Below are 55,579 nucleotides of genomic sequence, written 5' to 3' on the forward strand. Positions count from 1 at the left end.
GCTCTCGGTCCCCGCCAAGCGCGTCGACGACGTCCTCCACCCGGTCCTCGCCGGCGTCCTCTCGGCGAGCGGCGTCACCGGCCCCGGCGAGACGGTCGTGCGCACCTTCCGCTTCTCGGAGCTCACCCTCATCGTCACCAGCGAGCGGCTGGTCAAACACGTGGGCTCGGCCGTCTGGGACGCCGACTTCGAGGAGTTCCACTACGAGGACCTCACCGGCCTCGACTTCGAGGAAGGGACCGTCGCCACCGCGGTCGTCCTCGTCCACGACGGCCGCTCGGAGCGGTTCAAGGCCCCGAACGAGTCCGCCCGCGCGGTCCGGGAGACGCTCGCCGACGCGGTGTGCTCGTTCCACGGCGTCGAGAGCCTCGAGGAGTTCCGCGTCGCCGCCGCCGAGGCCGAGGAGTCGGCCCCGGACGCGGAGGCGAGCGGCACGACCGACTTCGGCGAGGGGCCAGACCCGCTCTCGGCGTCCCCCGCAGCGGACGCGGAGGCCGACGCCGACGGGCCCGAAACGGAACCGGACGGCGCGACCGGCGCCGCCGATCCGCCCGCCGAGTCCGGTCCCGGTTTCGAGGCCGACGACGCCGCCGACCCGGGCGCCGCGGCGTCGCAGTCGGCCGAGTCGGCCGTCGAGTCGGCAGACGGGGCGTCGGAAGCCGCCGCCGACGACCCGCTGGGCGCGGACCCCCTCGCGGCGGACGCGAGCGTCGACGCCGCCGCGACGGACCCGCTCGACGCAGACGGGACGGAGTCCGCGCCGACCGCCGAGGGGATCGAACGGGAGGCAGACGACGGGCCCGCGTCGACGGCCGATCCCGAGGCGCTCGCCACGGACGCGGCGGTCGACGACGTGTCGACCGGGGAGCCCGTCGCCGACACCGAGACCGACGCCGACGGCCCCGTTCCCGGGGACGACGCGTTCGACGGATCGCCGTTCGAGAGCGCCGGCGTCGAGGACGCCGACCTCGCGACAGAGGTCGCCGCGCTGCGGCGCACCGTCGAGGCGCAGTCCGAGCGCCTCGACCGGCAGTCGGCGCTCATCGAACAGCTGATCGAGGAGCTTCGCCGGGGTCGGTGACGGACCGCTTCACCTCCGCGGCTCGGCTCCCGGGAGCGGTCGCCCCGATTCTCTCGGCTGAGACTCGCGTCGGATCCGTTATCCGGTCGGCGGCGAACCACCGACCGTGATCAGCGGACTTGGCGCCCGGGCCGGCGCGGTGTTGAGCGGCATCTCGAGCACGGAGGGGCGACTGGCGGTCACCGCCGCCATCGCCCTCGGGACGCTCGCGGTCGGGTGGCTGCTGTTACCGAAGGCCGTTCGCGCCGGCGAGCGGACCGCCTCGGGCTGGATCGAGCGGCTCGTGGACGAGCGCCTGGCGGAGTCGACCGAGGGCGCCATCGAGACGCTCCGAGACGGCGTCCCGTCGTCGTTCCTCCTGCGGCTCGCGGTCGGCGTCCTCCAGTTGGGGCTGTTCGCGCTCGCCGGTGTCGCCGTGCTGACGCTGTGGGGGCGGTTCGACGTCGTGGTCGCGGTGTCGCCGGTCGCGGAGAACGCCCTCACGGTCGGTGCGCAGATCGTCGTCTCGGCGGTGTTGCTCGGCGGTGCCTACGTCGTCAGCGACGTGATCGAGGCGTACGTCGCCGACCTGTCGGCCGACAGCGACCGGATCACCGCCCACCAGGAACAGCTCCTCACCCGGCTCGCGCAGGTCGGCCTGCTCGTGCTCGCCGGCATCACCGTCCTCGGGGTCTGGGGGGTGAACCTCGGCGGCCTCCTCGTCGGCGCGGGCTTCCTCGGGATCGTCCTCGGGATGGCTGCCCGGCAGACGCTGGGGTCGCTCCTCGCCGGCTTCGTGCTGATGTTCTCGCGGCCGTTCGAGATCGGCGACTGGGTCGAGATCGGTAGCGAGGAGGGGTTCGTCACCGATATCACGATCATGAACACCCACATGCGCAACTTCGACGGGGAGTACGTCGTGGTGCCGAACGACCTCGTCGCCAACCAGGCGATCACGAACCGGAGCCGCGAGGGGCGCCTCCGGATCCACATGGAGGTGGGGATCGGCTACGACGACGACCCCGACGAGGCGGCCGGGATCGCCGAGGACGTCCTCTCCGGGATCGACACGATCGCGAACAACCCGCAGCCGTACGCGATCCCCTCCGGGTTCGGCGACTCCGCGATCCTCCTCGACCTCCGGTTCTGGATCGATCCCCCGACCCCGCAGGCCCGGTGGCGCTCGAAGGCGACCGCGGTCGAGGAGATACAGGACCGCTTCGCCGACGCCGGCATCTCGATCCCCTACCCGCAGCGGACCGTCTCGTATCCGCCCGAGACGGCCGAAGCGGACGAGACCGTCGAGCGCGTCGAGCGGGCCGACGAGTCGGTCGACGGCCGCCCGCGCGACGGCTCGGTCTGACCTCCTCGCGCGACGGTTCGGTCTGATTTCCCCGCGCGACGGGTCCGTCCGCCCTCCTCGCGACGCGGCCGCTACCGGTTCGAGGGTCCGGTGTAGCCGCTCGGGAGCTCCGAGCCGCGACCGGTGAACAGGCGCTCGAACCGCTCGATGCGGTCTAAGACGTAGCGCAGCGCCGCGGTGAGCGAGTCCGCGCCGATCGACAGCAGGTGGCGCGCGCCCTTCGTGCGGTCGGCGTGATAGAAGCTGATCTCGCCTTCCGGCTTGGTGTTCCGCTCCGGCATCACCACCAGGTCCTGTCTGCTGGGGTCGTGCCGGAAGACGAGGACGTCGGTGAGCGAGTCGGCCCCGTAGGTGACCACGTCGTGGAGCACGCTCCACTTCTGTGGCGTCTCCTCCGCGAGCGCGTCCGTATCGACGACGTTCCGCATGGTCGTCGCCGTCGAGACGCCCTCCAAGCCGGACCCGCGTCGCTCCCGAAGCCACGCGAGGATCCGCTCGACGACGTCGCGGAGGCCGTCGGGGCCCGAGAACCGGCCCGCAGACCGCTCTCGCGGCAGCGACCCCCGCGTCACGTCGGTCCGCTCTCCCATGCGAGTACCCCCGGTCCCATCGTGTTAATAGGTATCGGTCAGAGACCCCCGTTCGGACGCGGAGCGCTCGGACCGCGCCTCACCGGTCCCGACCGAATCCGGCCGCGAACGTCGCCGCGTCGACGGCGAGGACGGTCGGACGGCCGTGCGGGCAGGCGTACGGGCGGTCGCACTCGCCGAGGCGGTCGAGGAGGTCCCCGAGGTCGCCGTCGGCGAGGTCGTCGAAGTCGCCGCGCTTGAGCGACGGGTGACACGCGAGGTCCGCGAGCAGGTCGTCGCGGGCGTCCCGCGCCGCCCCCGAGTCGCTCCCCGAGACCGCCGCGAGCGCGTCGCGGAAGGCGTCCGCGTCGGCGGTCCGGCCGAACGGCGCGGGGACGGTCCGCAGGCGGCGCGTGCCGCCGCCGAACGCCTCGGTCTCGAAGCCGAGCGCGGCGAGGTCGTCGGCGTGCGCCCTCGCGGCCGCCGCCTCGTCGGTCGACAGCGAGACGGTCGCGGGCGGGTCGAGCGCCGCGGTCGGCACCGGGTCGCCGTCGAACGCGCGGGCGAGCCGCTCGTAGTTCACCCGCTCGTGGGCGGCGTGGCCGTCGATCACGAGGAGTTCGTCGCCGGCCTCGACGAGGACGTAGAGGTCCCGGAAGACGCCGAGCGGATCGGCGTCCGCGAACGCGCCGACGCGCGAGCCGTCCTCCTCTCCGACCGGGTCGAGCGCGGAGTCGAGGTCGGTGGCGACGTCCGCGGAGCGCCGGAGGTCCGCGCCCGTGAGCGCGTCCTCAACGACGGACGCGACCGCCTCGGCGACCGCGTCGGCGTCGCGGAGCCCCACCTCGCGCTTCGCCGGGTGGACGTTCGGGTCGACGCGGCCGGGCGGGAGGGAGACGTCGACCGCGGCGACCGGCTCGCGGCCGTCCGGGAGGAGCCGGCCGTAGCCGTCGCGGACCGCGGCCGCCAGCCGGTCGTTCCGGACCGGGCGGCCGTTCACGGAGACGCGGACGTGGTCGCGGGTCGAGCGGGTGACAGAGGGGTACGCCAGGGCGCCCGCGACGCCGACGGAGACGGGGGCGTCGCCCGTGGCGTCCGGGCCGGCGACCCCGAGGTCGACGCTCGCGTCGACCGTCGTCGACCGGCTCGCCGTGTCGCGGTCGTACACGGCGAGCAGCGCGTCCGTGCGGTCGGTCCCGGGCGTCGACAGCGTCGCCGACCCGTCGTGGTCGAGCGAGAACGCGACCGACGGGTTCGCCAGCGCGTAGTCGGCGACGAGCGAGGAGATTCGCGCGAACTCCGCGTCCGCGCCCGCGAGCGACTCTCGGCGTGCCGGCCGGGTCGCGAAGAGGTCCTCGACGACGACCGTCGTTCCACGGGCGCGGCCCGCGGGCTCGACCTCGACGTTCGTCTCGTCCGCCGTCGCCGCGGTCCCCGCGGTCCCGTCGACGACGACCCGCGTGCCGACCCCGTCGCCGGGGCTCGTGACGAGTTCGAGCCGGGCGGCCTCCGCGATCGCCGCGAGCGCCTCGCCGCGGAAGCCGAGCGACTCGATCCCGACCGGGTCCCCGTCGGGCGCGAGCTTGCTCGTCGCGTGGCGCTCGACGGCGCGGGCCGCGTCCGCGCGGCCCATCCCTCGGCCGTCGTCCGCGACGCGGATCCGGTCGGTTCCGTCGCCGTCGACGGCGATCTCCACCCGAGAGGCGTCCGCGTCGAGCGCGTTGTCGACGAGCTCGCCGACGACCCGCGCGGGCCGCGTGACGACTTCGCCGGCCGCGATCCGGTCGACGGTCGCCCGGTCGAGCCGGCGGACGCGACCCGCGTCCTCAGCCGCGTCTCCGCGGGCGTCGGCGGCGCCCCTCCTTCCGGACGCGCCGCGGTCGCCGTCCCGATCACCCGTCATCGTCGACCCTCGACTGGAGGTCGTGGAGGGCGTTCAGCGCCTCGATCGGCGTCATCCGCGCGAGGTCGAGGTCGCGGAGCTCCGCGGCGAGGCCCGGGGGCGCGCCGGCCGCGACACCATCGTCGGGGTCGGTCGGCGTGCGCGCGGGGTCGCCCTCGGTCGACGCTTCTGTCCGCGGCTCCGTCTCGGTCGGAGAGTCGCCCGCCTCCGGACCTGTCTCGTCTCGCTCCGCCGACGCCTCCTCAGCGAGGAACTCCCGCAGCGACGCGTCGCCGTCGCGGTCCGCGTCGTCCGACATCTCCTCGTCCGTCGTCCCCTCCGCACCAGTCTCCGTCCGGCCCGCATTCCGGTCCCTGTCCGCCTCCTCCGCGGCGACGAGGTCGCGGGCGCGGTCGACGACCGGACCCGGAACGCCGGCGAGCTCCGCGACCTCGACGCCGTACGACGACGAGGAGGCGCCGGGGACGACCCGGTGGAGGAACGTCACGTCGCCGTCCTCGCGGGTGGCGGTGAAGTGGAGGTTGAAGACGCGCTCGCGCTCGTCGGCGAGGTCCGTGAGCCCGTGGTAGTGGGTCGCGAAGAGGGCGGTCGCCCCGAGTTCGTCGTGGAGGAACTCGGCGGCCGCACGGGCGATGGCGCGGCCGTCGGTTGTGGCGGTGCCGCGGCCGACCTCGTCGAGGAGGACGAGCGAGTCGGCGTCCGCGTCGTGGAGGATCTCCGTCAGCTCGCTCATCTCGCGCATGAACGTGGACTGCCCGCCCGCGATGTCGTCGGAGGCGCCGACGCGGGTGAACAGCCGGTCGAAGACGGGGAGCGTGGCGGCCTGCGCGGGGACGAACGACCCCGTCTGCGCCAGCACGACCGCGAGCGCCACCGACCGCATGTACGTCGACTTCCCGCTCATGTTCGGCCCCGTGATCACGGCGACCGACCCGCGCGGGAGGTCGGCGTCGTTCGGCACGAACGACGCCTCGGTCCGCTCGACGACCGGGTGCCTGCCGCCCTCGATCTCGATGCCTCCGGCGGGGTCGCTGGCGCCGCTTCCACCCGCGCCGCCCGCGTCGGCGCCGCTCGCGCCGGCGTCGGCGTCCGTCTCGCGCAGTTCGGGCCTGACGTAGTCGCGCTCGACGGCGACCGCCGCGAGCGAGGTCAGCGCGTCGAGCTCGGCGAGCGCGTCGGCGAGGTCCTGTATCCGCTCGGTCTCGGCAGCGACCCGCTCGCGCACGTCGACGAACAGCTCGTACTCCAGGGCGTCCGCGCGCTCGGCGGCGCCGACGATCTCCTCCTCGCGCTCCTTCAGCTCGGGCGTGACGTAGCGCTCGCGGTCCTTCAGCGTCTGCCGGCGCCGGTAGTCGTCGGGGACCCGGTCGCGGTTGGCGTCGGTCACCTCGATGTAGTAGCCGTGAACCTGGTTGTGACCGACCGACAGCGAGTCGATCCCGGTGCGCTCGCGCTCGCTCGCCTCCAGGTCCGCGACCCACTCGCGGCCCTCGCGCTCGGTGGCGCGCAGGTCGTCGAGGTCGTCGTCGAACCCCTCGCGGATCACGCCGCCCTCGGTGATCTCCTGTGGCGGGTCGGTCGCGATCGCTCGGTCGATCAGCTCGCGGACCTCGGTCAGCTCGTCGAGCCGGTCGCCGAGGTCGCGTAGGTGCTCGGTTCGGGGGAGGGCGGGGTCGTCGGTGGTGGCGCGTTCCTCTCCCTCCGCGCCCGCGAGCGTCGCCTTCAGCTCGGGCACGACCGCGAGCGTGCGGTGTAGCGAGCGCAGGTCGCGGGCGTCGGCCCGCCCCCGCGAGACGCGGCTCACCAGCCGTTCGAGGTCGTAGGCGGTCGCCAGCGCGTCGGCGACCCCCTCGCGGGCGAGGCTCCGGTCGGCGAGCTCCCCGACCGCGTCGTGGCGGCTCCGGATCGCGTCGGCGTCGACGAGCGGGCGCCGGAGCCAGCGCTCCAGGCAGCGGCGGCCGAGCGCGCAGTTCGTCTCGTCGAGCGCGTCGAACAGCGTGTCGCTCGCGCCGAGCCCGCGATTCTCGAACAGCTCCAGGCTGCGCTGGGCGGCCGCGTCGAGCCGGAGCCGATCGCGGGGGTCGTACCGCCGGATTCTGGTGACGTACGCGAGCGGCCCGTCGTCGCCCTGCGTGTACTCGGCGTACGCGAGCACCGCGCCCGCCGCGCGGAGCTCCGCGTCGGAGTCGAACCGCCGGTCGGGCGCCGGGAGGTACGGCTCCAGCCGCTCGGTCGCCGTCCGGCGGTCGAAGGCGCCCGCGTCGTAGTCGTGGGCCGTCCAGCCGCGCTCGGCGTCGCTCGGTTCGAAGTCGGGGACGTCCGGCCCGGCGACGAGCTCCGCCGGCGCGATCCGGTCGAGTTCGCCCGCGACGGCGTCCGCGTCGCCCGACGTGACGAGGCACTCGCCCGTCGAGACGTCGACGGCGGCGAGGCCGACGGTCCCGGGGGCGGCGTCGGCCTCCCCGTCGTCCCCGCCGGCCGCCACCGCCGCCACGTAGTTCGTCGTCCCCGATTCGAGGAGGTCGTCCTCGACGACAGTGCCGGGCGTGATCACCTCGGTGACCGCGCGGTCGACGAGCCCGGAGGCCTGCTCGGCGTCCTCGACCTGGTCGCCGACGGCGACGCGGTAGCCCGCGTCGAGCAGCGATTCGAGGTAGGGGGCCGCGTTGTCGATGGGGATCCCGGCCATCGGGTAGTCGCCGGTCGAGTCGGACCGCTCCGTCAGCGTCACCTCGCAGACGCGGGCCACGGTCTCGGCCGCCTCGCAGAACGCCTCGTAGAAGTCGCCGACCTGGAACAGCACCAGGGCGTCCTCGTGGGCGGCACAGAGGTCGGCGTACTGCGAGAGCATCGGCGTGAGCTCCTCGCGGGCGGCCGCGATCCCGGGCGGCAGTCCGGTCGCCGTCTCTCGGTCCGCCGGTTCCATACCCCGTATCCGGGCGGCCGCGGGCATAAACGGTACGGAGCGGCGCGCCCGGGCGTCCCGAGTGGTCCGCGCCCCACGGCTGCGGCGAGAGCCTTACGGTCCTCCGCCCCCGAATACGACCGTGACGAACCGAACGATCGTCGTGGGGCTCGCCGGAGCGTTCGTCGGCATGACGGCGCTGCTCCTGATCGGCGGGGTCGTCCTCCACCCGATCGCGCTGGCGCTCGCGGTGCCGTTCGGCGCCGTGTCGTACTTCCTCTGGTACCACGCCAGCGGGCGCCTCCACGACCAGGCCCGGCGGTCGGCCGAGCAGGCGGGTCCGACGGAGCGCGAGCGCGCCAGACAGCGCGCCCGCGCCGAGGCCAACCGGGAGCGCGCGTACCGCGCCGCCGGCACCGACGGCGGTCGCGGTCCGAGTGCGGGTCCGGGGACGGGGCAGCGCGGCGCTCGCGGTCCCGGCGGAACCGGAGCCAGAGACCCCCGAGACCGCGCGCCAGCGACCGACAGGATGACCGAGCGGGAGGCGTACGAGACGCTCGGGCTCGATCGGACGGCCGACAGCGAGGCGGTTCGCCGGCGGTACCGCGAGCGCGCGAAGCGGCTTCACCCGGACGGCGAGGACGGCGACGAGGAGGGGTTCAAGCGGCTCAACGAGGCGTACGAAGTGCTGAAGAACTGATCGACGGGTCGCTATCTCCCGCCGACTCTCACTCCGCGCCGAGCGCCGCGGCGACCGCTCGTTCGGCAGCGTCGAGTTCGGACTGCGTGTTGACGTTCGTGAAGGTGCGCTCGGTCGTCAGCGACCGGATCGCCTCGTCGTCGACGACGACCGCCTCCAGTTGGTCCGCCATCGCGAGTATCTTCCTGTCACCCCGGTCGAGCGCGCGGTCGCAGGCGTCCGCGGCCGGCCCGGTCGCGTAGACGGCCTGCGTCGTCTGATACCAGCGGTCGTCGAGCCGCGGGATTACGGCGTCGACCCCCGGGTCCGCGGCCGTCTCGCGCAGCGCGGCGAGGAACGACGGGTCGACGAACGGCATGTCGCAGGCGACGACGACGGCGTACGCGTCGGTCGCCGCTCGACAGGCGTTCCGGATCCCTCCCAGCGGGCCCAGGTCCGGTTCCTCGTCGAGCGCCCAGCGGACGGGGAGCGAAACCCCCGACAGCGCCTCCTCGATCGCCTCGCGCTGGTCCGGGCGGCAGTTGACGACGAGCTCGTCGACGACCGAGTCGCCGCCGCCCGCGCGGTCAGCGCCGGGCGGGACCGGGTCGTCGGTCCCCGCGAGCCGGTTCGCGACGCGGCGGATCATCGGGACGCCGGCGATCGGCGCGACCGATTTGTCGGCGTCGCCGAAGCGCGTCGAGCGGCCGCCCGCGAGGATGGCTCCGGAGGTCACGCCGGCGGCTTGGGCGGCGGGGGACTTCGCGGTTGCGGTGGTATCTCCCCGGTGAGAATCTCGGCTCGGCTCGATCCGCGAACGACGCGCTCGCCCGCCCATCCGCCCGAAAGCGACCCGTTAAGTGGCCGGCGACCCAACCCATATTCATGCCAGAGGCCACGGATCTCGAGGAGCTGAAGCGGGGGACTGAGCTGGTCAAGCGCGGCTTCGCGCAGATGCAGAAGGGCGGCGTGATCATGGACGTCGTCAACCGCGAGCAGGCCCGCATCGCGGAGGACGCCGGCGCGGTCGCCGTGATGGTGCTCGAACACGTCCCGGCGGACATCCGGAAGCGCGGCGGCGTCGCGCGGATGCCCGACCCCGAGCGCGTCCCCGAGATCATCGACGAGGTGTCGATCCCGGTGATGGGCAAATCGCGGATCGGCCACCGCAAGGAGGCCGAGATCCTGGAGTCGCTCGGCGTCGACATGATCGACGAGTCCGAGGTGCTCACGCCCGCCGACGACGAGTACCACACGGACAAGCGGGACTTCACCTCGCCGTTCGTCTGCGGCGCCCGGAACCTCCCCGAGGCGCTCCGCCGCATCCGCGAGGGCGCCGCGATGATCCGGACGAAGGGCGAGGCCGGCACGGGCGACGTGAACCAGGCCGTCAAACACCAGCGCACCATCAAGAACCAGATCCGGACGCTCACCGGCCTCAACTACGAGGAGCGCGAGAAGTGGGCCCGCGAAAACGGCGCCCCGCGCGACCTCGTCCACGAGACCGCCGAGGCGGAGCGGCTCCCGGTCGTCAACTTCGCGGCCGGCGGCATCGCGACGCCCGCCGACGCCGCGCTGATGATGTACCACGGCTGCGACGGCATCTTCGTCGGCTCCGGTATCTTCGGCGCGGAGGACCCCGAGGCGATGGGCACCGCCATCGTCGAGGCAGTCAACAACTGGGACGACCCCGACGAGCTCGCCCGAATCGCGAGCGGCACCGGCAAGGGAATGAAAGGCCAGTCCAACGAGGACATGGAGGAGGAAGAGAAGCTCCAAGGCCGCGGCGTTTAAATAGGTCTTTTCGATAGCACGGCGGCTTCTTATAAATGGAACTGCGGTGGCGCGCCCCGGTGAGCGGCCCGAAGGGCCGCGAACCGACGGTGCGAGGGAGTCGCTGGCTCCCGGAGCGAAGCGGAGGGTCCCAGCGACGAGGCTGGGGAGGTGTGAGGTGCGGTTGCGGTGCCGTGCGGGGCGGGACTCAAAGGGGCAGCCGGGAGGCCGCAGTAGGCGACGTTAGCACCGCAGCGAGCGGAGCGAGCGAGGAGCGCAACGAGCGTACTGCGGCCTCCCGGCTGGGGCTTTGGAGGCGGTCACCGTCGATCCGCAGTCAGTTGTTTATAAACGAACGAGGGTTTATCGAGACTCTCTCGTTCCCGTCGAGAGTCGATTAATCCCCGTCCCGACACCGTACCCGACGAGCCCGATCACGACCGCGAACAGCAGCCCATATTTAAATCCGTACTCGGTCCCGCCGAGCAACTCCGCGCGTGCTGACTCGTACCCGTATCCCAGCATTCGCGGGTAGGTGTACCGGCCTGCTCCCGTCCAGTTACCCGTAACATAACCGACGAGCGGGGGGAAGGCGAACCACCAGAGTCCGACGAGCCACAGCGAGCCGACGGTCGGGACGAGGCCCGCACCCGCGAATCCCGCCGCGACGGCGATCCCGAGCGTCACCGCGATCCACCACAGGGAGAGCCCGACGTCCAGTCCGAGCACGAATCCGACGGAGGCGAGCGGGAGGATCCCGCCCACCGCCAGCGCCAGCAACTCCCTCGCCGGGGAGGCACCGACGATGTGCGGGGAGGAGCGCACGCTTTCGAGGACCATGCCCGGTGGGTGCGTCGCCGCGCGCAAAAGCGGTTCGGGGCTCAGGAGTCAGCCGGGCCACAGCGAGGGCGGTCGACGAAGTCGACCCGAGAAACGCTCACCGCTCGTCGTCGTCGTACACCCACGCCCCGACGACCTCCTCGTCGCCGTCGCGACGCCAGCGGACCGTCACGACGTCCGGGAACCGGATCGAAATCCGTACCCCTTCCCCGTCGATCGCGTCGTCCGGCCCGAGGTCGTCGTCCAACTCGGCCCACGCGAGGGTGTCCGACTCGCCCGCCTCGTAGTCGGTGCTGACGTTCGTGACGAACACGTCTCCCGCGCGGAGCCGCTCCGTCCCGCCGGTGTGTTCGATCGTCAGCCGGTTCGGCGCGTCGTCCGCGCCCTGATACTCGAACGCGAAGCAGGCGAACTCCTCGCAGTCCGTCAGCTCGCGGTACCCGAGCGCGCCGAACCCGACCGCGCCCGCGCCGAGGAGGACGACGGCCCGCCGCTTGGGGGACATAACCAGCCGCACGGAACAGCGACAAATAGGCGTTTGGCTGACCAATCGTGTTTATAAATGGCTGACTGTGGATCGCCGGCGAACGCCTCCAAAGCCCCAGCCGCTCACTTATAAACGCTCGACTACTGACCAGCGGAGAACACCGCCAAAGCCCCAGTCGCGAGGCGGGCGCACGCTCGCTGTCGCCCGAAAATCGTAGATTCGCTCTTCTGTAGGAGATTGTTGATACTGCTGAGCTGCTGCTGTCGAGTCGAAGAGGACAAGGACACCGCGTCAGCGGTGTCCGACACNCGCTCTTCTGTAGGAGATTGTTGATACTGCTGAGCTGCTGCTGTCGAGTCGAAGAGGACAAGGACACCGCGTCAGCGGTGTCCGACACGGATGATTCCGCTAGATGCGTTTGGGTCGGAATCGGTCGCAGCGGACCTGCTCCAACAGGTTCGCTGGCGTGACGGCGTTTCTTGTCCTCGCTGCCGTTCTGACCGAACGGTCAGAAACGGCAGCTACGGGCACTTTCAGCGGTATCTCTGTAAGGATTGCGGCCGCACGTTNCTGCCGTTCTGACCGAACGGTCAGAAACGGCAGCTACGGGCACTTTCAGCGGTATCTCTGTAAGGATTGCGGCCGCACGTTCAACGATAAGACCGGCACAATCTTCGCTCACTCGAAGATCGCACTCCGCAAATGGTTGTTCTCGATCTACGCGTTCTTGCGGTTTAACACGAGTCTCAGGCAGTTACAGTGCGAAATCGAGGTCACCTACAAAACGATACACAGGCGTGTCGAGCGCTTCGCCGAAGCGCTCGACGCGCCGTCACTCGATCTCCGTGGCCCGGTTGAAATTGACGAGTTCTACGTCTCTGCCGGCTTGAAAGGCCGCGAGNCTCGATCTCCGTGGCCCGGTTGAAATTGACGAGTTCTACGTCTCTGCCGGCTTGAAAGGCCGCGAGCGCGACCGCTGGTCGCGCTCTCGCGGCCTCTCTCGACGCGGACGCGGAACGTATGATCAAGACAAACCGCCTGCGTTCGTTCTCGTGGATCGTGGCACCGAGCAGCGGTACGTTGTGCCAGCGAAATCCGCAAATGAATCGACGATCCGGCTCCTGCTGGCTGACCGCCAGCAGGAGCCTCTCACCGTCTATACCGACGGATTTTGCGCGTACGATCCGCTTGAAGAAGACGACCAATTTGACCGCGAATACGTCGTTCACGGAGACGGTGAGTACGCCGACGACACGGTCCACGTGAACTCCTGCGAGAGCCACGCGTCGCTGGCGCGACGGTGGCTCTCGCCGCATCGAGGCATCTCAAAAGACCGCCTCACACAGTATTTCCGAGCGTTCCAACTCAGACTAGAACTCTATCGCAAACCAGGACGAGAAGCTCTCAAACACGCCGTCAAAGCCACTCTCTGAAATCAACAATGTGCTACACAAGAGCGNTAGAACTCTATCGCAAACCAGGACGAGAAGCTCTCAAACACGCCGTCAAAGCCACTCTCTGAAATCAACAATGTGCTACACAAGAGCGTCGTAGATTTTCGGGATGACGAGACGCCTCCGGCGTCTCGAACCACGCTCCTCAGTCGTTCGCTCCGCTCACTCCTTGCGGTGCTTACGTCGCCTGCGCCCGCCTCGCGACTGCCCCTTTGAGTCCCGCCCCGCACAGCGACCGCAGCCTCACGCCTCCCCAGCCTCGTCGGNCTTACGTCGCCTGCGCCCGCCTCGCGACTGCCCCTTTGAGTCCCGCCCCGCACAGCGACCGCAGCCTCACGCCTCCCCAGCCTCGTCGGTGGCCCTCCACTCCGTTCCGGGCCACCGATTCCCTCGCGGTCGGCTCGCGCCCTCCGGGCGCTCGCCGGCGCGCCGCTTGACTTTTAAATAGCACAGCGCGGTGCGGCTAGTCGACGACCGCGCGGAGTCAGTTCCGCAGCGCCTCGACCGGCCGCTCGCTGGCGGCCTTCCAGGCGGGGTACGCGCCGCTGACGATCCCGACGCCGACGCCGAAGACGAGCGCGAGCAGGAGGTAGTAACCGTTCGTCGGGTCGAGCACGAGCGCGGCGTCGACCGCGGGCGTCGCGAGGACGAGCCCGACGACGAGCAGGACGGTGAGCAGCGTGCCGGCCGCGGCGCCGGCCGCGCCGATCAGCCCGGCCTCCGCGAGCAGGACGCGGAGCACGTCGCGGCGGGCGACGCCCACCGCGCGCATCACGCCGATCTCCTGTCTGCGCTCGACGGTGCTCATCAGCATCACGTTGAGGATCGAGACGCCGGCGACGACCAGCGAGATGGCGCCGAGCCCGAGCAGGAACGTCGAGAGCAGGTCGAAGAACTCGTTGATCTCGTCGACGAGGGCGGCCAGCTCGAACAGCTCCACCCGGTCCTGGCGGGCGTTCACTGACTCGCGGATGGCGTCGGCCGCCGCGCGCGCCTCGGCGCCCGAGTCGGAGACGACGAGCGCCTGCGCGTAACCGTCGGCCGAGAACGCCGACTCCGGCAGGAAGACGGCGTCGTCGGGGGCCACCGGGCTGAACGTCTGGCTCTCGACCAGCACCGCGATCACCCGCACCTGCGAGCCCGCGATCTCGACGGTGTCGCCCGCGCCCGCCTCGAGGTCCTCGGCGATCCCCGCGCCGAGGATCGCGCCCTGCCGGTGGCGCTCGGGGAGTCTCCCCTCGGCGGCCTCGTACGCCAGCGCGGGCTCCTCGACCCCGTACACCGTCGCGAACGTCTGGTCGCCCTGCCGCGCGACCGTGGCGCTGTCGGAGTACAGCGGGACCACGGCCGGTTCGCCGACCGCGCGCCGGATCGACGCCACGTCCGCGTCCGACAGCGACTCCACGCCCGCGTCGTTGTTCGGCGAGACGACGACCTGCGTCCCGATGTCGCCGATGGCGTCGTCGGCGCCCAGCGCCAGCACGTTCCCGAAGATTCCGAGCGCCGCGACCGCGAGCACGCCGATACAGACGCCCAGCACCGCCAGCACCGTCCGCACCCGGTTCCGTCGCAGGTTCCGCGAGGCCATCGACACCGCCGGGCGCCAGCCGCGCAGCCAGCCGGAGAGTCCGTCGGTGAGCCCGCTCGCCGCTCGTCCGTCGCCGTCGCTCATCGGTCGTCCCCCGTCTCCCCCCCCGGCGGCCCGTCGGCCGGGAGCCCGTCGGCCGGCAGCCCGCCGGTCATCTCCCCGTCGGTGAGGTCGACGACGCGGTCGGCGTACTCCTCGACGAGCGGGTCGTGCGTCACCGCGACGACGGCGACGCCCTCGGCCTTGACGCGCTCGAACTCCGCGAGGATCGCCTCCCCCGTCTCGGTGTCGAGGTTCCCCGTCGGCTCGTCCGCGAGCAGCACGGCGGGCTCGTTGATCAGCGCGCGGGCGATGGCGACGCGCTGCTTCTGCCCGCCCGAGAGCTCGCTCGGCTCGTGGTCGAGCCGGTCGCCGAGCCCGAACCGCGCGAGCAGGTCCGCCGCCCGGTCGCTCGCGTCGCCGGGGTCGAACGCGGTCGGCATCGCGACGTTCTCGACCGCGGTCAGCGTCGGCAGGAGGTGGAAGTCCTGGAAGACGAACCCGATCGACTCCTTGCGCGCCCGCGTCCGCTCCGCGACCGAGAGGTTCGTCACGTCGGTTCCGTCGAGGAGGCGCCGGCCCGCGGTCGGGTCGTCGAGCAGCCCGAGCACGTTCAGCAGCGTCGACTTCCCGGAGCCGCTGGGGCCGACGACCGCGACGAACTCCCCGGGCCGCACCGCGAAGTCGACGTCGTCGAGCGCGACGACCGGCTCGCCGCCCCCGCTCGTGTAGCGCTTGTCCACCCCTCGAAGCGCGACGCCGTAGTCGTCGCTCGGGGCGGTGTTCCCGCCGCTCGCGTCGGCGCCCGCCTCGTCAGCGACGGCCGCCGCGGCCGCGTCGTCCGCGGGCTCCGCGCCGAGTCCGGCGTCCCCGCTCACGGCGCCGATCCGTCGCGTCGCCGCGCCGTCGAGCCCCCGACCCGTCCGGTCCTGACCGCGACGCCGACCGCGCCGGCGAGACCGAGCAGCGCGAACCCGCTCGCCACCGCGCCCGCTGCCCCGACGCCGCCGCCGCCGATCCGACCGAGCGCGCCGCCGCCCGCGTCGTCGTCGTCCGGTTCGGGCGCCGCTACCGTCAGCGTCTCCGTGTACCGGACCCCCCGCTCGGTGTAGGTGACGCGGATCGGGATCTCGTCGGCGACGGAGGCGTTCACCGCGGTCGACAGGTCGAACCCGACGAAGTCGCTCGCGCCGAGCGTCCCGACGAAGTACTCGCCGCCCGTCGGCGTCGGCTCGACGCCGGGCGCGTCGCCGACCGAGACGACCGCGCCCGTCAGTTCACCGTTCCCGGCGTTGCCGAGGTTCGCGTCGACGACGACCGCGCCGTCCTCGCCCTCGCGGACCGTCGCGTCGGTCACGGTCGGCGTCGCCTCGCGCACCGGGTACGTCACCGTCGACTCCGCGGTGCGGTCGGCGCCGCGCTCGTTCCGCTGGTCCGTGTCGACGCGGAACGCCGCGGTGACCGTCACCTCCGACCGCCGGTCGAGCGGCCCGAGGTCGACGATCACCCGCCGCTCCTCGCCGGGCGCGACGTCCTCGACGACGAACGGGCCGACCGAGACGGTCTCTGTGCCGTCGGAGCCGTTCGCGCCGTCGCCGCCGACCGCGGTCCCGACGGCCCGGAGGCTGACGCGGTCGGCGGTCGTCGTGCCGGTGTTGACCACCGTCACCTCGACGGGGGAGTCGGCGACCGGCGGCGCGTCGCCCTGGCCGCCGGCGTCGCCCGTGTCGAGCCCGCCGCCGCCGCCGAAGATCCCCTGAATGCCGCCGACGCCGAGGTCGCCGGCCGAGGCTTCGCCATCGTCGTCGCTCCGGAGGTCCTCGGGGTCGAGCGCGCGGGTCCGCAGGTCGAGCGCGACCTGGGTCGGCCGAACCTCGATGACGGTGTCGCGACTGACGGTCACGAGCTCGCCGCTCGTCGACTGGTTCGCGACCGCCTCGACGGTGAGCCGCCTTTCGCCCGGCTCCTCGAACGCCGTCCACAGCGTCGCGTCGAGCGAGTCGCCCGCGGAGAGGGCGCCGACGCCCGAGACGCTGTCGAGCACGTCGCCGTCGGCGTTCCGGACGCGGACCTCAGTGACGTTCGCTGCCGCGTCGCTCCCGCCGGAGTTCGAGACGGTGACGTTCAGCGCCGTTCGCTCGCCGACGGTCGGGTCGCTCGGCGACGTCCCGACTTCGCCGACGGTGATCCGCGCGTCCGGTACCGCCGCCGCGCCGCCGATCGCGAACGCCCCGCCGACAGCCGCGAGCATCGTCAGCGCGGCCAGCAGCGCGGCTGTGGTTCGTGTGAGCGTCAATGTCATATCTCCTAAGCGACCGTCGAAGATATATCCGTCGGCGACGGAAGCGTCCCCGTAGCGCCGCGTCGCGACGGACGCGACGAGAGCTCCTTCTGATCCCGTTCGGCGACCGGTGGGCCGCCGGACTCGCGGTTTCGGCGGCCTCCGAGACGTACCGGTTACGGATGCTTTTTCAACGGGCCGACGTAAATGGCAGTAATGAGCGAACGCGACACCGCGCGAGCGGGGGATCGGCGATGATGGGGAACAACGACCAGCAGGCGTACGACCGCGGCACGTCGCTGTTCTCGCCGGACGGGCGCATCTACCAGGTCGAGTACGCCCGCGAGGCCGTCTCGCGCGGCGCGCCGAGCGTCGGCGTCCGGACGACCGACGGCGTCGTCTTCGTCGCGATGTCTCGCCCCTCCTCGTCGCTGATGGAGGCCGAGAGCATCGAGAAGCTCCACAAGCTCGACGACCACGTCGGCACCGCGAGCGCGGGCCACGTCGCCGACGCCCGCCAGCTGATCGACCTCGCGCGCCGCCAGTCGCAGGGGAACCGCCTGCGCTACGGCGAGCCGGTCGGCGTCGAGACGCTGACGAAGTTCGTCACCGACCACATCCAGGAGAACACGCAGCGAGGCGGCACGCGCCCCTACGGGGCCGCGCTCCTCATCGGCGGCATCGACGACGGCGAGCCGCGCCTGTTCGCCGCCGACCCCTCCGGCACGCCCAACGAGTGGAAGGCGACCGTCATCGGCGGCGGCCGGCAGGAGATCCAGGGCCACCTCGAAGACGAGTGGACCGACGACCTCTCGCTTTCGGACGGCATCGAGCTCGCCGTCGCGGCGCTGGCCGCCCACGACGACGAGTTCGAGCCCTCGGACCTCGCGGTCGCGGCGGTGACCGAGGCCGACGGCTACCGGACGGTCCCGGTCGAGGAGGTCGAAGACGCGTTCGAGGCGGCGGGCCTCGACGCCGCCGACGAGGAAGCTGCGGACGGCGACGAGTCCGAGGCCGACGACGCGGACGGCGACGACGCCGAGTAACGATCAGTCCCGGAGGCGCCGGGACCCCGACCGGCGGCCGGCCGCTCCGCGCCGTGTGCGTGATTGTACGTCGTACACACAACACTTATCACGGCGGAAACCCTCTTTTACGGCGTAAAATGCCCGATTCGATGTCTGAACAGCTCCAACGAGACATGGAGTGCGAGGGGTTACTCGAGTGTTTCCACGGCCTGAAGCAGTTGGACAAGGACTGCTACCAGGCGCTCGTGTCGTCCGACGAGGCGCTCACGATCGACGAGGTCGCGGAGCGCGTCGACCGCGAGCGCTCGACCGCCTACCGCGCGGTCCAGCGGCTCCTCAAGGCCGGCTTCATTCAGAAGGAGCAGATAAACTACGAACAGGGCGGGTACTACCACGTGTACCGGCCGACGGACCCGTCGCAGATCGCCGACGACATGCAGCGGATGCTCAACGACTGGTACGCGAAGATGGGCCAGCTCATCGGCGAGTTCGAGGAGAAGTACGAGCAGCCCGAGCGCGCCGCCGTCAAGAACTGACCGGGAGCCGCCCCAACGGTCGGGACTGGCCGTTCGTTCGGGAGCCGCCCCAACGAGCAGCGCTCGGCGCGAGCGGCCGGTGTCGGCCTCGCGTCGGTCCTTCCGCGGGGAACGCGGCCACCGGCCGGATTCCCGTTCCGGCGTTCGGTGCGGTTCGTGCGGCGTTCCGCGCGCTGTTTCCCGTCGCTATTCCGCGTAGAGGAGGGTCCGTCGGCAGTCGGGACAGACGTACGGGACCGGCGCGAGGATCTCGTCCGCTCGGAGGCCGCCGAGAAACCCCTCGTTCGACCCCTGAGAGACTATCGAGAGCGACCCCACCGCGTCGGTTCCCTGTAGCTCCATCTCTTCGAGCGGTTCTTCACAGTCCGGACAGCGCTTTTCAGCGGGCACGTGTGCGGTTTATACACTACTTTCAGAAAACGGTGTGGTCCGGCCTCGCACGGCTCGGGCACGCGCTGCGCTCGCGCCCGCAGAGGCCCCCTCGGCGAGCGGCCGTTTCGGACGGCGACGCGTCTGGAGAACGGACGGAAAGGGGGAAAACCGGGAGCGGTGACGCGGCGCCGACGCTCAGAACGTGAACACGTGGTCGGCCTCGTCGGCCGCTTCGAGGAACGTGACCGCGCCGGCGAACTGCGTCGTCAGGTCGTCGTCGATGGCGTCCTGCTCCCACTGGAGCATGTCCAGCGTCGTCGTACACGCGACCGAGGTGACCGCCTCGCCGCCGTCGGCGATCAGCTGGTCGAGCATGTCGTAGGGGTTCGGCATCCCCTCGTCGAGGAGCGGCTGGACCGAAGAGAGGTCCTTCTCGCCCTCCAGCAGGTGCGTCAGCCCGTCGAAGGTGAAGTAGAGGAACACGTCCGTGTCCATCGTCAGCGCGACGTGGCCGAGGTTAGTCGCCATCGCGAGGTTCTTCGGGTCGTCGTCGGAGATGATGATGCCGATTTCGTCCATGTTCACTCCTCCTTGCGGACGTAGTGGGTGTACACGTCGTCGCCCTCCTCCTGTTCGAGGAGCGTGACGCCGTCGGTACCGGTCGCCCACCCGTCGATGTCGCTCACGCTGCCCGGATCGGTCGCGACGACTTCGAGCACCTCGCCGGGGGCGAGGTCGTCGATCGCGCCCTTCGTCTTCACGATGGGCATCGGGCAGCTCAGTCCTTTCACGTCCAGCGTCTCCGCGATGTCGAGTTCAGTGCTCATGGGTCAGTTGATTGTACGCAAGGGGCAATACTACCCGAGACGATTTTAATCTTGTGTGTTTATTCCAATATTGGGGTGCGCCGGAGTGACGCCGGACGCCGAATCGGTCGGACCGACCGCCGATGGCGGCACTTACGGTCGTCGGGGCCGAAGCCGGGGCCATGTCGACGACCGTTCGCGTTCGCTGTACCGACTGCGCGTACGAGGAGGCGTTCGACTCGCTCCGGCGGGCGCGGACCGCGCTCGACGACCACGAGCGCGAGACGGGTCACGCCGTCGACTGGGAGATTGGCGGGCTGGCCCCCGGGGTCGAGCGCGCGGGCGACGACGCCGGCGTCTGCGGCCGAGAGGGGTGTGCCAACCCGGACTCGCCCCTCCTCGATCACGACCCGTCGACGGCGTCGGACCCGAGCGCCTGAACCCGGTCGCCCGGCGGGAGCGACCGGTCTCCGAACGCACCTCCGCGACCGCGACCCGTGGATCGTGAGTGGAACTGTAAATTGGATATTGTACAACAAAAGCAATATTACTGGCGAGAGCGAACGGGGACGTATGCGTATCGTATTCGCGACGGACCTATCGGACGCGAACGAGGCGGCGATCGAGTCTCGGACCTGTCTCGAGTGCCTCGACAACATCGGCGTCCGGGAGGTACACCTGTTGACGGTCGTCCCGGACAACGTCTCCAGCGGGCTGCCGGGAATGGAGGCTGCCACCGACGCAAAAGAGGCGCTCGCCCCGCAGCGGCGCGTGTTCGAGCGCGCGGGGTTCGACGTGGAGACCCACGTCGCTCGCGGGACTCCGCACCGGCGCATCAACGGCTTGGCCGAGCGGGTCGACGCGGACATGATCGTCGTCGGGTCGCGCGGCGAGGCCCCGCTTCGGAACCGGCTCATCGGCGGAACCGTTCGCAACGTCGCGCGGACGGCAGTCAGACCGCTGCTCGTCGAGCGGATCGAGGAGACGCCCGACGGCCACGCGGTCAGGAAGGAACACCTGTTCCAGAATGTGCTGTACGCGACCGACTTCTCCGAGAACGCGGCACGCGCCTACGACTTCTTCCCGGCGCTGACGGGCGCGACCGAGCGGGCGTCCCTGCTCCACGTCGGCGGTCGGGGGGATTCGGCGTCGAGGGTGGACGCCGAGGAGCGGCTGGACGAACTGGCGAGCGACCTCCACGATCGGATGGGGATCGACGTCGAAACCAGCGTTCGGTCGGGGAACCCCGTCGAGGAGATCACGGCCGAAGAGGAGCGTGTGGGCGCGACGACGACGCTCATCGGCGCGCGCGGGACGAGTCGGCTTCGGCGCCTCCTCCTCGGCAGCACCGCTGAGTCGATCGTTGCGCGCGGGACGAACAACGTCCTGCTCGTCCCGCCCGAGGCGACGCCGTCGCGGTGACTTGGTGCGGTGACGTTGCCGCGATGACTCGGTTCGGTGACGTTGCCGCGGTGACTCGGTGCGATGCCGGCGGCCGAGGTTTTTGTCGACGGCGCGTCCAAGACGACGTGATGACACGCGAGACGATCACGCAACGCGACGGCCACGTCTACGAGTTCGGCCCGGAGATGGACCCGGTTTACGAGGCAGCCGACGGCGAGTCGCTGACGATCGAGACGATAGACAGCCTGAACGGCGAGATTCAGACGGACGACGACCTGCTGGACGCGATCCCGGAGGAGGTCAACGCCGCGACGGGACCGATCGCCGTGTCGGGCGCGAGCCCCGGCGACGTCCTCGCCGTCGAAATCGAGGCGGTCCGGGTCGCCGAGGACCGCGGTCGCGTACTCACCGCGCCCGGGTTCGGACTTCTCCAGGACGACCCCGAGATCGACCATCCGGCGACGCGGATCACCGAGGTCGACGGCGACGGAGAATCGATCGACTTCGAAGGGATAGACGTGCCCGTCGAGCCCGTGATCGGGACGATCGGCGTCGCCACGGGCGGCGAGACGGTCTCGACGCTCACGCCCGACGACCACGGCGGCAACCTCGACACGACCGACGTGACCGGCGGGACGACGGTCTACTTCCCGGTCTTTCAGGAGGGCGCGATGCTGGCGCTGGGCGACGCGAAGGCCGCGATGGCCGACGGCGAGATGTGCGGGACCGGCGCCGAGATCGCGGTCGAGGTCGACGCGACGCTCTCGGTGATCGAGAACCCGGCCGTCTCGCCGGACCGGCCCCTCCTCGACACCGGCGACGCGGTGAAGACGGTCGCGAGCGCCGAGACGATGGAGGAGGCGGTCGAACTGGCGAACGGCGACATGCTGGACCTCCTGACGCACGACCACGGGTTCTCGCGCACCGACGCGTACCTCTTTTCGAGCCTCGTCGGCGGGCTGGAGGTCAGTCAGGTGGTCGACCCCCAGGTGACGGCGCGGAACGCGGTGCCGAGCGAGTACCTCTCGCTGCCGTTCTGACCGCGATCAGCGCTCCGACCGCTCGGCGAACCGCCGCGCGGCGTCGCTCAGGCCGGGATCGGTCGGCGGCTCGGCCTCACCGGTCTCACCGGCCTCGGCGCTCTCACCGGCCTCGGCGCTCTCACCGGCCTCGGCGCTCGCGGAGTTCCCCTCGCGCTCGGCGGCTGCCTCGTCGCCTTCGGTGGTCGCGCCGTCAGCGCCCTCCAAGGCGGTTCTGTCGTCGGCTTCGGTGCCCGCCTCGCCCTCCACGTCGGCCGGGTCGGCGTCCAGCGGGTAGTGTAGCTCCGCGGGCGGGACGAAGACGCGCTCGACGGCGCGGACGATCTCGTCGACCTGGTCCTCGTCGAGGCGGTCGGCGTACGCCTCGCGGACGAGGTCCGGGACCGCGTAGGCGTAGCTGCCGCGGCCGGCGTGGCGGATGAGCCCCGCGCGACGGATCGGTCGGTGGCGGCTGTAGGCGTGCCCGGAGTCGCCGTCGCCGCCGGCGTCGATGTGCGCCGCGACGGGGTCGCTCGCGCCCTCGCGGCGGTAGTGGCGGAGCATCCCGCGCGAGAGCTCCGGGAGCGCCTCGATCCGCGATCGGAGCTCCTCGATGACGGCCTCTCGGGTGCCGAGTTCGATCGCGTCGTCGAACCGGAGCGCGCTCTCGGCGACGTCGTCGCGGGTGACCGGGTCGACGTCGTCCGGTGTGCCCGACTCGGATTCCGGGGCGGGTCCCGCGGCGTCGGCGTCCGCGGCGTCGGCGTCGCTCTCGTCGATCTCGGCGCCGCCGTCGGCGGCCGAGGCGCCCGATTCGGCCGCGGGATCGGTCCCCGATTCGTCCGCCTCCTGCGCGCGCTCTTCGGTCGCGGCGACCGCCTCGTCGTACGACTTGAGCACGGACTGGTCGCCGCTCTCCGCGTCGTCGCCGTCGCGGGCGCCGTCAGGCCGTCCGGCGTCGGGTCGCTCAGGCATTCTCGCGGCTCGGCCGCCGCCGCCGCGGTACGGCGCCTCCGCCTTCCCCAGCAGCGCCTGCGCGAACTGGTCGGCCATGTCGCTCAGGTCGCGGGCCTCCTCCAGCTCGCGTTCGAGGTCGGCGATCCGCCGGTCCTTCTTCTCGAGCTCCTGTTTGAGGTCCGCGATCTCGGACTCGCGGCGCTCCTTCTCGTCGGAGATGGACTCGAGCTCGCCGACGAGGTCGCTGGAGACCGACTTCAGCTCCGGGCGCTCGAAGTCGTCGAGCCCGGGGGTCGCGCCCGCGTCGAACGTCTCCTTGCGGTGGAACTGGATCCGGCGGATCGACTCGTCCCAGTCGGTCATCAGAAACGCCTCGCCGTCGCCGAGGTCCTCCACCGCGCTCGCGTACTTCGAGCCGAGGATGCGCCCGACCACCTTCGTGTCGTTGTCCCAGGTGAGCCGGTGCCAGCAGAGCCAGTCGCACTGCGTGATGAAGTCCTTCTTGACGTCGGCGGGGCGCTGGCTGATCCCGACGATGCCGAGGCCGTGTTTCCGTCCGCGCTTGCCGACCTTGATCAGCATCTTGCCCGTCTCGTCCATCCCGCCGCCTTCGGGGATGTACTCGTGGCACTCCTCGATGACGAGCAGGAAGGGCTTCTTCATCCGCTTCTCCTTCGCGAACAGCTGTTTGACGACTTCGAGGAGGAGCTCGTTGGCGGTCTCCTCTTCGAGGTAGCCGGAGACGTCCAAGATGATCGGGACGTTCTGCTCTAAGGCGAGGGTCGCGAGCTTCTCGGCGTGCTCGGGGGAGACGACGATGTCGCACTCGTCGTCCGCGCCGGCGTGAAGAATTTCATACTCTTCTTTTAAACCGTAATATTCACCGTCTGTGTCCACGATCATGACAGGAAATCCGTTAGATAGCAGATTTTCTATCACGACACTTGCGGTGTTGCTCTTCCCGGACCCGCTCTTCCCCGTGATGAAGGACCGACCGGTGAGCACGTCGACGACCGGGAGTTCGACCGGAGAGCCGGGTTCCGCCGTCGCGTCGCCGCCGATCCCCTCGCTGACGTCCGCGACGTGGATCGCCTCCTCCTCGCTCATACCCGTGAGAGGTGGCGCCCGCCTCATAAACTATCGCCTCGGTCGGCGGGCGGTGGCATCGGTTGTGGGCGGAGCGCGACCGGGCCGCGTTCCGCGGTCCGCAAGACGTATGCCGCCGCCGCGAGTCCGACCGCGCATGGACACCGAGAACACCCTCCTCAACGCGGTCGTCGGCGCTATCGCGTCGGCGGTGCTCTCCTTTACAGGCATCTCACCGCTCCTCGGCGGCGCGGTTGCCGGGTATTTAAATGGTGACGACGGGCTGCGCGTCGGCGCGCTCTCCGGCGCGATCGCGTCGATCCCGATCGTCGGGCTGCTGCTGCTCGCGCTGGTGATCCTTCCGTTCCTGGGTGTCTTCGGGTTCCCGCTCGAAGTCGGTCTCGCTGCCGGGGGGATCGTCCTCGTCGCGGCGCTCATCGTGTTGGGTGGCGTCGCCTACTCCGTGGTTCTGAGCGCGCTCGGCGGACTGCTGGGCGTGTACGTGAAAAACGAGCTGTAAGCCGGTCGCTGTTAGTTATAAAAATCGATTGCGGATCAGCGGCGAACGCCCCCAAAGCCCCAGCCGCTCGGTTATAAACAGCTACCCGTGAATTGGCGGCGAACGCCTCCAAAGCCCCAGCCGCTCGGTTATAAACAGCTACCCGTGAATTGGCGGCGAACGCCTCCAAAGCCCCAGTCGCGAGGACTCGCGCGGCTCGCTGTGCTCCTCACTCGGTCGCTCACTCCGTTCGCTCCCTCATTGCGGTGCTTACGTCGCCGTGCTTCGTCCTCGCGACTGCCCCTTTGAGTCCCGCCCCGCCCAGCACAGCACCTCACGCCTCCCCAGCCTCGTCGCTGGCACCCTCCGCTTCGCTCCGGGAGCCAGCGACTCCCTCGCGCGTGCTGCTCGGCCGCAAGGCGGCCTCGCAGGCGCGCGCCACCGCAGCGTTCGTTTATAAAAAGAGCTCGTGAGAGTTGCCCTACGACCTCAATAGAGCCGCCTCAGTGCTCGCCGCCGGTGCCGCGCCGGTCGGAGTCGAGGTCGATGTCGAGGTCGTCGAGCAGTTCCTCGGCCTCCGCGCGCTTCTCCTGATGGTCTTCGAGGAACTCGCGCATGAGCTCTGCGGCCTGCTCCTTACAGCCGCCGCAGAGGCGCTCGCCGTTGACGCACTCGGAGTAGACGGTCTTAGTGAGCTCGTCGTCGTCGCCCGCGAGCAGGTAGGCGTACAGCTCGTAGACGGGGCACTCGTCGGCCTCGCCGCCGAGCTCGCGCTGCTTTTCGGCGGTGTCGCGGCCGCCCGTGGTCGCCGCCTTCACCTTGTCGTAGCCGTCCTCGGGGTCGTCGAGCAGCGAGATGTGGCTCGCGGGGACAGAGGAGGACATCTTCCCGCCGGTGAGCCCGGTCATGAACCGGTGGTAGATCGAGGAGGGCTGCCGGAAGCCGAACCCGTCGTGGTCGATCTCGACCTCGCGCGCGAGCGACTCGGCCTCGCCGCGGGTGAGGTCGAACGCGTCGACGTGGCCCTCGAACACGCGCTTCTCGCCGTCGACCGCGTCGATCAGCGCCTCGAACGCCTCGTCGGTCGCGTTGCGGTCGAAGAAGCGCACGCGGGGGCGGAGCGGCTCCTTCCCGCCGGCTTCGAGCTTGTCGAGGGCGCTGGATTTCGCGGCCGCGAGGTCGACGCTCTCGCGGTCGCTCTCCGGCGGCTCGTAGTCGGCGAGCCACTCGGCGGCGTCTTCGCAGCGCACGTCCGAATCCGCGTCCGCGCTCCCCCCCGCGAGGGCGTCGTAGGCGGCCCGGACCAGCTGCCGCTCGTCGTCGCCGAGCTCGAAGGAGGCGAACGCCTCGGTGACCTTGAAGTAGCGCACGCGGGTCGCCAGGTCGCGGGTGAGCCGGACGTGCGGGTCTTGGTCGGGGCCGACCGGGATCACCGTGGGCTTCGGCTCGTCGACGAGCTGCGGGTAGAGGATGTCCGCGGTCTGGGTGATGACGCTCTGCATGTGCGAGATGTTCGTCTCGCCGTCGAAGCCGTAGATCGCCTCGAACTCCGAGAAGTTCGCCTTCGAGCCGAGCTCGAACCCGAGGTCCTGGACCTCGCGGTTGTCGGACTGGCGGTACAGCTCGCCCTCCTCGGCGTCGAAGCCGAGCGCGAGGAGGCTCAGGAGGTAGTTGCGCGCGTGCTCGTCGATCTCGTCCCACGACATCCCGCGCGCGGAGTGGGCCTCGAGGTCGGCGATGAGCCCGAACGCGTCGCCGCCCATCTCCTGGTGCCAGATGATCTCGTCGAACACGAGCTTGTGGCCGATGTGCGGGTCGCCGGTGGGCATGAACCCGGAGAGCGCGGCGAACGGCTCGTCGTTCGCCATCGCCTCCGCGACCGCGTCGTACTCGCGGTGGCCGAAGATGACGCCCCGGCGCATCAGGTAGTGCGGGTCCGGCACCTCGTCGTCGACCTCGTCGAACGCCTCGATGCCGAACTCGGCGAACAGGTCGGCGTAGTCTCCGACCGACGCCGACCCCCACGGGTCGAGCGCGACGTCCTCGGTCGGCTCGTCCGCGCGCTCGGTCCCGCCGTCGGTCCGGGGGGGCGTCGACGGCCCGCCGGCGGCGGCGGACTCGCGCCCGTCGCCGCCCGGCGTCGCCCCCTCGGGGGTGTCCTCGTCCATACCACCTCTCCCGTCGGTCGACGCAAAAACCGTTCGCTTGCGCGGGAGCGGTTGCCACGGCGTGGCGGCCCGAGACGCCCCGCGCCCCCGCAGCGCGGCGACGCCGCGGCACCGCGTCACTCCGCGTGCGCCACCAGCCGCGTCGCGGTCGCCTTCCACCGGATCGAGACCGGATCGCCCGGCGCGAGGCCGAGCCGCTCGATGCTCTCGGCCGTGATCAGCGCGGCGACTTCGGTATCGGGGTCGTCGGCGTCGCTCGAGGCCTCCGCCGCCCCGATCGCGATCCGGACCGTCGACACCGTCTCGCCGGGGTCGACTGCCGAGACCCGCCCGTCGAGGCGGTTCCGTGCGCTCGTCGCGTCCGGGTCGACCGCGCTGGCCGCGTCGTTGACGGTGACGGCGTCGGCGCCGATCCGGACCTGAACCGCGTCGCCGGTGGCTATCTCGCTATGCCTGTCGGGTCCGTCGTTCCCGACCGCGTCGCTCCCGCCGTGGAGCCCCGATATTTCCCCGACTTCGGTATCGACGACCGCGAGCTCGCCGTCGACGGCGGTTACGGTACCGTCGAGCACCGTCTCAGGCACCGCCGCGGTCGCCGCGAGAACGGCCTGGAGCCGGTCGTAGCGGTCGAGGAGGTCCCGGCCCGAGGCGGCGAGCCGGCTCCCGCCGCCGCCCTCGCCGCCCCGCCGGCGCTCGACGAGCGTCCCGTAGGCGTCCTCTAAGGCCTCGATCCGCGAGAGGGCGCGGGCGCGCGAGCGACCGAGGGCCGAGGCCGCGCCCGCGACCGACCCCGCCGCGTCGACCGCGCGCAGCAGGGCCGCGTCGCGGCCGTCGAACTCGACGTCGTCCTCGATGAGCGCGGCGCGGCCGCGACCCGCGGCCGCGTCCGGACCCGGTTCGGTCGGCTCTCCCATGTCCCGCGGTTGCGCCCGGGCCGTGATGGCGTTTTCGACCGGTCGCGGTCCGTCGCTTGCCGCGGCACGCAACTTATATGTGGTATCGACCCACCGTTGTATCTATGTCGATACAACGGCGCAGGTTCGTCGCGGCGCTGGGCGCCGGAGCGGTCGCGAGTACGGCCGGCTGTTCGTCGACGAACGACGGCAACGGGGACGGAGGCGACGGGGGGAGCGGCGGCAACGGAACCGACGGCGGCGAAAGCGCCGAGGAGTCGATCGGCGTCGCCGGCGAGACCCTGACGCTCACGACGACGACGAGCACCTACGACACCGGACTGCTCGACGAGATCCACACGGACTTCGAGGAGATGTACGGCGTCACCGTCGACGCCGTCGCGCAGGGCACCGGCGCCGCGCTGGAGACCGCCCGCAACGGCGACTCGGACATCGTGATGGTCCACGCCCGCGGGCTCGAAGACGAGTTCATGCGCAACGGGTACGGGATCAACCGCCGCGACCTGATGTTCAACGACTTCGTGATCGTCGGTCCCGAAGACGACCCGGCCGGGATCGAGGGGATGGGGTCGGCGACGGAGGCGCTGACGACCGTCGCCGAGGCACAGGCGACGTTCGTCTCCCGCGGCGACAACTCCGGCACGCACACGAAGGAGCTGAACCTCTGGGAGGCGGCCGGCACCGAGCCGGGCGGCGACTGGTACCAGGAGACCGGCACCGGGATGGGCGAGGCGCTGAACATCGCCAACCAGCAGGGGGCGTACACGCTCTCGGACCGCGGGACCTTCATCTCGCAGCGGTCCGAAATCGACCTCACGATCCTCGTTCAGGGCCCGATCGAGGGCGGGCCGGAGATCCTCGCGAACCCGTACGGGGTCATGGCGGTGAACCCCGGCGTCCACGACAACGCCAACTACGACCTCGCGATGGCGTACATCGGCTGGATCACCAGCCCGGAGGTCCAGGAGGCCATCTCGGAGTACCAGGTGAACGGCGAGCAGCTGTTCTTCCCGCGGGCCGTCTCCGAGAATCCGGACTTCCAGCAGTACGTTCCGGAGGGTTGGAGTAGCGACGACTCGGACGAGTAGGCGTGCCGTTCGAATCGACCGCACAGCTCGCGCCGGCCCTGCTCGACGTCTCGTTCAGGGACGGCTACGTCGGGAGCGTCATCGCCGTCTCGCTGTACGTGAGCCTCACCGCGGTGGCGCTGAGCACGCTCGTCAGTGTCCCGGCCGCCGTCGCGATCGGACTCGCCGACTTTCCCGGCAAGGGGTTCGTGAAGTCGGTGGTCAACACCGGAATGGGGTTCCCCAGCGTGGTCGTGGGGCTGGTCGTGCTGTTCGCGGTCTCCAATCAGGGGCCGCTCGGGTCCCTCGAACTGATCTTCACCCGCGAGGCGATGATCATGTCCCAGTTCGTCCTCGCGACGCCGCCGATCACGGCGATCACTCTCGCAGCCGTGAGCGGCGTCGACGACGGGGTCCGGGACGCGGCCCGCGTCCTCGGCGGGACGCGCGTCGACGTCGCACTGGTCGTGATCAAGGAGGCCCGCTACGGGATCGCGACCGCGGTGCTGGCCGGGTTCGGCCGCGCGGTGAGCGAGGTCGGCTCCGTCCTCATCGTCGGCGGGAACATCACGAGCGCGGACGGCATCTCGAAGACGCGCACGCTGACCACGGCGATCCAGCTCGAAGCGCGGCAGGGCCAGTACGAGACCGCGATGGTGCTCGGCGCGGTGCTCGTCGCGCTCGTGTTGACGGTCAACGCGATCGTCGTCCGCTTCGGCGACCGAGGGGTGGCGGGATGACGCGCCGGGAAAGCGGAGCGATACGCCGCGGGGTGACGGGCTGATGCTCCGCGCGAGACACGTATCGCGCTCGTACGGCGACGAGGCCGTGTTCCGCGACCTCTCGATCGAGGTCGGCGAGGGGGAGGTCGTCGCCGTCATCGGCCCCTCCGGCGTCGGCAAGACGACGCTGCTCCGGACGCTCGCGCTCGCGCTCGAACCAGACGAGGGCGCCGTGACGCTCGACGGGACCGACGTCTGGGCGGTCGACGAGGCCGAGCGCCTCGCGCTGCGCCGCCGCGTCGGGATGGTGTTCCAGGAGGCGAGCCTCTTCGACGGGACGGTCGCGCGCAACGTCGAGTACGGGCTTCGGGTCCGGCGCTCGTGGAGCGACCGGCTCGCCTCGGTCTTCCGGCTGAACGGCGCCCCCGACGCGGTCGAGGAGTCCCTGGAGGTCGTGGGGCTGTCCGACAAGACGGCTCAGCCGGCCGACTCGCTGTCGGGCGGCGAGGCCCAGCGCGTGTCGTTCGCCCGCGCGCTGGCGTACGAGCCGGACGTCCTCCTGCTGGACGAGCCGACCTCCGACCTCGACCCGCGGAACACGGCCGTCATCGAGGAGGCGATCGGCGAGGCGCGGGCCCGCGGGATCGGCGTCGTCGTCGCGACCCACGACATGCACCAAGCCGAGCGGGTCGCCGACCGCGTCGCGGTGCTGCTGGACGACGGGATCACGGAGATGGGGCCGACGGAGAAGATCTTCGAGGATCCCGACAGCGAGCGCACTCGGAAGTTCATCTCGGGCGAACTGGTGTACTAATAAATACCGAGGGGTGACGGGAACCGAGTCGGGCCCGGCGGTCTTGTTTAAATATCCGACGGCTCCGCGGTGAACACCGCCGAAGCGCCAGTCGCTTATTTATAAACAGTCGAATCTGGATCGGAGACGAACACTGCCGAAGCCCCAGCCGCGAGGACAGCGCACGCTCGCTGTGCTCCTCACTCGCTCGCTCACTGCGTTCGCTCCCTCGTTGCGGTGCTTGCGTCGCCTGCGCTGTCCTCGCGGCTGCCCCTTCGAGTCCCACCCCGCACAGCAACCGCACCTCACGCCTCCCCAGCCTCGTCAGCCGCCGTCGCTTCGCTCCGGCGACTGACTCCCTCGCGCGTGCTCCTCGCGGCCTCCGCTTCGCTCCGGCCGCTCGCAGGCACGCGCCACCGCACCGTTATTTATAAGTAATCGACACCGCCGGCTCAGACATCGAAGTCGAGTTCGACCGCGTCGCCCGCGTCGACGTCGCCCGCGTCGACGACCGCGTCGTCGGCCGCGAACCCCGCGTGGAGGTGGTCGTAGGTGCGCTCGATCGCCTCCACGATCACCTTCGTGTCGCCGGTGACGGGCATGAAGTTGGTGTCGCCGCTCCACCGCGGGACGACGTGCGTGTGGAGGTGGTCGACCGAGCCGCCCGCGGCGTCGCCGCCGAGGTTCTGGCCGGTGTTGACGCCGTCGGGGTTCATGTCGCGTCGCAGCGCCGCGAGCGTCGCCGCTTTCAGCTTCGCGTGGTCGAGGAGGGCCGCGTCGTCGAGGTCGGTCGGGTCCTCGACGTGTGCGTCCGGGATCACCATCGCGTGGCCGGGGTTGTACGGCGCGTTGTTGAGGATGACGTAGTTGCGCTCGCTGCGAGCAACCACGCGCGCCTCGCGGGCGTCCTCGCGCTCCGGCAGGACGCAGAACGGGCAGCCGTCGATGGGGTCGGCGTCGCGCTCGACCCACTCGATCCGCCACGGAGCGAAGATCCGGTCCATCAGTCGTCGAAGCCGTGGATGCCCGCGGTCGTCACCTCGACGCCGTCCTCGGTGACCAAGAGGGTGTGCTCCGCCTGACTCACGAGGGCGTCGTCGTCCTCCTTCAGGACGGGGTACCCCTTGATCGCGTTCGCCTGCTTCAGGCGGCGGAGCGCCATCTCGGCGCGGTCCGTCTCCAGCCACCGCGCCGCGAACGGGAGGTCGTCGAACGCCTCGATCTCCTCGAGCGCCTGCCGCGCCCGTCGGTCGCGCACGCTCGCGGAGCCCTGCTGTTCGAAGATCTCCTCGACGGTCCCCTCGCCCACTTTCCCGCGCCCGTCGGTGGCGAACGGCTCGATGGCGACCGCCTGCCCCGGCTCGAGCTCGACCGAGCGGTCGACGCCGCGGTTCGGCACCGTCGGGCCGGTGTGGGCGTCGTAGCGCTCGACGCCGTGGCCGGAGAGGTTGAGGACGGGCGTGTAGCCGTAGCCGCGGATCACGTCCTCGATCGCCTGCCCGACCACGCCGACCTCGACGCCCGGGCCGGCCTCGTCGAGCGCGGCCTCGAGCGCCATCTCGGCGGCCTCGACGAGTTCGGGAGTGCCGGTGTGGTCGACCGTCACGGCGGCGTCGGCGATGTAGCCGTCGACGTGGACGCCGACGTCGAGACACACCATCTCCTCGCCGAACTCGGCGTCGTCGTCGCGGCCGGGCGTCGCGTGCGACGCCTCCGGGTCGACGCTGATGTTCACCGGGAAGGCGAGGCCGGCCCCCTGCTCGCGGACGAAGTCCTCCGTCCACTCGGCGACCTCGAGGTGGGTCCGGCCCGGTTCGACCATCTCGCGGGCCTCGTTCATCGCCTCGACCAACACCGCGCCGGCCTCGCGGTAGCTCTCGACCGCGTCCTCGTCCAGAGGTCCGTTGCTCATGGGTTCGGGTTCGGCGACCGCGCGCAAAGAGGTTGCGGAGGGCGGTCGATCCCCCTCCGTTCAGGCGCGCGCGATCTCGACGAACCACTCGTCGTCGGTCGGGTTCGCCGTCTCGTGGGCGAACCCGCGCTCCGCCAGCACGTCGTACAGCGGCACCGGCTCGAAGCTGTTCACCAGACAGAGCGACTCGTCATCGTCGAGGCCGTCGAGCGCGGCCACGATGTCGCCGAACGGTTCGCCGTCTATCTCGCGGGCGTCCAGCCGCTTGTCCGCGTCGTCGAACGGGTCGGGGCTCATAGGTCGGTTGTGGCGCCCCGCGGTGGTATAGCTCTCCCCGAAGGTGTTCGGGAGCGCGTTCTCCCGGAGTCGCGCTCGAACATGTTCGCTCGAAGACGTACGGGGCCGGAGCGCGTCCGATCGAGTATGTCGAGTACGCCCACGGAGCACGACCACGAGCACGGCGCGGACCCGGTGACCGACCACGTCCACGAGAACTCGTGGTCCGCGAACCTCGAAGGCCCCGAACACGCGGACGACCGCGACCTGCTCGTCCGGCAGGCGATCGAGGCGGTCGAACACACGGCCGCGGGCAACCACGTCAACCTCGTCACTCACGGCGACCACGGCCACCCCGGGGAGTACCTCGTCGACGCGCTCGAGGCGGAACTCGGCGGCGACGTCGACTGGGAGTACGTCGAGCAGTGCGGCTGCGGCGGGCACGTCGTTCGCGTCCACGCCTGACGGGTCGGCCGGACGGACAGCGGCGCTACTCGCTTTCTTCCGCCGCTCGCGGGAGCCACATCCGGACCACCGTCCCGGTCGGCTCGCGGGTGTTGATCTCGAGGTCGCCGCCGGACTCCGTGACGATCCAGTGGACGAGCCAGAGGCCGAGCCCGCTCGCGTGTTCGAGCGCCGTCTCCCGCGCCTCCGAGAACACGGTCCGCTCGACCGGCGGGATCCCCGGCCCGTCGTCCGCCACGTCGAGCCGGAACCGGTCGCCGTCGCCGTCGGCGACGACGGTCGCCTCCACGTGCGGGTCGTCGCCGTCGTTGTGGACGACGGCGTTCTCCAACACGTTCCGGACCGCCGACTCGAGCAGCTCGTCGGCGGAGACGACCGCCGACTCGGGGACGGTCGCCGTCACCGTCGCGTGGGGGAACGACGACTCCAGCGACTCGCAGAGCCGCTCGACGAGCGCGGCCAGATCGATCTCGGTCCGGCCCGCGTCGCTGTGGAGCGCGACGTCGATCTCGCGCGCCTGGTCGCTAAGGTGGGTCAGGGTCCGCACCTTCCGGTCGATGATGTCGAGGTACGGATCGCCCTCCTCGTCGACGTGCTCGCGGAGCAGGTCGGCGTACCCCCCGATGACGTTGGTGTCGTTCTTCAGGTCGTGTCGCAGCACTCGGTTCAACACCTGAAGCCGCTGTTCGTACCGCCGCGCGTCCGTGACGTCGGTCGCGGTGATGACGACCTCGCGCGTGTCGGCGAACAGCCGCTCGATCACGGTCTCGAACCGGCGCCAACTGCCGTCGGCGCACGCGATCCGGTGCGTGAGCGACTGCGGTTCGGCGCTGTCGAAGGCGCGCTCGAAGGCCCGCTGCGCCTCGCGTCGGTCCTCGGGGTGGACCAGGTCGATGACCGGGCGCCCCTCGACCTCGTTCGCCTTGTGACCGATCAGTCGCTCTATCGACGGGCTCACGTACCGGAGCAGTCCGTCCTCGCCGCAGACCCCGATCACGTTCGGCGACTTCTCGATGAGCGCCCGGTAGCGCCGCTGGAGCGTCTCCCGCTCGGTCACGTCGCGGAACAGCAGGACCGTCCCGCCGCGGGTCGTCCCCGGCCCCGTGATGTCGTGGACGTCGACCGTCAGGAACCGCGGCGCGCCGCCCCCGTCGACCGTCACGCGGAACTCGTCGTCGGCCGGCTCCTCCGTCACCGCGTCGGCGACCGTCGGGACGTCTGCGAACGCCTCGTCGGCGTGGACGCCGACGTTCGCGTCCGGGAACAGCGCCTCGGCCGGGTCGTTGTTGTCGACCACCCGGCCGTCGGCGTCGCAGACGACGACGCCGTCAGAGAGGTTCGCGAACACCGCTTCGCGGGCGATCGGCGAGACGTCGAGCAGCCGGTACCGGAACACGACCCACGCCAAAAGCGCCGAGGTCCCGCTGAAGGCGATCGGTGTGAAGTCGACCAACCCGTCCTCCGGCCCGACGAGTCCGGCGATGCCGGCCGCACCGAGCGCCAGCGGTGCGACGCCGGCGACGAAGAGGACGGCGGCCTGCCGGCGAAACACGCCGTCGCGGGTGACGGCGGCGTAGCCGAGGACGGCGAAGGTGAACAGGTTGACCGCGTAGGTGTAGCCGACGAACCCGAGCAGCGCGGGCGTCGGCGCGTACTCCAGGATCCGGAAGCCGCCGGCGTCGACGAGGACCGGATCGAGGTAGAACAGCGGGTCGACGCCGACCGTCCAGACGGGGACGACGACCGCCGCGGGGACGACCCAGAAGAGCGCGAAGCGGCGCCGGTCGAGCCACGCGGTCCGGTCCACGTACGAGAGGACGAAGGCGGGCCACGCCACCGCTAAGCCGGCGGAGCCGAGCCAGACGAACCGGTTGAAAAACAGCGTGGCGCCGAGCGAACTCGCCGACAGCTGGGCCGCGTACGCCAGCGACCAGACGCCGGCGGTGCCCGCGACGCCGACGAAGCTCCACAGGAGAACGCGACCGCCGCGCGAGCGGTTCCCGACCGCGTACGCGGCGAACGCGAAGGACGCGGCGGCCGCGACGAGCAACGGGACCGTGTACGGCGTCGCTTGCCACGCCATCGATACCGGTAGGATGCGAGAGCACCGTAAAAAGGGACCGAATCCCCTAACCCGTTTGAGGAGAGTGAGTCCGTATGCTCGAACCGGGCGACTCCGCACCCGAGATCACGCTCACCGACCACCGCGGGGAGGCGGTCACCGTCGACCCGGCGGCGGCCAGTCACACGGTCGTGTACTTCTATCCCCGCGCCGACACGCCCGGCTGTACCGCCGAGGCGTGTAGCTTCCGCGACGAGTGGAGCGCGTTCGAGGCGGCCGACGTCGCCGTCGTCGGGATCAGCGACGACCCCGTCGCGGACCTCGAACCGTTCGCCGCCGAGTACGACCTCCCCTTCTCCCTCCTCTCGGACCCCGACGGCGAGGTCGCGAGCGCGTACGACTCCTACGGCGAGAAGTCGATGTTCGGGAACACCTTCGACGGCGTGTTCCGGAACACGTACGTCCTCGACGACGAGGGGACCGTCGTCTTGGCCTACGAGGGCGTCTCTCCCGTAGACCACGCGGTCGAGATACTCGACGACGTCCGCGCGCTCGACGACTGAACGCCGACCGGTCGTCGGCGAGCGGAATCCGCCGACTGCCGTCACCCGGTAGTATTATTACTTGTCATGAGACAAGTGAAACGATGCCCTCCAAGCGAACGTTCGCGAAGCGCTTAGCGGCGCTCGCGGCGACCGGGCTGGGAGTCGGCGGACCGATCGAAGCCCTGACCTCGGAACCGCCGCCCGACGCGACCCTCGCGGTCGAACCGGCCGCGACGGGCGCCGGAGCGAGCGACGGCGAACCGACGGACGCCGACCCGACGAGCGGCCGCGACGGCGCCGGAGCCGACGGACCGCGATCGGCGGTCGCCGCCGGGACGTACGACCCGGCCGCGGCCGCGTCGAACGCCGTCGACACCGTCGTGACCGGACGGGTCGACCCCGCAGTCCTGACGGCGACCGGGCTGCCGAGCGGGGTCGGGAGCCGGCTCCGGCGACTGCTCGACCGATACGAAAGCGTGTCGCTCGCCGCCGCGCGACAGGCGACCGGCGGCGCCGCGCTCACCGCGGACGGGCTCGAGGGGTGCGCCGTCGCGGTCGGCGACGTCGACGCGGCCGCGCTGGCCGCCGAGCTCGACGCCGACCCCGCGGTGACTCGCGAGGCGGACGACGGCTCCGGATTCGCCCGGTTCCGGGCGCGGGGCCTCGGGTCGGCGGTCGGCGTGGCCCCGGGCGAACTCGTGGCCGCGTACGGGCCGACCGCCGCCGTCGCCGCGGCGCACCGCGACGCCGGAATCGGCGGGGGCGTCGACGGCGGAGCGCGGCGACGAGCGGGCACGAGCGCGAGCTACGGCCCCCTCCCCTCGCTGCTCGAGGGCGACGCGACGGTGTGTGTCGACCTCGGACCGGACGCCCGCGACCACCTCCGAAGCGTGCTCGCCGACGCGCCCGACGAGCTCCGCACCGCGGTCGACGCGTCGGGCGCGGTCGGGGCGTCGCTCCGCGTGACCGGCGGGGAATCCGCTACCGGAGGCGCGGACCCCGGAGATCCGAGCGTCGCGCTGCGGTACGGCGCGGTCGCGGACCCCCGACGCCTCGACAGGGAGACGGCCGAGGCGATCGCGCGGGCCGCCCGGGAGGGCGAGACCTCGCTCGCGGACGCGAGCGTCACCCGACACGGGCGGACCGTGATCGTCGACGGCGCGGCCGAGAGCGACCTCTTCGCCGCCCACGCTTCGCTGTTCGACGGGACCGTCGGCGACCCGATCGAGGTGGCCGACGCGTGAGCGACGCAGTCGATCGCAGAAACACCGGCCGCGTGAGCGGCGCCACCGACCGCGGGAGTACCGGCCGCCAGAGCGGCGCAGCCGTATCGACCAGTGACCGACGCGCGAGCGAACCCACGATGACGACGAGAGACCATACGCCACGACAGCAGTATCGAACGAGGACGAGTCGATGAGCTCCGAGGACTCGCCTCCGAGGACGCCCGACGAACCGACGGACGACGCGGAGGCGGCGAGCCCGGATCGATCGCCGACGGCGACCGACCGTCCGCGGAGGACGGCCGACCGACCGACCTCGGACCACGCGTCCGGATCGCCGCTCGACCGGATCGAGACCCGACACGCGGTCGGGGTCGCGGCGATCCTCGCGGTGGCCGCGGGGCTGCTCGTCGCGCCCGGCGTGTACGGCGCCGTGACGGGGCCCGACGGGACGGTGGCCGTGATCGAGATCGACGGGACGATCGACTCGGGGACGGCGCAACACGTCGAGGACAACCTCCGGGACGCCCGCACGAACGACTCGATCGAGGCGGTCGTCCTGGAGGTCGACAGCGGGGGCGGCCTGCCCGCGCAGAGCGAGCGGATGTACGCCGCTGTCGACCGCACCGCGTCGGTGATGCCGGTGTACGCCGCCGTCGACACGCTGGGCGCGTCCGGCGCCTACCTCGCGATCGCGCCCGCCGACCGGATCTACGTCGCGCCCTCCGCGCAGGCGGTCGGCAGCGTCGGGGTCGCCGGCACCGCGCCGGCCCCGAGCGGTCCGAACGCGGGGACGACCGGCCCGGACAAGGCCGGCAGCGACCCGGACACCCAGCGCGAGCGCCGACAGACGCTCGCGAATCTCTTCATCGCGAACGTGATCGAACAGCGCGGCGACGAGATCGAGCTCGACCGCGAGGCGATCGCGCACGCCGACGCCTACCTCGGCACCGAGGCGGTCGAGAACGGCTTCGCCGACCGATTCGGCTTCGTCGACGGCGCGGTCGCCGACGCCGCGGCCGAGGCGGGACTCGACGACTACGCGGTCGACACGCGGCGCACGGAGAGCCCCGTTCCGGGCGGCATCCCGCTGTTGGAGCGCGACGACGGGACGGTCGTCGTCGCCGAGGGGGCGGACGACGAGATCGGCGACGGGCTCATCCTCGCGGTCGCGCCGGAAGCGTGGGACGAGACCGTCGGCGACGACGTCGTCATGACGAGCTACACCGCGCGGCTACGCGCGGACGGCGGCGACGCCGACGCGGCGACGAGCGGCGCGGACGCGACGAACGACGACGAGTCGGCCGCGACGGGCGACGACTCCGCTGCGGCGCTCGACGCCGCGGTCGCGGCGAACGGAGGTGACGGCGCGTGAGCGTCGACCTGCGAACGACGGTCGGCGCGTTCGCCCTGGTCTTCCTCGCGGTCGTCGGCGTCGCCGCCGTCGGCGGCGTCGTCCTCGACGACGCGCCGCCCGAGACCGACGCCGTCGCGGACGACCACTGGCAGCTGGACGCGGTCGAGCCGGAGACCGTCAGCGAGGGCGGCGAGGTCGAAATGGAGAGCAGCGAGCCGTCGAACACGGTCGTCGTCCACCTCGGCAGCGGCGGTGCCGGGCTCGGCGGCGGGACCTCCATCCTGCCGATCGAAGACGGCGACTCGCCCGCGGACGCGGACATCGGATCGGTCGGCGGCGTTCGGCGCGGCGTCGCGCCGCTGACCGCGGCGCTCGTCGAGAACGGCCACGAGGTCCGCTTCTACGGCGGGATCGCGAGCCGCGAGCCGCTGCCGTCGATGCTCTCGGACGCGGACGCGTTCGTCACCACGAGCCCCGGCGCGCTGTCGGCGACCGACGCCGACGCCGTCGAGACGTTCGTCGAGGCCGGCGGCCGGACGCTCGTCGCGAGCGACCCGGGCGGCGCCGGCGCGCTCACCGACTTCGGCTCGCCGTTCGGCGTTTACGGCGAGGCGGGCTACGTGTACGACATGGAGAACAACGACGCGAACTACCTCAGCGTGCTCGTCGAGCCGACCGGGCCGGGGGCGCTGACGGAGGGCGTCGAGCAGGTCGTCTTCCGCGGCGCCGCGCCCGTGGGCACGGCCGACGGACCGGCGACGCTCGCGACCGCGGAGACGTCGCGGCTGTCGACGACCCGCGAGGCCGGCGCCTACGGCGTCGCGGTCCGCAGCGACTCGCTCACGGTGGTGGGCGACTCCAGCTTCCTCGAACCGGAGAACGCCGGGCGCGCCGACAACGGCGTCCTGATCGGCAACGTCGCGGACTTCCTCGTGACGGGCGAGACCCCCGACGTGTCGTTCGGCCCGGCGACCGGTCCGGGCGGCGCGGTCCCGCCGGGCGGCGCGACCCCGCCGCCGGAACCGCCCGAGCCGTCCGGGAACGCGACCGCATAGTCGGTCGCCGTCCAGCGGTACGCGGTGCGGCGCGACGCGCTGCGGCCGCGACGGCTCTCTTTCATCCCGGGAACCGGATCCCGGCGGCCGCGTCGGCGATCTCGCGGCGTTTCAACAGTCCGAATCCGAGGACGATGACGACGAAGCCGGCGACGGTGAACGCCGTGACCGGCTCGGCGAGCAGCAGGGCGCCCGCGACGGTCGCCACGATCGGGACGACGTACGAGACCAGGTTGATCTCGAAGGGGCCGAGCCGGTCGAGCAGCGTGAAGTAGATGGTGTACGCGACCGCCGACGAGAGCAGGCCGAGGAACGCCAGCGCGACGAGCGCCCGCGGCGCGGTCGCCGGGAGCCGCTGGCTCTCGCCGACGCCGAGGCTGAGCGCGTGGATGGCGAGCGCGCCGAACCCCATCGCCCACCCGGTGAGCGCGACGCTGGAGAACGAGGTCTCCACGGTTCGGAGGCCGACGCTGCCGACCGCGACGGCGATCACGCCGATCGCGATCAGCCCGACCCCGACCGCGACACCCCCGCCGAGGTTCGCCGGATCCGGCTGCGCGACGAGCCCCACGCCGAGGAACGCGAGGACGACGCCGACCGCGCCGCGACGATCGAGGTCCGCGCCGCCGATCCAGACGGCCGCGACCGCCGCGGTCGCGATGGGGACGAGGCTGTAGGTGATCGAGGCGATGCCGCTCGTCGTGTATTGCTGGCCGACGAACAGCAGGGCGTTGTTCGCGGCCACGGAGAGCCCGCCGCTGAACCCGATCGCGGCGAGGTCGCCGCGGGTCCGCGGGAACGGGCCGTCCTGCGTGAGCAGCACGTACGAGATCAGCGCCAGCGCGGCCACGTCGAACCGGTAGGCGGCGTACAACACCGGCGGGTAGTAGTCGAGGCCGACCTCGATGGCGACGAAGGATCCGCCCCACAGCAGGGCGAGCGCGAAAAACAGCGCGACGTCTCGGTACCGTGACACGGTCGACCGAACGCGCGCCGGGGGTAAAGCGGTGTCCGTCGCGGCCCGGACCGCCGGTGCCCGCTTGGCGGTCGTGTCGATCGGCGGTCGTGTCGCTCAGTAGCCGCGGACGATGAGGTAGTCCGCGAGGTCCTCGAGCAGGCTCCGGGAGCCGCTCTCGGGGAGGAGTTCGAGGTGTTCCTTCGAGCGCTCGGTGAGGTCCGCGGCGGTGTCGCGGGCGTACTCGATGGAGCCGACCTCCTCCAAGGCCGCGACCGCGTCGTCGATGGCCGCCTCGGTCACCTCGGCGGGCGTGTCGGCGTCGACGAGGTCGTCGACGTCGACCCCCTGTTGGCGGGCGTGGAGGGTGATGAGCGTCTCCTTGCCCTCGACGAGGTCGGAGCCGCGCTGCTTGCCGAGCTCCTCGGAGGGCACGGTCAGATCGAGCACGTCGTCCTGGATCTGGAACGCGCGCCCGGAGTCGATCCCGTACTGGTATAAGGCGTCGACGACCGCCTCGTCGGCGCCGAGCAGGAGCGCTGGCGTCGCCGCGGACGCGCCGTAGAGGACGGCGGTCTTCAGCTCGACCATCTCCAGGTACTCCTCGGGGAGGATGTCGTCGCGGCTCTCGAAGGCGACGTCGAGCGCCTGTCCCTCGCAGATCTCGGTACAGGTCGACGCGAGCATCCGCATCGCTTCGAGCCCGTGTTGCGGGTCCGCGCCCGTCTCGGTCATGAACTCGAACGCCTTCGAGTAGAGCGTGTCGCCCGCGAGGATGGCCGTCGAGACGTCGTACGCCTCGTGGACCGCGGGGACGCCCCGACGCAGGTCGTCCTCGTCCATGATGTCGTCGTGGATCAGCGTGAACGACTGGATCACCTCGATGGCGACCGCGGCGCGCATCACGTCGACCTCGTCGCCGTCGAGCGAGGGGAACGCGCGGAAGTCGGCGCCCATCGGCTCGGTCCCGGTGACCGCCTCCGCGGCCAGCGTCGTCACCGTCGGGCGGAGCCGCTTCCCGCCCGCTTCGAGGATGTACCGCGTCGCCTCGTACAGCCGCTCGGGCTCTTGGACCGGCAGCTCCTCGTCGATAGCGGCGTTGACGAGCTCACGCCGCTCGCGGATGGCCTCCAGCACCCGCGCCTCCTTCGTCTCGCTCGTCATTCGACGAGCTGGATGGTGGACCCGTTCTGCGTGACGTGGACGTCACGTCCGAGCTTGTACCCCTGCGACTTCGCGAGGTCGACGTACGGCGAGCGGCCCTTCAGCGTCTGGTGGCCGGGGATGAGGTGCTGGGGCTGGAGCGCCTGTAGCATCTCGTAGTGACCCTCCTCGCGGAGGTGGCCGGAGACGTGGATGTCGTCGTAGAGGCGCGCGCCCTGCATCCGAAGCAGCTGTTCGCTCTGGTAGCGCTGCCCCTCGTTGGTGGGCTCCGGAATGACGCTCGCGCTGAAGACGACCTTGTCGCCGTCGTCGATCTCGTACGGGGTCTCGCCGCGGCCCATGCGGGTGAGCATCGCGCGCGGCTCGCCCTGGTGGCCCGTCACGATGGGGAGGAAGTTCCCCTTCCCCTCCTTCATGATCCGCTTGAACGCGCGGTCGACGGACTTGCGGTGGCCGTACATGCCGACGTCGCCCTGGAAGTCGACGAAGTCGAGGCGCTCGGCCGTGCCGGAGTACTTCTCCATCGAGCGCCCGAGCAGGACCGGCTGGCGGCCGATCTCGCGGGCGTACTCGACGAGCGTCTTCACGCGGGCGATGTGCGAGGAGAACGTGGTGGCGATGATGCCGCCGGTGTAGTCCTCCATCGATTTGAGCGTGTCCTCGACGTGCTTCTTCGCGTACGACTCGGAGGGGGTCCGGCCCTTACTGCCGGCGTTCGTACAGTCCTCGATGTACGCGAGGACGCCCTCGTCTTGGCGGCCGATCTCGCGGAACCGCTCCATGTCGATCGGATCGCCGATGACGGGGTCGTGGTCCAGCCGCTTGTCGAGCCCGTAGACGATCGCCCCCTCGGGTGTGTGGAGGACCGGGTTGATCGCGTCGATGATCGAGTGCGTGACGTTGACGAACTCCATCTCGACCTGCTCGGAGTCGCCGATCGCCATCGTGGCGCCCGGCTTCATCTTCACGAGGTCGTTGTCGACCTGGAACTTGCCCTCGTCTTCGATCTGCTGGCGCACCAGCTCGATCGTGTACGGCGCGGAGACGATCGGCGCGTCGTACCGGTGGGCGAGCTTCGGGATCCCCGCGATGTGGTCGAGGTGACCGTGGGTGGGGACGATCGCCTTGACGTCGCCCTCGAGTTCGCTCATGACCCGATCGTCCGGGATGGCGCCCATGTCGATCAGGTCGAGGCTGTGCATGCTCTCGGTCTCCACGTTGTCGTGGATGAGGACCTTACTGAGGTTCAGGCCCATGTCGAAGATGACGATGTCCTCGCCCGCTCGGACCGCCGTCATCTGTCGACCGACCTCTTCGTAACCGCCGAGTGTCGCAATTTCGATTTCCATGGTGTGTGCGTGTTCGACGCCGTGATCGGCGTCGGTCACTAATACCCCGCAAGGAGCCGTCGGCGCACCGTCGTACCGCGCGTCGTTGAAGGCCCCGCTACGGCCGAGTCGTCGCGACTCACCGTGTCCCGCGGGAGTGTGGTACCTCGGCGTACTCTCGCCCACGTTAAAAACTCCCGGGTTCGGTCGCGCGGGGGCGGTTCGCGTCCGAACGCGGCGACAGGGGCGTTTCCGGGTGATCCCCACAAAGGGTTTGACGCTCTCGGGCGAACCGCCGACGATGGCAGACGTTCCCCGCCGGCGAGTCCTCCTCGCGGCCGCGTCAGGGATCGCCGCCCTGGCCGGTTGTTCCGGCAGCGAGACCGCGTCGAACAGCTATCCGGTTCGGAACGAGCGACGGATCGAAGACTACGAACTCGAGAAGACGCGCGACGAGGACGGCGGCGCGCTGGTCACCGGGGACGAAGCGACGCCGTCGCTCTCGGCCACGGAGCGGGCGCGTCAGCGGCGGCACGCCTATCGCGTGCTGGTCTCCGAGGACGACCTCGCGGCGCTCACTTTCGCCGAAACGTCGGCGAGCGAGCGCCTCCGGTCGTTCTGCGCCGGGACGGACTTCGACGCCGAGTCGGTGTATCTCCTATCGATGCCCGTGGGAGCCTGCCGAGACGTCCGGCTGACGTCGGTGTCCGTCGAGCCGGACGACCTCGCGGATGGCGACCTCCATCCGCACGCCGACTTCTGTCGGGCGTACCGCCCGGCCGACGTCGAATGCGACCCGGAGGCGACCCACACCGTCGGGTTCGCGATCCGGATCCCAGTCGCGGCCGATCACTCGAACGGAAGCGGGCGCGGCATGGCAAGTTCCTGTCGGCGGGGGGAGCCGCCGGCCGTGTTCAACGCGTCGGCCTCGTCCGGAACCGGCGGTGATGAGGCGTGACCCGCGAGTCGTCTTCGCGCCGTCGGCTCCTCGCTGGCGTCGCGGCGACCGGTGCGGCGGCGCTCGCCGGCTGTTCGGGGCTCCCGTTCGCCGGCGGCGAAGAGCGCCGCGACTCGCCCGTGTCGCTCCCGGCCGACGCCGTCGGATCGATCGAGTGGCCGGCGTCGCCGTTTCCGACGGCCGTTCCCGCGTCGCTCGCGGCCGCCCACGAGGCGCGGACCCGGAGCCTGTTGGACGACGTGCCGGCCGAGCCGGAGCTGCCCAACGCCGCGGTCGCGACGGAGATCGAGACCAAGCGCGAACGGGCGCGAGAGCGCACGAACGCGGGCCTGCCGGACGAGTGGCCGGTCGACGACCTCGACGCGTGGCGCCGGCGCCGGGAGGACGCCGCGGAGGTCCGGGCCGCGTACCGCGCGGCGACCGGGAACGACGACGGGTCGGAGCTCTCCGCTCGGCGACGCGCGGTCCGCGACGCTCGCACGGCGCTCACGGGGGATCTGGCGTACCGAGCCGAGTCGACGGCTGCGGCGGTGCTGGCGTACGAACCGGTCGAATCGCTGCTCGCGGAGTGCGCGAGGAGCGTCAGACCACAGGTGACGTACCCCGACGACCCGGTGGCCGAGCCGTTCCGAGCGGGCGAGGCGGTCGGCCGCGTCGAGCGCGCCGAGGCGGCCGCGGCCGACGCCGAGGGACTCCGCGAGGCGTGCCTCGACAGCTGGGACGAGGCGTCGCCGCGGTGGGCGTCACTGGTCGCGGCCGCCGAGACGCTCCGGGGGTCGGTGAGTCGGACGCGCGCGAGCGTCCGCGAGCGCGTCGGCGGAGAGGATCCGCTCGACGAGGAAGACCTGAGCGGAACGGTCGCACAGGAGTTGGCGGCCACGGGCGAGACGCGGGTCGAGTCGGCGGTCGAGGACGTCAGCCGGGCGACCGACGCCGGCGAGCACGCCACCGCCGTCGTCGAGGCCGGTGCCGCGCTGGCCGAGGTCGAGGCGTATCGGGCGGCCGTGGGCGAGATCCGCGACGGGCAGCACCGAGCGGCACCCACGGAGCCGTCCGTGCGGTCGACCGCAGAGCGGGCGCGCGCGGCGGTGAGCGAGGCCGTCGACGCCGGCGATCCCCTGGCGGCGCGGCTCCTCCGCCCCGGGTTAGGGGTGTTCGGGTACGCCGCCGACCGGGTCGAGGAGGGGTACGGGTCGGCGCCGCGGCGGACGCAGGCGAGTCTGGTGTACGCCGCCCTGTACGCGAGCGCGGTGCCGGCGGCGGCGGAGTTCGTGCGCGAGCGGTTGGAGTGACCCGGTTCGTGTCAAACTGACCGGTCTCCGGGCCGGCGTCCCGGTATTTTTATTACCGCGACGGGCGGCGGTACGGACAATGAGTGGACGACCCCTCGACGTGCTCGAAGCGTCGCTCGAGGAGCCCGTAACGGTACACCTGAAGGACGGTACGACGTACTACGGCGTCCTCGGCGGTTACGACCAGCACATGAACGTCGTCATCGAGCCCGAGGCCGACGTGGACGACCGCGTCGACGACGACCTCGACGGCGAGTTCGCGGTCGCGATCGAAGACACAACGATTATACGCGGCGATAACGTCGTCACCATCAAAGCATGACCGGCGCAGGTACGCCCTCTCAGGGAAAGAAGAACAAGACGGTCCACGTGAAGTGTCGACGCTGCGGCGAGAAGTCCTACCACATTAAGAAGGAGCGCTGCTCCTCGTGCGGCTTCGGCGAGTCCGCCTCTCGGCGCGACTACGCGTGGCAGTCGAAGACCGGCGACAACTGAACCGCGGTCTCTCCGGTTTCTTCTCGCTTCTACTCGCGTAGCTACGCGTTTACCGTGGAGGAACGACGGACACTCTCGAAGTCTCAGTCGCTCGACTGTACGAGATCGCTGACTCCGCGGTGACCACCGCCAAAGCCCCAGCCGCGAGGACTCGCGCGCCTTGTTGCGCGCCTCGCTCGTTCGCTTCGCTCACTCGCTGCGGTGATTACTGCGGCGTGCTTCGCCCTCGCGACTGCCCCTTTGCGTCCCGTCCCGCACAGCACCGCAGCCTCACACCTCCCCAGCCTCGTCGCTGGCGGCTGGCGCCGCCAGCGACTCCCTCGCGCGTGCTCCTCGGCCGCAAAGCGGCCTCGGAGGCACGCGCCACCGTCCGGGGCCCGTGGTTGCGATCCGCCACGACGCCGCCGGGACCCAAACCGTTTCCCGCGACGGTGGCCGAGACCGGACATGGACCTCTCAGTCGTCGACCTCTCGCCGGTCCCCCGGGGCGGCACCGCGGCGGACGCGTTCGAGAACACGGTCGACGCCGCGAAACACGCCGAGCGACTGGGGTACGAGCGGTTCTGGGTCGCCGAACACCACGGGATGGGCGACCGCCTCGCGGGCACCACGCCCGAGGTGCTGCTCGGGCGGCTCGCGGGCGCGACCGACTCGATCCGGATCGGCAGCGGGGCCGTCCTCATGAACCACTACAGCCCGTTCAAGGTGGCCGAGTCGTTCGGCGTCCTCGACGGGCTGGCGCCCGGCCGCGTCGACCTTGGGATGGGCCGCGCGAACGGCTCGCCCGCGTCGGACCGCGCGCTCGGCACCGACCGGCGCGTCGAGAACCCGAACGAGGACCACCGCGAGCGGATCACCGCGGTCGTGAACCACCTCCGCGGCGACTACCCCGACGAGCACCCGTACGGCGACCTCTCGGTTCCCGGGTCCGATTCCGGGCCGGCGGTCCCGTGGGTGCTGGGGTCGAGCCCGGCGAGCGGGGAGATCGCGGGCGAGCTGGGCCTGCGCTACTGCTTCGCCGGGTTCATCCGCCCCGGGTTCGCCGAGCGCGCCTTCGCGGCGTACCGCGAGGCGTTCGACCCCGAGGGAGGGGTCGGGGGCCTCGACGAGCCGCAGGGAATGGTCGCGGTCAACGCGGTCGCGGCGGAGACGGACGAGGCGGCGGCCCGCCGGCGCGCGCCAGCGGAGGCGACGTTCCGGCGGATGCAGCGCGGCGAACTGGGCGACGAGACGCCCACGGTCGAGGAGGCGATCGAGGAGCTCGGCGGCGCGCCCGAGCCGACGCCCGCGACGCTCGACGCCGACGAGTGGCCGCGGGCGATCTCGGGGGGTCCGGAGACGATCTCGGGCCTGCTGGAACAGTTGGCCGACCGCGTCGGCGTCGACGAGGTGATGATCCAGCACACCGTGCCGGACCACGACGGCGCACTCGACTCGCACGCGCTCCTCGCCGAGGCGATGGATCTGGACCCGCGGGAGTAGTTCGGTCTCGGTGAGGTGGCCGTTCTCGACCGCTCGGTCACGCGGGGAAGCCGACCGGCGGTGACGGACGCAGCCAAAGCCCCAGCCGCTTGCTTATAAATGGCCGCTGGCGGATCGGTGACGGATACCGCCAAAGCCCCAGCTGCTTACTTATAAATGGCTGCTGACGGATCGGCGGCGAACACCGTCAAAGCCCCAGCCGCGAGGGCGAAGCACGGCGACGCAAGGACCGCAGGAGTGAGCGGAGCGAACGACGAGGACCGCAGCGAGCCGCGCGAGCCCTCGCGGCTGCCCCTTTGAGTCCCGCCCCGCACGGCACCGCAACCGCGCCTCACGCCTCCCCAGCCTCGTCGGTGGTCCTCCGCTTCGCTCCGGACCACCGANGCTCCTCGCGGCCGCCGAGGGCGGCCGCTCGCAGGCACGCGCCACCGTACCGCTATTTATAAGAGATAACGCGGCCGGAGCCGGTCCGCACGCCCCTACTCCACGCGCTCGCGGGCCGCGGCGACGAGCATCGGGAGCATCACCGTCGCGTCGCCGTAGACGGAGGCGTTGCGCGCGTCCTTCTCTAGTTTGCCCCACGAGCGCGCCTCTTCGAGGCTCGCGCCGGAGAGCCCGCCGGTCGCCTCGGGGTCCATCGTGATCTGGACGGCGTAGTCGTAGGCGCGCGGCGTGACGAGCATCGTCTGGAGCGTGAAGTTCTTCGGGACGCCGCCGCCGACGAGCAGGCAGCCGGCGTCGTCGGCCTCGAACGCGAGGTCGGTCAGCTCCGTCATGTCGTCGAGGGCGTCGAGCGTGAAGTCGGCGGTCTGGGCGTACATCCACGCCTGAAGCCCCAAAACGGAGTCTTGAACCGCGGGGCAGTAGATCGGCACGTCGCACTCGTAGGCGGCGGCCGCGACCCCCGGCCCCTCCGGGACGTCGTCGCGCTCGTTCACCGCGGCGTTCGCGCGACCGAGCTCGCGCGTGAGGTCGGCGATGGAGACGGCGTCTGTCCCCTCCGCGTCCGGGTCGGCTTCCAGCGCCGGGAACACCTCCTCGCGGAGGTGGCCCTCGAAGTCGGCGAAGTGCTCCTGCGGGAGGTAGACGTTGTAGATGCGGTCGACCCCCTCGTCGCGGAGCCCCTCGTCGTGTTCGCGGGGGGTCTTCTCCGGGTCGTGGGTGCGCCCGTGGTGGTGTTTCCCCCCGATGGCCTCGATGGCGTCGTGGGTGAGGTTCGCGCCCGTGGTCACTACGGCGTCGACGTAGCCGTCGCGGATGAGGTCGGCGACGATCCGACGCATGCCGGCGGGCACCATCGCGCCCGCCAGCGAGAGGAACACGGTACAGTCGTCGTTCTCGAACATCTCCGCGAGCACGTCGCCCGCCTCGTTGACGGCGGCGGCGCCGATCCCCGCGTCGCCGTAGCCGTCGACGAGCTCGCTCACCGTCATCCCGGCAGTCGCGCGCGTGTGTCCGACGGGGTCCTCGCCGAACTCCTCGCGGTGCGGGTCGTGGCCGCCGTGATCGTCGCCGCCGCCGTGGTCGCTCTCGGCACCCGCCGCGTCGTCTCCCGTCTCCTCGTCGCTGTCGGTCATGGCTCCCGATGGGGCCGGCGCGCGTTTGAAACGACCGATCTATCGGCCGACGCTCCCGCCGCTGACGGGCGGGAACAGCGCGAGTTCGTCGCCCGCCTCCAGCGTCGCGTCGAGCCCCTCGTCGTGGCGGACGCTCCGCCCGTTCCGGAGGACGTTGATGTGATCCGCGACGGTCCCGTCCTCCATCACCCGGTCCCGGAGGTCGGGGTGCGCGTCCAACAGCGCGTCGAGCGCGTCGCCGACCGTGTCGCCCGGCTCCGCGTCGACGGCCACCGCGCGGTCGCCCGCGATCTCCGCGAGGTCGGCGAACAGCTTCCACTCCATAGCGGATCCCCGCGCGGGCGACTCAAGAGCGTTGCGTCCCGTCGGAATCGGTTTCCTCGTCACGGTCGACCTCCGCGTCGAAATCGGTCCCCTCGTCGATGCCGTCGAGCTCGGCGTCGCGCGCGGCCGCGGACGCCGTCTCGATCCCTCCGTCAGCCCCCTCCGCGTCGGGCGGCGACGCGGCGGCGGCCTCGAACCGACGGATCGCGTCCGGCCTGCCGACGAGGTACACCAGGTCGCCGGCGCCGAAGGCGTACGCGCGCGGCGGGATCGGCTGAACGGGCCCCTCCGCCGGGCGGACCGCGGCGACGACGGCCCCGACCTCGCCGACGGTGCTCCCGTCGAGGTCGCTCCCGGCGCCCACCGCGACCGAGGCCATCGTCTCGTCGGCGGTCCGCAGCAGGGAGGCGAACTCGCGGTCGGCCTGCGGCTCCGCGGGGAGCGTCACGAGGCGGTAGTCGCCCTCCTCCGTCAGCCGTTCGGCGTCCGACTCGTCGAGCGCGACGGTGACGGCGTCGCCGGCGACGCCGCGCAGCTCGCCGGTCGCGACGCGCTTCGGCTCCGGGTCGTCGCGCCACAGCTGGACCGTGTCGCCGACGGTGGCGTTGTTCGGCGGGTCCGCCGCGACCGCGACCGCCGCCGACCCCGGCGCGAGCGTCGGGCCGAGCCCCGCCGCGCGAGAGCCGACGGCGAAGTACTCGACGGTCCCGTCCGCGTCGAGGTCGAGGTCGACGTAGCCGACGCCGTACTCGTCTTTGAGCCGGGAAACGAGCCGCTCTCGGAGGTCCGCCGCCGAGAGCTTCCGCGGGAACAGCAGGGTCGTCTCCGCGAGCTCCGCCTTCTTCTCCGGCGAGACGGGGTCGTACGTGTCCATATCGCCGATCTCGTCGGCCGGCGGGATCGTCACCGCCGTGAACCGGCCGACCGCGCGCACGACCCCGCTCAGCTCGCCCTCGAGCTGCTTGGCCCCGGAGAGCGCGAACACGTCGACAGCGAGCCGGTCGCCCGCGTACCGGCCGACGGGGGCCATCACCGCCGCGACGCCGAGAGAGACGAGGTTGAAGAAGACGCTCTCGGGCGCCAGGAGGGCCGGGTTGTCGCCGACCGCGACCGACCCCAGCGAGGTCGTGTTGAGGTACAAGGCGACGACCGAGACCCCGATCAGGCCGGTCACCCCCTCGGGGATCTCCGTGCGGAAGTACCAGCGGTAGGCGAGCGCCGCGCCGCCGGCCACGAGTGTGGCGACGACCGCGAACGTGACCAGCGTGATCGCCGCCTGCCGGGGGCGAGCGAAGCCGACGTCGACCGCGGCGAGGACAGCGAGCGAGGGGCTCACGCGGCCACCTCAGCGAACCGGTCGAGCGCGTCGCGGCTCCCGACGACGAACAGGTCGTCGCCCGCCGACAGCGACTGCGAGCCGTCGGGCGCGATCGTCCACGACTCGTGGCGCGCCGCGAGGACGGCCACGTCGTACGCCTCGCGGACCTCTGCCTCGCCGATCGTGTGCCCGTCCAGCGGCCCTCCGGCGACGACGGAGACCCTCCGGAACCGCTTCCCGGCCCGGCGCAGCAGGGCCGTGAGCTCGTACTCGCGGCGGGTGCCCCGCGACAGCACCAGCACGCGCCCGCGGTCGGCGCGGAGGAGCGTCGTCGCCTCGGAGCGGTCGAGCGCGAGCGTCACGCGGCCCTCGCCGCCGGTCGTGGTCGGTGCGGTCGCCGCCGGCGGGGCGCCGACGGTCTCCTCGCCGCCGTCGGTCCGCGCGTCCTCGTCCGGGTCCGGGTCGTCGCCTGCGGCGGGGCCCGGGTCGGACGTCGCGGCGGCGCCCGGTTCCGGCTTCCCGCTGGACCGGGCGGCGATCACGGCCCCCTCGGCGTCGAGGTCGGGGGTTATCACGCGGACGACGTCGCCGCGGGCGATCCCGGTCGGGACGAGCGCCGACACCGACACCGCGCGCTTCCCCGCGGGCACGCGCTTCGAGAGCGCGCCGGTCGGCGGCGCCGCGGCGACGGTCGCGCGCGCCTGTTCGTCGATCCGGACCGCCACGTCGGCGAGGTCGAGCTCGGTCTGGAGCCGCTCCGCGAAGCGGTCTTCCAGCTCCGCGAGCGGGAGGTCTGCGGGGAACGTCCAGTCGCCGTCGAGGATCGCGCGGCGCGTGTCGGCCGGCAGCGGCGGGTACCCCTCCATGTCGTTCACCTCGCCGGCGACCTCGACGGAGACGCGCCCCCGGCCGCCGACGAGTTCGATCACGTCGGTCGAGAGCGTCCGGTCGCGGAGCTGCCTGAGCGAGATGCGCTTCGGGACGCTGGCGCCGAGCCGGTCACCCTGCGCGTGGGCGTACATGGAGAGCATCAACACCACGACGATCGCCGTGAGGATGGCGGGCGCGCGCTCCGACGAGCGGATCGTCTCGTCGTTGAGCGCGAGCAGCCCGCCGTTGACGCCGGCGATCGCGAGCGACAGGACGACCACCCCGAGCCCGGGGATCGTCACGTCAGTGACGTACTTGAACACGAACCCGAGGGTCCCGGCCACCAGCGCGGGGACGATCCCGGTGATGACGCCGAGGTAGACGCCGAAGACGATCTCGACGGGCAGCGACATACCCCTTTCAACCGACGGGTGGGTTAAACGTGTGTCGACGGGGGAGCTGGTCGCCCCCGGGACCGTCGGCCTCGCGGTCGCCTCGCGGGGTTTAAGTCCGGTCTCGGCGACGCGGAGATATGGAGCTGACCCGGGACTGGGTGACCGTCCGAGCGTCGATCGCCTTGACGTTCGCGGTCGCGATACTGTCGATCCTCGCCGGCCTCGCGCAGATCGGCGGGCTCGGCGTCTCCGGGCCGCTCGCCCCGCTGGTCCCCGACTTCGTCAGACAGACCGTCGGGTTCACGGGGACGATCACGGGGTTCTCGATGCTCGGGAGCGGCTTCGCGCTGAAGAACGGCTACCGGATCGGCTGGTACTCCACGGCGGTGTTGCTCCCGTTGACGGCGATCCAGGGGCTGATGCAGGCCTCGATCCTCTCGTTCCCGTTGGTGGCGCTCTCCGTCCTCTCGGTGCCGACGCTCGTGATCAACCGGGGGCGGTTCGACAGGTCGTACTCCCCCTCGCCGACGCAGCTCGCGGCCGGCGCCGCGCTGGTGACGGCCGTCTCCTACGGGACGGTCGGCACGTACGCGCTCCGCGATCAGTTCAACGGGGCCGTGACCATCGTCGACGCGTTCTACTTCACCGTCGTCACCGCCTCCACGGTCGGCTACGGCGACATCAGCCCGGCGACCGACATCGCCCGGCTGTTCGCGGTCTCCTCGCTCGTGATGAACGTCGCCGCCTTCGCGGTGGCGCTCGGGGTCCTCCTCACGCCCGCCATCGAGGCGCAGCTCTCCAAGGCGCTCGGAAAAATGACCGACAGACAGATCGACCTCCTCGACGACCACGTCCTCGTGCTCGGCTACGGGGACCTGACGGAACCGATTCTCGAAGAGCTCGACGCCCGCGACGGCGTCGAGTACGCCGTCGTGACGCCCGACGAGACCGCCGCGCGGCGGCTCGCCGAGCGCGACATTCCGGTGTTCACCGCGGACCCCAGCGACGTCGACCCGCTCGAACGGGTGAACCTCGCCGGCGCCCGCGCGGTCGTCGCCGCCACCGAGGACGACGCGCGCGACGCGCTCGCCATCCTCACCGCCCGACAGCTCAACCCCGACGTGCGGATCGTCGCGGCGGTCACGCAGCGCGAGAACGTCGACAAGCTCCGCCGCGCGGGGGCCGATCAGGTGATCTCGCCGACGACGCTCGGCGGGCACATCATCGTCGACTGCGCGTTCGGCGCCGACAGCACGGACGCGACCGAGGGAGTCCTCGACGACATCGACCTCGACGACTGAGCGTCGCGGCGGGATCGCTCCCGACCGCTCAGCGGCTCCGCCGCCCCTTCGTCTGTCGGTAGTCGCGGCTCAACACGTTCTCGTGCATGTGGTCGCGGAAGGCGTCGGCCTCGTCGTCGCTCATCGCCGCCGGCTCCTTCATCGGCACCAGCTCGAACCCGCGCCCGCGGATCGTCGTCGCGTGTTCGGCGTCGACGTCGAAGGAGTCCGGCCGGCGCGTCGTGTACTCGACGGCCAGCTCGCGGAGGGGTCGCTCGCCGACCGGCACGATGATCTGGGGGTTTATCATCCGGATCTCCGCGTTGAGGAACGGCTCGCAGGTGCCGACTTCCCGGTCCGTCGGCTTGCGGTCGGGATGCCGACACCGCGTCAGGTTCGTGAAGAATATGTTCTGGACGTCGGGCTCCGCGGCGTCCGGCGCCGAGCGGACGAAGCCGAGGTCGCCGAAGATCGACTGGACGCGCTCGCCGCCCCCCTCGCCGGTGAAGGGGACACCGTTGCGCTCGGCGGCTTCGGTCGGCGCCGTCCCGACCACGAGGAACTCGGCGCCGACGTCGCCGTAGCCGTGGACGACGCGGTCGCGGGCGCCGCACAGCTCCTCGCAGTTCTCGCAGTCGGTGTCCATCGCGAACGGGTTCTCGAACTCCGTCTGGTTCGCGTCCACGGTCGACGTGGGCGCTCCGCCACCCTAAACGCTCCGCCGTGGCGGGCGAGGAGACGAGAGAAACGCGGCGTCGCGAGGCGACGACCCGCGAGCGCCGAGACGGCGGCCGCGTCAGTTGGGTACGTAGCAGTCGCCGTCGCAGTCGACGAGCCCCTCGCTGCGGAGGGTCTTCAGGATGCTGTATAACGAGAGCTTCTTCATGCCGAGCGACTCGCCCATCTCGGAAACGGTGGCGTCGCCGTTCGTGGTGAGGTACAGGTACACGAGCTTGGCGCGGGGCGACTGGAGCTCCCGGGGGAGCGACGGGGCCGTCGCGGACGCGGTCTCCGTTTCGAGCATCTTGTCCGACACGTCGGGTTCGACGATAATAAATCCCCTATTCAACAGTCGTCGAAAACACCTCAAATAACGAGAGAGCGCCTAAGAACGCGAATATCCTCATATCCGATCGAATAACGTCGATCGACGAACCGGGAATCGACGCGTATCGACGCTCGATTTCGACCGTCGACGGATAGGAAACCGTGAACGATCCGGATCGATCCGGCGAAAGCGAGCCGGCCGGCTCAGTACGAGCGGCTCTTCGGTTCGTACGTCTTGTTCTCGCCCTCGAGGACGACGGGCTTGTACCACAGCTCCGGCTCGCCGTCGTTCCACGAGATGAGCGTGTGCTTCAGCCACTCCTCGTCTTTGCGCTCCTGGTGTTCCTTGCGCCAGTGGGCGCCCCGGAACTCCTCGCGGGCGAGCGCGCCCATCGTCAGCGCCTCCGCGAGGTCGAGGATGTTCCGCGTCTCGATCGTGTGGATGAGGTCGGTGTTGAACGTCCGCGACGGGTCCGACACCGCGACGTCCTTGTACGCCTCGCGGGCCTCGCGGAGGTCTTCGAGCGTCTCCTCCAGCCGGCCCTCCTCGCGGAACACGTTGACGTTGGCCGTCATCGTCTCCTGGACCGCGGAGCGGATCTCCGCGTGGTTGCGGCCCTTGCGGGAGAGCAGTTCGTCGACGCGCTCCTGTGCGCGGTCGACGGCGCCCCCGACGACGCTCTCGGCGTCGGTCGCCACGGCGCCGCCGTCGGCCGCGGCGGGGTCCGAGCCGTCCGTCTCGCCGACCTCAACGCCGAACTCGTAGTCGGCCGGTTCCCAGTCGCTGGACCGGCCGGTCGTGACCTCGGCCTCGCCCATCTCCTCGCCGGCGGCGTGGCGCCCGGCGCGCTTGCCGAAGACGATGAGCTCCGGGAGCGCGTTGCCGCCGAGGCGGTTCGCGCCGTGGACGGAGGCGCAGGCGCACTCGCCGGCGGCGTACAGCCCGTCGATGACGGTCTCGCCGAACTCGTTCGTCTCGATGCCGCCCATCGCGTAGTGCTGGCCGGGCTTGACCGGCATCGGCTCCGTGAGCCCGTCGGCGCCCTCGAAGTCCTCCGCGAGGTGGAGAATGTTCTCCAGCCGGTCGAGGATGCGCTCCTCGCCGAGGTGGCGCATGTCGAGGTGGACGTACTCGTCCTCGATGCCGCGGCCCTCGTTGACCTCGGTCAGCTCGGCGCGGGAGACGACATCGCGGGAGGCGAGCTCGCCGTCGTTGTTCGCGTAGCCGTGCTCGAACATGAACCGCTCGCCGTCCTCGTTGTAGAGGATTCCGCCCTCGCCGCGGACGCCCTCGGAGATGAGGACGCCCGTCGACGGCAGCGTCGTCGGGTGGAACTGGATGAACTCCATGTCCTCCATCGGGACGCCGGCGCGGTACGCCATCGCGACCCCGTCGCCGGTGTTCGCGACCGCGTTCGTGGTGTGGTCGAACACCTGCCCCATCCCGCCCGTCGCGAGGATGACGCCGTTCTCGGCGCGGAAGCCGCTGATCTCGCCGCTCTGGATGTCGTACGCGACGACGCCGTGACAGGTCCGCTCGGCGGGGTCGTCCTCGTCGGTGACCGCGAGGTCCATCACGTGCCACTCGTCGTACACCGTGATGCCTCGTTTGACCACCTGCTCGTACATCGTGTGGAGCATCTGGTGGCCGGTCTCGGCGCCCGCGTACGTCGTGCGCGGGAAGGATAGGCCGCCGAACGGTCGCTGGGAGACGCGGCCGTCGTCCTCGCGGGAGAACGGCATCCCCCAGTGTTCGAGGCGGATGACCTCCTCGGGGCTCTCCTGACAGAGGGCCTCGACCGCCGGCGCGTCGCCGAGGTAGTCGGACCCCTTCATCGTGTCGTACGCGTGGTCCTGCCAGGAGTCGGCGTCGCGCAGCGCCGCGTT

The 55,579-nt window shown here is 71.1% G+C and carries 53 protein-coding genes and 1 pseudogene (2 of these 54 cut by a window edge); 25 read left to right on the top strand and 29 right to left on the bottom strand.

Annotation, left to right across the window (positions count from 1 at the left end):
* Both C466_RS02615 and C466_RS02620 read left to right on the top strand, forming a co-directional pair.
* On the top strand, positions 1–1,081 hold the 3' portion of the coding sequence (locus tag C466_RS02615; protein WP_004596986.1) for a DUF7115 domain-containing protein. It extends 242 nt beyond the left edge of the window; only the last 1,081 of its 1,323 coding nucleotides appear in the window; its start codon lies off the left edge, out of view; it ends in the stop codon at positions 1,079–1,081.
* 106 nt (positions 1,082–1,187) lie between these two features.
* Complete coding sequence (locus tag C466_RS02620) at positions 1,188–2,423, top strand: mechanosensitive ion channel family protein (protein ID WP_004596983.1); 1,236 nt, start codon at positions 1,188–1,190, stop codon at positions 2,421–2,423.
* 71 nt (positions 2,424–2,494) lie between these two features.
* Here C466_RS02620 and C466_RS02625 read toward each other — a convergent pair whose 3' ends face one another.
* The 3 genes from C466_RS02625 to mutS all read right to left on the bottom strand — a co-directional run bounded on the left by C466_RS02625 (position 2,495) and on the right by mutS (position 7,821).
* Positions 2,495–3,013 (bottom strand): hypothetical protein, encoded by a 519-nt coding sequence (locus C466_RS02625; protein ID WP_004596982.1) that lies wholly within the window; start codon positions 3,011–3,013, stop codon positions 2,495–2,497.
* 79 nt (positions 3,014–3,092) lie between these two features.
* Positions 3,093–4,895, bottom strand: coding sequence for a DNA mismatch repair endonuclease MutL (gene mutL, locus C466_RS02630; RefSeq protein WP_004596981.1), 1,803 nt, complete (start codon positions 4,893–4,895; stop codon positions 3,093–3,095).
* Positions 4,885–7,821 carry a DNA mismatch repair protein MutS gene (gene mutS, locus C466_RS02635; RefSeq protein WP_004596980.1) on the bottom strand — a complete coding sequence of 979 codons (2,937 nt, stop codon included), beginning with the start codon at positions 7,819–7,821 and terminating at the stop codon, positions 4,885–4,887. Before mutS ends, mutL begins: the two co-directional genes overlap by 11 nt.
* A gap of 121 nt (positions 7,822–7,942) precedes the next feature.
* Between mutS and C466_RS02640 the strand changes: the two genes are divergently transcribed.
* Positions 7,943–8,500, top strand: coding sequence for a DnaJ domain-containing protein (locus C466_RS02640; RefSeq protein WP_004596979.1), 558 nt, complete (start codon positions 7,943–7,945; stop codon positions 8,498–8,500).
* Positions 8,501–8,528: 28 nt separating this feature from the next.
* Here the strand turns inward: C466_RS02640 and mobA are convergent, their stop codons facing one another.
* On the bottom strand, positions 8,529–9,215 hold the full coding sequence (gene mobA / locus C466_RS02645) for a molybdenum cofactor guanylyltransferase (protein ID WP_004596977.1): 687 nt from the start codon (positions 9,213–9,215) through the stop codon (positions 8,529–8,531).
* Positions 9,216–9,364: 149 nt separating this feature from the next.
* Between mobA and pdxS the strand changes: the two genes are divergently transcribed.
* Complete coding sequence (gene pdxS / locus C466_RS02650; RefSeq protein ID WP_004596975.1) at positions 9,365–10,273, top strand: pyridoxal 5'-phosphate synthase lyase subunit PdxS; 909 nt, start codon at positions 9,365–9,367, stop codon at positions 10,271–10,273.
* Between the two features lie 342 nt (positions 10,274–10,615).
* Here pdxS and C466_RS02655 read toward each other — a convergent pair whose 3' ends face one another.
* Both C466_RS02655 and C466_RS02660 read right to left on the bottom strand, forming a co-directional pair.
* Complete coding sequence (locus C466_RS02655; RefSeq protein WP_004596974.1) at positions 10,616–11,092, bottom strand: hypothetical protein; 477 nt, start codon at positions 11,090–11,092, stop codon at positions 10,616–10,618.
* Positions 11,093–11,189: 97 nt separating this feature from the next.
* Complete coding sequence (locus C466_RS02660; RefSeq protein ID WP_004596973.1) at positions 11,190–11,597, bottom strand: hypothetical protein; 408 nt, start codon at positions 11,595–11,597, stop codon at positions 11,190–11,192.
* A gap of 381 nt (positions 11,598–11,978) precedes the next feature.
* On the opposite strand from C466_RS02660, the pseudogene C466_RS15785 reads away from it, so the two are divergent.
* Positions 11,979–13,012, top strand: a pseudogene (locus C466_RS15785) (IS1595 family transposase).
* 505 nt (positions 13,013–13,517) lie between these two features.
* On the opposite strand, the gene C466_RS02665 reads toward C466_RS15785, so the two are convergent.
* From C466_RS02665 to C466_RS02675, 3 genes are read right to left on the bottom strand one after another with little or no spacing between them, the layout of a single operon-like run.
* Positions 13,518–14,705 carry an ABC transporter permease gene (locus C466_RS02665; RefSeq protein ID WP_004596962.1) on the bottom strand — a complete coding sequence of 396 codons (1,188 nt, stop codon included), beginning with the start codon at positions 14,703–14,705 and terminating at the stop codon, positions 13,518–13,520.
* Positions 14,702–15,538 (bottom strand): ABC transporter ATP-binding protein, encoded by an 837-nt coding sequence (locus C466_RS02670; protein WP_004596960.1) that lies wholly within the window; start codon positions 15,536–15,538, stop codon positions 14,702–14,704. Before C466_RS02670 ends, C466_RS02665 begins: the two co-directional genes overlap by 4 nt.
* Positions 15,535–16,962 (bottom strand): hypothetical protein, encoded by a 1,428-nt coding sequence (locus tag C466_RS02675; RefSeq protein ID WP_193366039.1) that lies wholly within the window; start codon positions 16,960–16,962, stop codon positions 15,535–15,537. The genes C466_RS02670 and C466_RS02675 overlap by 4 nt, the downstream gene beginning before the upstream one ends.
* Positions 16,963–17,195: 233 nt before the next feature.
* On the opposite strand from C466_RS02675, the gene psmA reads away from it, so the two are divergent.
* Both psmA and C466_RS02685 read left to right on the top strand, forming a co-directional pair.
* The gene (gene psmA / locus C466_RS02680; protein WP_004599558.1) at positions 17,196–17,987 is read left to right on the top strand and encodes an archaeal proteasome endopeptidase complex subunit alpha; all 792 of its coding nucleotides are present in this window, start codon (positions 17,196–17,198) and stop codon (positions 17,985–17,987) included.
* A 119-nt stretch (positions 17,988–18,106) separates the two neighbouring features.
* Positions 18,107–18,505, top strand: coding sequence for a helix-turn-helix domain-containing protein (locus tag C466_RS02685; RefSeq protein ID WP_049897948.1), 399 nt, complete (start codon positions 18,107–18,109; stop codon positions 18,503–18,505).
* 186 nt (positions 18,506–18,691) lie between these two features.
* Here C466_RS02685 and C466_RS02690 read toward each other — a convergent pair whose 3' ends face one another.
* The 3 genes from C466_RS02690 to C466_RS02700 form a co-directional block, all read right to left on the bottom strand.
* Positions 18,692–18,895, bottom strand: a complete 204-nt coding sequence (locus tag C466_RS02690; protein WP_049908364.1) for a hypothetical protein — start codon at positions 18,893–18,895, stop codon at positions 18,692–18,694.
* 177 nt (positions 18,896–19,072) lie between these two features.
* A complete protein-coding gene (locus tag C466_RS02695; protein WP_004596952.1) occupies positions 19,073–19,456 on the bottom strand; it encodes a DsrE family protein in 384 nt (127 codons plus the stop codon).
* Positions 19,457–19,458: 2 nt separating this feature from the next.
* Complete coding sequence (locus C466_RS02700; protein WP_004596950.1) at positions 19,459–19,704, bottom strand: sulfurtransferase TusA family protein; 246 nt, start codon at positions 19,702–19,704, stop codon at positions 19,459–19,461.
* A 161-nt stretch (positions 19,705–19,865) separates the two neighbouring features.
* Between C466_RS02700 and C466_RS02705 the strand changes: the two genes are divergently transcribed.
* The 3 genes from C466_RS02705 (at position 19,866) to C466_RS02715 (ending at position 22,127) form a co-directional block, all read left to right on the top strand.
* Positions 19,866–20,123 (top strand): DUF7542 family protein, encoded by a 258-nt coding sequence (locus C466_RS02705; RefSeq protein WP_004599559.1) that lies wholly within the window; start codon positions 19,866–19,868, stop codon positions 20,121–20,123.
* A 133-nt stretch (positions 20,124–20,256) separates the two neighbouring features.
* On the top strand, positions 20,257–21,105 hold the full coding sequence (locus tag C466_RS02710; RefSeq protein ID WP_004596945.1) for a universal stress protein: 849 nt from the start codon (positions 20,257–20,259) through the stop codon (positions 21,103–21,105).
* A gap of 110 nt (positions 21,106–21,215) precedes the next feature.
* Complete coding sequence (locus tag C466_RS02715; protein WP_004596943.1) at positions 21,216–22,127, top strand: acetamidase/formamidase family protein; 912 nt, start codon at positions 21,216–21,218, stop codon at positions 22,125–22,127.
* Between the two features lie 6 nt (positions 22,128–22,133).
* On the opposite strand, the gene C466_RS02720 is transcribed toward C466_RS02715, so the two are convergent.
* Positions 22,134–24,170 (bottom strand): helicase HerA domain-containing protein, encoded by a 2,037-nt coding sequence (locus C466_RS02720; RefSeq protein ID WP_004596941.1) that lies wholly within the window; start codon positions 24,168–24,170, stop codon positions 22,134–22,136.
* Positions 24,171–24,306: 136 nt separating this feature from the next.
* Here C466_RS02720 and C466_RS02725 point away from each other — a divergent pair, with 136 nt between their 5' ends.
* Positions 24,307–24,669 carry a DUF5518 domain-containing protein gene (locus tag C466_RS02725; RefSeq protein WP_004596939.1) on the top strand — a complete coding sequence of 121 codons (363 nt, stop codon included), beginning with the start codon at positions 24,307–24,309 and terminating at the stop codon, positions 24,667–24,669.
* 482 nt (positions 24,670–25,151) lie between these two features.
* Here C466_RS02725 and C466_RS02730 read toward each other — a convergent pair whose 3' ends face one another.
* On the bottom strand, positions 25,152–26,816 hold the full coding sequence (locus C466_RS02730; protein WP_004596937.1) for a tryptophan--tRNA ligase: 1,665 nt from the start codon (positions 26,814–26,816) through the stop codon (positions 25,152–25,154).
* Between the two features lie 116 nt (positions 26,817–26,932).
* A complete protein-coding gene (locus C466_RS02735; protein WP_004596935.1) occupies positions 26,933–27,730 on the bottom strand; it encodes a TOBE domain-containing protein in 798 nt (265 codons plus the stop codon).
* 104 nt (positions 27,731–27,834) lie between these two features.
* On the opposite strand from C466_RS02735, the gene C466_RS02740 reads away from it, so the two are divergent.
* Genes C466_RS02740 through C466_RS02750 form a run of 3 tightly spaced genes read left to right on the top strand, consistent with a single transcriptional unit; the run spans position 27,835 to position 30,333 of the window.
* Positions 27,835–28,818, top strand: a complete 984-nt coding sequence (locus C466_RS02740; protein ID WP_004596933.1) for a substrate-binding domain-containing protein — start codon at positions 27,835–27,837, stop codon at positions 28,816–28,818.
* Between the two features lie 2 nt (positions 28,819–28,820).
* On the top strand, positions 28,821–29,537 hold the full coding sequence (locus tag C466_RS02745) for an ABC transporter permease (RefSeq protein WP_004596931.1): 717 nt from the start codon (positions 28,821–28,823) through the stop codon (positions 29,535–29,537).
* Positions 29,538–29,580: 43 nt separating this feature from the next.
* Positions 29,581–30,333, top strand: coding sequence for an ABC transporter ATP-binding protein (locus tag C466_RS02750; protein WP_004596930.1), 753 nt, complete (start codon positions 29,581–29,583; stop codon positions 30,331–30,333).
* A 431-nt stretch (positions 30,334–30,764) separates the two neighbouring features.
* Here C466_RS02750 and C466_RS02755 read toward each other — a convergent pair whose 3' ends face one another.
* From C466_RS02755 to C466_RS02765, 3 genes are read right to left on the bottom strand one after another with little or no spacing between them, the layout of a single operon-like run.
* Entirely contained in the window at positions 30,765–31,316 is a 552-nt protein-coding gene (locus C466_RS02755) for an HIT family protein (RefSeq protein ID WP_004596927.1), read from the bottom strand.
* Positions 31,316–32,224 carry a type II methionyl aminopeptidase gene (gene map, locus C466_RS02760; protein WP_004596925.1) on the bottom strand — a complete coding sequence of 303 codons (909 nt, stop codon included), beginning with the start codon at positions 32,222–32,224 and terminating at the stop codon, positions 31,316–31,318. Before map ends, C466_RS02755 begins: the two co-directional genes overlap by 1 nt.
* A 60-nt stretch (positions 32,225–32,284) precedes the next feature.
* The gene (locus C466_RS02765) at positions 32,285–32,521 is read right to left on the bottom strand and encodes a DUF2249 domain-containing protein (protein ID WP_004596923.1); all 237 of its coding nucleotides are present in this window, start codon (positions 32,519–32,521) and stop codon (positions 32,285–32,287) included.
* A 126-nt stretch (positions 32,522–32,647) separates the two neighbouring features.
* Here C466_RS02765 and C466_RS02770 point away from each other — a divergent pair, with 126 nt between their 5' ends.
* Positions 32,648–32,965 (top strand): CGCGG family putative rSAM-modified RiPP protein, encoded by a 318-nt coding sequence (locus C466_RS02770; RefSeq protein ID WP_004596921.1) that lies wholly within the window; start codon positions 32,648–32,650, stop codon positions 32,963–32,965.
* Between the two features lie 25 nt (positions 32,966–32,990).
* Here C466_RS02770 and C466_RS02775 read toward each other — a convergent pair whose 3' ends face one another.
* Complete coding sequence (locus C466_RS02775) at positions 32,991–35,048, bottom strand: histidine kinase N-terminal 7TM domain-containing protein (RefSeq protein ID WP_004596918.1); 2,058 nt, start codon at positions 35,046–35,048, stop codon at positions 32,991–32,993.
* A gap of 74 nt (positions 35,049–35,122) precedes the next feature.
* Here C466_RS02775 and C466_RS02780 point away from each other — a divergent pair, with 74 nt between their 5' ends.
* From C466_RS02780 to C466_RS02795, 4 genes are all read left to right on the top strand, one after another.
* A complete protein-coding gene (locus C466_RS02780; RefSeq protein WP_004596916.1) occupies positions 35,123–35,590 on the top strand; it encodes a peroxiredoxin in 468 nt (155 codons plus the stop codon).
* Between the two features lie 83 nt (positions 35,591–35,673).
* The gene (locus tag C466_RS02785) at positions 35,674–36,816 is read left to right on the top strand and encodes a hypothetical protein (protein ID WP_004596914.1); all 1,143 of its coding nucleotides are present in this window, start codon (positions 35,674–35,676) and stop codon (positions 36,814–36,816) included.
* Positions 36,817–36,988: 172 nt separating this feature from the next.
* Positions 36,989–38,170, top strand: coding sequence for a S49 family peptidase (locus tag C466_RS02790; protein WP_004596912.1), 1,182 nt, complete (start codon positions 36,989–36,991; stop codon positions 38,168–38,170).
* The gene (locus C466_RS02795) at positions 38,167–39,207 is read left to right on the top strand and encodes a glycosyltransferase family protein (protein ID WP_004596910.1); all 1,041 of its coding nucleotides are present in this window, start codon (positions 38,167–38,169) and stop codon (positions 39,205–39,207) included. Before C466_RS02790 ends, C466_RS02795 begins: the two co-directional genes overlap by 4 nt.
* Before the next feature lie 61 nt (positions 39,208–39,268).
* On the opposite strand, the gene C466_RS02800 is transcribed toward C466_RS02795, so the two are convergent.
* The 3 genes from C466_RS02800 to C466_RS02810 all read right to left on the bottom strand — a co-directional run bounded on the left by C466_RS02800 (position 39,269) and on the right by C466_RS02810 (position 42,675).
* Positions 39,269–40,183, bottom strand: coding sequence for a DMT family transporter (locus tag C466_RS02800; protein WP_004596908.1), 915 nt, complete (start codon positions 40,181–40,183; stop codon positions 39,269–39,271).
* A 96-nt stretch (positions 40,184–40,279) separates the two neighbouring features.
* Positions 40,280–41,326, bottom strand: coding sequence for a geranylfarnesyl diphosphate synthase (idsA3, locus tag C466_RS02805; protein WP_004596906.1), 1,047 nt, complete (start codon positions 41,324–41,326; stop codon positions 40,280–40,282).
* Positions 41,323–42,675: a ribonuclease J gene (locus C466_RS02810; RefSeq protein WP_004596904.1), complete on the bottom strand. Its 1,353-nt coding sequence runs from the start codon at positions 42,673–42,675 to the stop codon at positions 41,323–41,325. The genes idsA3 and C466_RS02810 overlap by 4 nt, the downstream gene beginning before the upstream one ends.
* A gap of 280 nt (positions 42,676–42,955) precedes the next feature.
* On the opposite strand from C466_RS02810, the gene C466_RS02815 reads away from it, so the two are divergent.
* From C466_RS02815 to C466_RS02835, 5 genes are all read left to right on the top strand, one after another.
* Complete coding sequence (locus tag C466_RS02815) at positions 42,956–43,612, top strand: hypothetical protein (protein WP_004596902.1); 657 nt, start codon at positions 42,956–42,958, stop codon at positions 43,610–43,612.
* Positions 43,609–44,904 carry a hypothetical protein gene (locus C466_RS02820; RefSeq protein ID WP_004596900.1) on the top strand — a complete coding sequence of 432 codons (1,296 nt, stop codon included), beginning with the start codon at positions 43,609–43,611 and terminating at the stop codon, positions 44,902–44,904. The genes C466_RS02815 and C466_RS02820 overlap by 4 nt, the downstream gene beginning before the upstream one ends.
* Positions 44,905–44,983: 79 nt before the next feature.
* Positions 44,984–45,226 carry an LSM domain-containing protein gene (locus tag C466_RS02825; protein WP_017344111.1) on the top strand — a complete coding sequence of 81 codons (243 nt, stop codon included), beginning with the start codon at positions 44,984–44,986 and terminating at the stop codon, positions 45,224–45,226.
* Entirely contained in the window at positions 45,223–45,399 is a 177-nt protein-coding gene (locus C466_RS02830) for a 50S ribosomal protein L37e (protein ID WP_004596897.1), read from the top strand. The genes C466_RS02825 and C466_RS02830 overlap by 4 nt, the downstream gene beginning before the upstream one ends.
* A gap of 447 nt (positions 45,400–45,846) precedes the next feature.
* Positions 45,847–46,881 (top strand): LLM class flavin-dependent oxidoreductase, encoded by a 1,035-nt coding sequence (locus tag C466_RS02835; RefSeq protein ID WP_004596895.1) that lies wholly within the window; start codon positions 45,847–45,849, stop codon positions 46,879–46,881.
* A 479-nt stretch (positions 46,882–47,360) separates the two neighbouring features.
* On the opposite strand, the gene C466_RS02840 is transcribed toward C466_RS02835, so the two are convergent.
* The 4 genes from C466_RS02840 to C466_RS02855 are packed head-to-tail and all read right to left on the bottom strand — an operon-like array spanning position 47,361 to position 51,383.
* Positions 47,361–48,458, bottom strand: a complete 1,098-nt coding sequence (locus C466_RS02840) for a deoxyhypusine synthase (RefSeq protein ID WP_004596893.1) — start codon at positions 48,456–48,458, stop codon at positions 47,361–47,363.
* Between the two features lie 39 nt (positions 48,459–48,497).
* Entirely contained in the window at positions 48,498–48,782 is a 285-nt protein-coding gene (locus C466_RS02845) for a ubiquitin-like small modifier protein 1 (RefSeq protein WP_004596891.1), read from the bottom strand.
* A gap of 22 nt (positions 48,783–48,804) precedes the next feature.
* Positions 48,805–50,118 (bottom strand): cation:proton antiporter regulatory subunit, encoded by a 1,314-nt coding sequence (locus C466_RS02850; RefSeq protein ID WP_004596889.1) that lies wholly within the window; start codon positions 50,116–50,118, stop codon positions 48,805–48,807.
* Positions 50,115–51,383 carry a potassium channel family protein gene (locus C466_RS02855; RefSeq protein ID WP_004596887.1) on the bottom strand — a complete coding sequence of 423 codons (1,269 nt, stop codon included), beginning with the start codon at positions 51,381–51,383 and terminating at the stop codon, positions 50,115–50,117. Before C466_RS02855 ends, C466_RS02850 begins: the two co-directional genes overlap by 4 nt.
* Positions 51,384–51,502: 119 nt before the next feature.
* On the opposite strand from C466_RS02855, the gene C466_RS02860 reads away from it, so the two are divergent.
* Positions 51,503–52,666: an NAD-binding protein gene (locus C466_RS02860; RefSeq protein WP_004596885.1), complete on the top strand. Its 1,164-nt coding sequence runs from the start codon at positions 51,503–51,505 to the stop codon at positions 52,664–52,666.
* A 28-nt stretch (positions 52,667–52,694) separates the two neighbouring features.
* On the opposite strand, the gene C466_RS02865 is transcribed toward C466_RS02860, so the two are convergent.
* The 3 genes from C466_RS02865 to C466_RS02875 all read right to left on the bottom strand — a co-directional run.
* On the bottom strand, positions 52,695–53,330 hold the full coding sequence (locus C466_RS02865) for a uracil-DNA glycosylase (RefSeq protein WP_004596883.1): 636 nt from the start codon (positions 53,328–53,330) through the stop codon (positions 52,695–52,697).
* Between the two features lie 111 nt (positions 53,331–53,441).
* Positions 53,442–53,669 carry a hypothetical protein gene (locus C466_RS02870; protein ID WP_007345225.1) on the bottom strand — a complete coding sequence of 76 codons (228 nt, stop codon included), beginning with the start codon at positions 53,667–53,669 and terminating at the stop codon, positions 53,442–53,444.
* 227 nt (positions 53,670–53,896) lie between these two features.
* Positions 53,897–55,579 carry the 3' portion of an FAD-binding protein gene (locus C466_RS02875; RefSeq protein WP_004596879.1) on the bottom strand. Its footprint extends 147 nt past the window's final position, so the window shows 1,683 of its 1,830 coding nt (coding positions 148–1,830); the start codon falls outside the window, past its right edge; it ends in the stop codon at positions 53,897–53,899.

This window comes from Halorubrum distributum JCM 10118, assembly GCF_000337335.1.
In the GTDB taxonomy this organism is placed as follows: Archaea; Halobacteriota; Halobacteria; order Halobacteriales; family Haloferacaceae; genus Halorubrum; species Halorubrum distributum.

What these genes read in the sequence shown, in the direction of transcription:
- C466_RS02625 (WP_004596982.1), bottom strand. Translation starts at nt 3,013, where the DNA reads ATGGGAGAGCGGACCGACGTGACGCGGGGGTCGCTGCCGCGAGAGCGG.
- mutL (WP_004596981.1), bottom strand. Translation starts at nt 4,895, where the DNA reads ATGACGGGTGATCGGGACGGCGACCGCGGCGCGTCCGGAAGGAGGGGC.
- mutS (WP_004596980.1), bottom strand. Translation starts at nt 7,821, where the DNA reads ATGGAACCGGCGGACCGAGAGACGGCGACCGGACTGCCGCCCGGGATC.
- pdxS (WP_004596975.1), top strand. Translation starts at nt 9,365, where the DNA reads ATGCCAGAGGCCACGGATCTCGAGGAGCTGAAGCGGGGGACTGAGCTG.
- C466_RS02655 (WP_004596974.1), bottom strand. Translation starts at nt 11,092, where the DNA reads ATGGTCCTCGAAAGCGTGCGCTCCTCCCCGCACATCGTCGGTGCCTCC.
- C466_RS02660 (WP_004596973.1), bottom strand. Translation starts at nt 11,597, where the DNA reads ATGTCCCCCAAGCGGCGGGCCGTCGTCCTCCTCGGCGCGGGCGCGGTC.
- C466_RS02665 (WP_004596962.1), bottom strand. Translation starts at nt 14,705, where the DNA reads ATGAGCGACGGCGACGGACGAGCGGCGAGCGGGCTCACCGACGGACTC.
- C466_RS02675 (WP_193366039.1), bottom strand. Translation starts at nt 16,962, where the DNA reads ATGACATTGACGCTCACACGAACCACAGCCGCGCTGCTGGCCGCGCTG.
- psmA (WP_004599558.1), top strand. Translation starts at nt 17,196, where the DNA reads ATGATGGGGAACAACGACCAGCAGGCGTACGACCGCGGCACGTCGCTG.
- C466_RS02685 (WP_049897948.1), top strand. Translation starts at nt 18,107, where the DNA reads ATGCCCGATTCGATGTCTGAACAGCTCCAACGAGACATGGAGTGCGAG.
- C466_RS02695 (WP_004596952.1), bottom strand. Translation starts at nt 19,456, where the DNA reads ATGGACGAAATCGGCATCATCATCTCCGACGACGACCCGAAGAACCTC.
- C466_RS02700 (WP_004596950.1), bottom strand. Translation starts at nt 19,704, where the DNA reads ATGAGCACTGAACTCGACATCGCGGAGACGCTGGACGTGAAAGGACTG.
- C466_RS02705 (WP_004599559.1), top strand. Translation starts at nt 19,866, where the DNA reads ATGTCGACGACCGTTCGCGTTCGCTGTACCGACTGCGCGTACGAGGAG.
- C466_RS02710 (WP_004596945.1), top strand. Translation starts at nt 20,257, where the DNA reads ATGCGTATCGTATTCGCGACGGACCTATCGGACGCGAACGAGGCGGCG.
- C466_RS02715 (WP_004596943.1), top strand. Translation starts at nt 21,216, where the DNA reads ATGACACGCGAGACGATCACGCAACGCGACGGCCACGTCTACGAGTTC.
- C466_RS02720 (WP_004596941.1), bottom strand. Translation starts at nt 24,170, where the DNA reads ATGAGCGAGGAGGAGGCGATCCACGTCGCGGACGTCAGCGAGGGGATC.
- C466_RS02725 (WP_004596939.1), top strand. Translation starts at nt 24,307, where the DNA reads ATGGACACCGAGAACACCCTCCTCAACGCGGTCGTCGGCGCTATCGCG.
- C466_RS02730 (WP_004596937.1), bottom strand. Translation starts at nt 26,816, where the DNA reads ATGGACGAGGACACCCCCGAGGGGGCGACGCCGGGCGGCGACGGGCGC.
- C466_RS02735 (WP_004596935.1), bottom strand. Translation starts at nt 27,730, where the DNA reads ATGGGAGAGCCGACCGAACCGGGTCCGGACGCGGCCGCGGGTCGCGGC.
- C466_RS02740 (WP_004596933.1), top strand. Translation starts at nt 27,835, where the DNA reads ATGTCGATACAACGGCGCAGGTTCGTCGCGGCGCTGGGCGCCGGAGCG.
- C466_RS02750 (WP_004596930.1), top strand. Translation starts at nt 29,581, where the DNA reads ATGCTCCGCGCGAGACACGTATCGCGCTCGTACGGCGACGAGGCCGTG.
- C466_RS02755 (WP_004596927.1), bottom strand. Translation starts at nt 31,316, where the DNA reads ATGGACCGGATCTTCGCTCCGTGGCGGATCGAGTGGGTCGAGCGCGAC.
- map (WP_004596925.1), bottom strand. Translation starts at nt 32,224, where the DNA reads ATGAGCAACGGACCTCTGGACGAGGACGCGGTCGAGAGCTACCGCGAG.
- C466_RS02765 (WP_004596923.1), bottom strand. Translation starts at nt 32,521, where the DNA reads ATGAGCCCCGACCCGTTCGACGACGCGGACAAGCGGCTGGACGCCCGC.
- C466_RS02770 (WP_004596921.1), top strand. Translation starts at nt 32,648, where the DNA reads ATGTCGAGTACGCCCACGGAGCACGACCACGAGCACGGCGCGGACCCG.
- C466_RS02775 (WP_004596918.1), bottom strand. Translation starts at nt 35,048, where the DNA reads ATGGCGTGGCAAGCGACGCCGTACACGGTCCCGTTGCTCGTCGCGGCC.
- C466_RS02780 (WP_004596916.1), top strand. Translation starts at nt 35,123, where the DNA reads ATGCTCGAACCGGGCGACTCCGCACCCGAGATCACGCTCACCGACCAC.
- C466_RS02785 (WP_004596914.1), top strand. Translation starts at nt 35,674, where the DNA reads ATGCCCTCCAAGCGAACGTTCGCGAAGCGCTTAGCGGCGCTCGCGGCG.
- C466_RS02790 (WP_004596912.1), top strand. Translation starts at nt 36,989, where the DNA reads ATGAGCTCCGAGGACTCGCCTCCGAGGACGCCCGACGAACCGACGGAC.
- idsA3 (WP_004596906.1), bottom strand. Translation starts at nt 41,326, where the DNA reads ATGACGAGCGAGACGAAGGAGGCGCGGGTGCTGGAGGCCATCCGCGAG.
- C466_RS02810 (WP_004596904.1), bottom strand. Translation starts at nt 42,675, where the DNA reads ATGGAAATCGAAATTGCGACACTCGGCGGTTACGAAGAGGTCGGTCGA.
- C466_RS02815 (WP_004596902.1), top strand. Translation starts at nt 42,956, where the DNA reads ATGGCAGACGTTCCCCGCCGGCGAGTCCTCCTCGCGGCCGCGTCAGGG.
- C466_RS02825 (WP_017344111.1), top strand. Translation starts at nt 44,984, where the DNA reads ATGAGTGGACGACCCCTCGACGTGCTCGAAGCGTCGCTCGAGGAGCCC.
- C466_RS02830 (WP_004596897.1), top strand. Translation starts at nt 45,223, where the DNA reads ATGACCGGCGCAGGTACGCCCTCTCAGGGAAAGAAGAACAAGACGGTC.
- C466_RS02835 (WP_004596895.1), top strand. Translation starts at nt 45,847, where the DNA reads ATGGACCTCTCAGTCGTCGACCTCTCGCCGGTCCCCCGGGGCGGCACC.
- C466_RS02840 (WP_004596893.1), bottom strand. Translation starts at nt 48,458, where the DNA reads ATGACCGACAGCGACGAGGAGACGGGAGACGACGCGGCGGGTGCCGAG.
- C466_RS02845 (WP_004596891.1), bottom strand. Translation starts at nt 48,782, where the DNA reads ATGGAGTGGAAGCTGTTCGCCGACCTCGCGGAGATCGCGGGCGACCGC.
- C466_RS02855 (WP_004596887.1), bottom strand. Translation starts at nt 51,383, where the DNA reads ATGTCGCTGCCCGTCGAGATCGTCTTCGGCGTCTACCTCGGCGTCATC.
- C466_RS02860 (WP_004596885.1), top strand. Translation starts at nt 51,503, where the DNA reads ATGGAGCTGACCCGGGACTGGGTGACCGTCCGAGCGTCGATCGCCTTG.
- C466_RS02870 (WP_007345225.1), bottom strand. Translation starts at nt 53,669, where the DNA reads ATGCTCGAAACGGAGACCGCGTCCGCGACGGCCCCGTCGCTCCCCCGG.